The 56,704-nt window shown below is 68.6% G+C and carries 53 protein-coding genes (1 of these 53 cut by a window edge); 12 read left to right on the top strand and 41 right to left on the bottom strand.

Annotated elements, in window-relative coordinates:
* From coxB to BSE24067_RS18900, 3 genes are all read right to left on the bottom strand, one after another.
* A protein-coding gene (gene coxB / locus BSE24067_RS18910) for a cytochrome c oxidase subunit II (protein ID WP_151067825.1) crosses the window boundary here: on the bottom strand, positions 1-1,099 show its 5' portion. The gene continues 509 nt to the left of window position 1, outside the view; 1,099 of the gene's 1,608 nt are visible here — the first part of the coding sequence; it begins with the start codon at positions 1,097-1,099; its stop codon lies beyond the left edge, outside the window.
* 58 nt (positions 1,100-1,157) lie between these two features.
* Entirely contained in the window at positions 1,158-1,682 is a 525-nt protein-coding gene (locus BSE24067_RS18905) for a DUF2244 domain-containing protein (RefSeq protein ID WP_151067823.1), read from the bottom strand.
* Between the two features lie 195 nt (positions 1,683-1,877).
* Positions 1,878-2,843: a methyltransferase domain-containing protein gene (locus BSE24067_RS18900; RefSeq protein ID WP_151067821.1), complete on the bottom strand. Its 966-nt coding sequence runs from the start codon at positions 2,841-2,843 to the stop codon at positions 1,878-1,880.
* Positions 2,844-2,925: 82 nt separating this feature from the next.
* Between BSE24067_RS18900 and BSE24067_RS18895 the strand changes: the two genes are divergently transcribed.
* Positions 2,926-3,738 carry a ComF family protein gene (locus tag BSE24067_RS18895; RefSeq protein ID WP_174904825.1) on the top strand — a complete coding sequence of 271 codons (813 nt, stop codon included), beginning with the start codon at positions 2,926-2,928 and terminating at the stop codon, positions 3,736-3,738.
* 113 nt (positions 3,739-3,851) lie between these two features.
* Positions 3,852-4,322 (top strand): tRNA (uridine(34)/cytosine(34)/5-carboxymethylaminomethyluridine(34)-2'-O)-methyltransferase TrmL, encoded by a 471-nt coding sequence (trmL, locus tag BSE24067_RS18890; RefSeq protein WP_151068208.1) that lies wholly within the window; start codon positions 3,852-3,854, stop codon positions 4,320-4,322.
* Between the two features lie 25 nt (positions 4,323-4,347).
* Here the strand turns inward: trmL and BSE24067_RS18885 are convergent, their stop codons facing one another.
* The 5 genes from BSE24067_RS18885 to BSE24067_RS18865 form a co-directional block, all read right to left on the bottom strand.
* Positions 4,348-4,872, bottom strand: a complete 525-nt coding sequence (locus BSE24067_RS18885; protein ID WP_151068207.1) for an O-acetyl-ADP-ribose deacetylase — start codon at positions 4,870-4,872, stop codon at positions 4,348-4,350.
* 181 nt (positions 4,873-5,053) lie between these two features.
* The gene (locus BSE24067_RS18880; protein ID WP_151068206.1) at positions 5,054-6,052 is read right to left on the bottom strand and encodes an NAD(P)H-dependent glycerol-3-phosphate dehydrogenase; all 999 of its coding nucleotides are present in this window, start codon (positions 6,050-6,052) and stop codon (positions 5,054-5,056) included.
* 26 nt (positions 6,053-6,078) lie between these two features.
* The gene (gene secB, locus BSE24067_RS18875) at positions 6,079-6,570 is read right to left on the bottom strand and encodes a protein-export chaperone SecB (protein WP_040142124.1); all 492 of its coding nucleotides are present in this window, start codon (positions 6,568-6,570) and stop codon (positions 6,079-6,081) included.
* 108 nt (positions 6,571-6,678) lie between these two features.
* A complete protein-coding gene (gene grxC / locus BSE24067_RS18870) occupies positions 6,679-6,939 on the bottom strand; it encodes a glutaredoxin 3 (RefSeq protein ID WP_006477722.1) in 261 nt (86 codons plus the stop codon).
* The gene (locus BSE24067_RS18865; RefSeq protein WP_040142128.1) at positions 6,936-7,358 is read right to left on the bottom strand and encodes a rhodanese-like domain-containing protein; all 423 of its coding nucleotides are present in this window, start codon (positions 7,356-7,358) and stop codon (positions 6,936-6,938) included. Before BSE24067_RS18865 ends, grxC begins: the two co-directional genes overlap by 4 nt.
* Positions 7,359-7,494: 136 nt before the next feature.
* On the opposite strand from BSE24067_RS18865, the gene gpmA reads away from it, so the two are divergent.
* From gpmA to BSE24067_RS18850, 3 genes are all read left to right on the top strand, one after another.
* The gene (gene gpmA, locus BSE24067_RS18860; RefSeq protein ID WP_040142130.1) at positions 7,495-8,241 is read left to right on the top strand and encodes a 2,3-diphosphoglycerate-dependent phosphoglycerate mutase; all 747 of its coding nucleotides are present in this window, start codon (positions 7,495-7,497) and stop codon (positions 8,239-8,241) included.
* 240 nt (positions 8,242-8,481) lie between these two features.
* Positions 8,482-10,023, top strand: a complete 1,542-nt coding sequence (locus tag BSE24067_RS18855) for a S41 family peptidase (protein ID WP_151068205.1) — start codon at positions 8,482-8,484, stop codon at positions 10,021-10,023.
* A gap of 128 nt (positions 10,024-10,151) precedes the next feature.
* Positions 10,152-10,904: a HesA/MoeB/ThiF family protein gene (locus tag BSE24067_RS18850; RefSeq protein ID WP_151068204.1), complete on the top strand. Its 753-nt coding sequence runs from the start codon at positions 10,152-10,154 to the stop codon at positions 10,902-10,904.
* A gap of 94 nt (positions 10,905-10,998) precedes the next feature.
* Here BSE24067_RS18850 and ptsP read toward each other — a convergent pair whose 3' ends face one another.
* The 7 genes from ptsP to BSE24067_RS18815 form a co-directional block, all read right to left on the bottom strand.
* The gene (gene ptsP, locus BSE24067_RS18845) at positions 10,999-12,771 is read right to left on the bottom strand and encodes a phosphoenolpyruvate--protein phosphotransferase (RefSeq protein WP_151068203.1); all 1,773 of its coding nucleotides are present in this window, start codon (positions 12,769-12,771) and stop codon (positions 10,999-11,001) included.
* A 202-nt stretch (positions 12,772-12,973) separates the two neighbouring features.
* On the bottom strand, positions 12,974-13,243 hold the full coding sequence (locus tag BSE24067_RS18840) for an HPr family phosphocarrier protein (RefSeq protein WP_006763311.1): 270 nt from the start codon (positions 13,241-13,243) through the stop codon (positions 12,974-12,976).
* A 74-nt stretch (positions 13,244-13,317) separates the two neighbouring features.
* The gene (locus BSE24067_RS18835; protein WP_151068202.1) at positions 13,318-13,788 is read right to left on the bottom strand and encodes a PTS sugar transporter subunit IIA; all 471 of its coding nucleotides are present in this window, start codon (positions 13,786-13,788) and stop codon (positions 13,318-13,320) included.
* A gap of 232 nt (positions 13,789-14,020) precedes the next feature.
* The gene (gene gshB, locus BSE24067_RS18830) at positions 14,021-14,977 is read right to left on the bottom strand and encodes a glutathione synthase (RefSeq protein WP_151068201.1); all 957 of its coding nucleotides are present in this window, start codon (positions 14,975-14,977) and stop codon (positions 14,021-14,023) included.
* A gap of 25 nt (positions 14,978-15,002) precedes the next feature.
* A complete protein-coding gene (gene gshA, locus BSE24067_RS18825; RefSeq protein ID WP_069241780.1) occupies positions 15,003-16,292 on the bottom strand; it encodes a glutamate--cysteine ligase in 1,290 nt (429 codons plus the stop codon).
* A 243-nt stretch (positions 16,293-16,535) separates the two neighbouring features.
* Complete coding sequence (locus BSE24067_RS18820; protein WP_174904824.1) at positions 16,536-18,047, bottom strand: ammonium transporter; 1,512 nt, start codon at positions 18,045-18,047, stop codon at positions 16,536-16,538.
* Positions 18,048-18,080: 33 nt separating this feature from the next.
* Complete coding sequence (locus tag BSE24067_RS18815) at positions 18,081-18,419, bottom strand: P-II family nitrogen regulator (RefSeq protein ID WP_006398175.1); 339 nt, start codon at positions 18,417-18,419, stop codon at positions 18,081-18,083.
* A 356-nt stretch (positions 18,420-18,775) separates the two neighbouring features.
* Here BSE24067_RS18815 and BSE24067_RS18810 point away from each other — a divergent pair, with 356 nt between their 5' ends.
* Complete coding sequence (locus BSE24067_RS18810) at positions 18,776-19,027, top strand: accessory factor UbiK family protein (RefSeq protein ID WP_040142145.1); 252 nt, start codon at positions 18,776-18,778, stop codon at positions 19,025-19,027.
* A 271-nt stretch (positions 19,028-19,298) separates the two neighbouring features.
* On the top strand, positions 19,299-20,939 hold the full coding sequence (locus BSE24067_RS18805; RefSeq protein WP_174904823.1) for a YifB family Mg chelatase-like AAA ATPase: 1,641 nt from the start codon (positions 19,299-19,301) through the stop codon (positions 20,937-20,939).
* A gap of 333 nt (positions 20,940-21,272) precedes the next feature.
* Here the strand turns inward: BSE24067_RS18805 and BSE24067_RS18800 are convergent, their stop codons facing one another.
* Entirely contained in the window at positions 21,273-21,845 is a 573-nt protein-coding gene (locus BSE24067_RS18800) for a hypothetical protein (RefSeq protein WP_151066937.1), read from the bottom strand.
* Between the two features lie 163 nt (positions 21,846-22,008).
* Between BSE24067_RS18800 and BSE24067_RS18795 the strand changes: the two genes are divergently transcribed.
* Entirely contained in the window at positions 22,009-22,545 is a 537-nt protein-coding gene (locus BSE24067_RS18795) for a peroxiredoxin family protein (RefSeq protein WP_151066936.1), read from the top strand.
* A gap of 85 nt (positions 22,546-22,630) precedes the next feature.
* Here BSE24067_RS18795 and BSE24067_RS18790 read toward each other — a convergent pair whose 3' ends face one another.
* The 9 genes from BSE24067_RS18790 to BSE24067_RS18750 all read right to left on the bottom strand — a co-directional run bounded on the left by BSE24067_RS18790 (position 22,631) and on the right by BSE24067_RS18750 (position 35,598).
* On the bottom strand, positions 22,631-23,986 hold the full coding sequence (locus BSE24067_RS18790) for a sigma-54-dependent transcriptional regulator (protein ID WP_151066939.1): 1,356 nt from the start codon (positions 23,984-23,986) through the stop codon (positions 22,631-22,633).
* Positions 23,987-24,073: 87 nt separating this feature from the next.
* Positions 24,074-26,083 carry a sensor histidine kinase gene (locus BSE24067_RS18785; RefSeq protein WP_151066935.1) on the bottom strand — a complete coding sequence of 670 codons (2,010 nt, stop codon included), beginning with the start codon at positions 26,081-26,083 and terminating at the stop codon, positions 24,074-24,076.
* A gap of 4 nt (positions 26,084-26,087) precedes the next feature.
* On the bottom strand, positions 26,088-27,377 hold the full coding sequence (locus BSE24067_RS18780) for a dicarboxylate/amino acid:cation symporter (protein ID WP_151066934.1): 1,290 nt from the start codon (positions 27,375-27,377) through the stop codon (positions 26,088-26,090).
* Positions 27,378-27,733: 356 nt separating this feature from the next.
* Positions 27,734-29,419 carry a cation acetate symporter gene (locus tag BSE24067_RS18775; RefSeq protein ID WP_151066933.1) on the bottom strand — a complete coding sequence of 562 codons (1,686 nt, stop codon included), beginning with the start codon at positions 29,417-29,419 and terminating at the stop codon, positions 27,734-27,736.
* Positions 29,420-29,432: 13 nt separating this feature from the next.
* A complete protein-coding gene (locus BSE24067_RS18770) occupies positions 29,433-29,738 on the bottom strand; it encodes a DUF485 domain-containing protein (RefSeq protein ID WP_151066932.1) in 306 nt (101 codons plus the stop codon).
* Between the two features lie 97 nt (positions 29,739-29,835).
* A complete protein-coding gene (locus BSE24067_RS18765) occupies positions 29,836-31,041 on the bottom strand; it encodes a CaiB/BaiF CoA transferase family protein (RefSeq protein ID WP_151066931.1) in 1,206 nt (401 codons plus the stop codon).
* Between the two features lie 30 nt (positions 31,042-31,071).
* The gene (locus BSE24067_RS18760) at positions 31,072-32,217 is read right to left on the bottom strand and encodes an acyl-CoA dehydrogenase family protein (protein ID WP_151066930.1); all 1,146 of its coding nucleotides are present in this window, start codon (positions 32,215-32,217) and stop codon (positions 31,072-31,074) included.
* A gap of 14 nt (positions 32,218-32,231) precedes the next feature.
* Positions 32,232-33,434 carry an acyl-CoA dehydrogenase family protein gene (locus BSE24067_RS18755; RefSeq protein WP_151066929.1) on the bottom strand — a complete coding sequence of 401 codons (1,203 nt, stop codon included), beginning with the start codon at positions 33,432-33,434 and terminating at the stop codon, positions 32,232-32,234.
* Positions 33,435-33,462: 28 nt separating this feature from the next.
* Positions 33,463-35,598, bottom strand: coding sequence for a 3-hydroxyacyl-CoA dehydrogenase NAD-binding domain-containing protein (locus BSE24067_RS18750; protein WP_151066928.1), 2,136 nt, complete (start codon positions 35,596-35,598; stop codon positions 33,463-33,465).
* Between the two features lie 252 nt (positions 35,599-35,850).
* Between BSE24067_RS18750 and BSE24067_RS18745 the strand changes: the two genes are divergently transcribed.
* Positions 35,851-36,813: a LysR family transcriptional regulator gene (locus BSE24067_RS18745; protein WP_151066927.1), complete on the top strand. Its 963-nt coding sequence runs from the start codon at positions 35,851-35,853 to the stop codon at positions 36,811-36,813.
* A gap of 58 nt (positions 36,814-36,871) precedes the next feature.
* Positions 36,872-38,755 carry a gamma-glutamyltransferase gene (gene ggt, locus BSE24067_RS18740; protein ID WP_151066925.1) on the top strand — a complete coding sequence of 628 codons (1,884 nt, stop codon included), beginning with the start codon at positions 36,872-36,874 and terminating at the stop codon, positions 38,753-38,755.
* 52 nt (positions 38,756-38,807) lie between these two features.
* Here ggt and BSE24067_RS18735 read toward each other — a convergent pair whose 3' ends face one another.
* From BSE24067_RS18735 to BSE24067_RS18710, 6 genes are all read right to left on the bottom strand, one after another.
* The gene (locus BSE24067_RS18735) at positions 38,808-39,773 is read right to left on the bottom strand and encodes an ABC transporter permease subunit (protein WP_151066938.1); all 966 of its coding nucleotides are present in this window, start codon (positions 39,771-39,773) and stop codon (positions 38,808-38,810) included.
* Positions 39,773-40,570 carry a taurine ABC transporter ATP-binding protein gene (locus BSE24067_RS18730; RefSeq protein WP_151066923.1) on the bottom strand — a complete coding sequence of 266 codons (798 nt, stop codon included), beginning with the start codon at positions 40,568-40,570 and terminating at the stop codon, positions 39,773-39,775. Before BSE24067_RS18730 ends, BSE24067_RS18735 begins: the two co-directional genes overlap by 1 nt.
* A gap of 49 nt (positions 40,571-40,619) precedes the next feature.
* Positions 40,620-41,636: a taurine ABC transporter substrate-binding protein gene (gene tauA, locus BSE24067_RS18725; RefSeq protein WP_151066921.1), complete on the bottom strand. Its 1,017-nt coding sequence runs from the start codon at positions 41,634-41,636 to the stop codon at positions 40,620-40,622.
* Between the two features lie 257 nt (positions 41,637-41,893).
* Entirely contained in the window at positions 41,894-42,886 is a 993-nt protein-coding gene (lipA, locus tag BSE24067_RS18720; protein ID WP_151066919.1) for a lipoyl synthase, read from the bottom strand.
* Positions 42,879-43,634, bottom strand: coding sequence for a lipoyl(octanoyl) transferase LipB (lipB, locus tag BSE24067_RS18715; RefSeq protein ID WP_151066917.1), 756 nt, complete (start codon positions 43,632-43,634; stop codon positions 42,879-42,881). Before lipB ends, lipA begins: the two co-directional genes overlap by 8 nt.
* 83 nt (positions 43,635-43,717) lie before the next feature.
* Positions 43,718-44,044, bottom strand: a complete 327-nt coding sequence (locus BSE24067_RS18710; protein WP_151066914.1) for a DUF2917 domain-containing protein — start codon at positions 44,042-44,044, stop codon at positions 43,718-43,720.
* A gap of 102 nt (positions 44,045-44,146) precedes the next feature.
* Here BSE24067_RS18710 and BSE24067_RS18705 point away from each other — a divergent pair, with 102 nt between their 5' ends.
* Complete coding sequence (locus BSE24067_RS18705) at positions 44,147-45,136, top strand: transcriptional regulator GcvA (protein ID WP_151066912.1); 990 nt, start codon at positions 44,147-44,149, stop codon at positions 45,134-45,136.
* Between the two features lie 18 nt (positions 45,137-45,154).
* Here the strand turns inward: BSE24067_RS18705 and BSE24067_RS18700 are convergent, their stop codons facing one another.
* The 10 genes from BSE24067_RS18700 to BSE24067_RS18655 form a co-directional block, all read right to left on the bottom strand.
* A complete protein-coding gene (locus BSE24067_RS18700) occupies positions 45,155-45,463 on the bottom strand; it encodes an HP0495 family protein (RefSeq protein WP_151066910.1) in 309 nt (102 codons plus the stop codon).
* Positions 45,463-46,389, bottom strand: coding sequence for a D-amino acid aminotransferase (locus BSE24067_RS18695; protein ID WP_151066908.1), 927 nt, complete (start codon positions 46,387-46,389; stop codon positions 45,463-45,465). Before BSE24067_RS18695 ends, BSE24067_RS18700 begins: the two co-directional genes overlap by 1 nt.
* Before the next feature lie 48 nt (positions 46,390-46,437).
* Positions 46,438-47,754: a D-alanyl-D-alanine carboxypeptidase family protein gene (locus tag BSE24067_RS18690; RefSeq protein WP_151066905.1), complete on the bottom strand. Its 1,317-nt coding sequence runs from the start codon at positions 47,752-47,754 to the stop codon at positions 46,438-46,440.
* A gap of 485 nt (positions 47,755-48,239) precedes the next feature.
* Positions 48,240-48,884: an alpha/beta hydrolase gene (locus tag BSE24067_RS18685; RefSeq protein WP_151066903.1), complete on the bottom strand. Its 645-nt coding sequence runs from the start codon at positions 48,882-48,884 to the stop codon at positions 48,240-48,242.
* A gap of 13 nt (positions 48,885-48,897) precedes the next feature.
* Entirely contained in the window at positions 48,898-49,215 is a 318-nt protein-coding gene (locus BSE24067_RS18680; protein WP_151066901.1) for a (2Fe-2S) ferredoxin domain-containing protein, read from the bottom strand.
* 148 nt (positions 49,216-49,363) lie between these two features.
* Positions 49,364-50,515 carry a VanZ family protein gene (locus BSE24067_RS18675; RefSeq protein WP_151068793.1) on the bottom strand — a complete coding sequence of 384 codons (1,152 nt, stop codon included), beginning with the start codon at positions 50,513-50,515 and terminating at the stop codon, positions 49,364-49,366.
* Positions 50,516-50,534: 19 nt separating this feature from the next.
* Complete coding sequence (locus tag BSE24067_RS18670; RefSeq protein WP_151068652.1) at positions 50,535-51,158, bottom strand: ABC-type transport auxiliary lipoprotein family protein; 624 nt, start codon at positions 51,156-51,158, stop codon at positions 50,535-50,537.
* Between the two features lie 89 nt (positions 51,159-51,247).
* Positions 51,248-52,183 carry an MlaD family protein gene (locus tag BSE24067_RS18665; RefSeq protein WP_151068653.1) on the bottom strand — a complete coding sequence of 312 codons (936 nt, stop codon included), beginning with the start codon at positions 52,181-52,183 and terminating at the stop codon, positions 51,248-51,250.
* 27 nt (positions 52,184-52,210) lie between these two features.
* Positions 52,211-53,119 (bottom strand): ABC transporter ATP-binding protein, encoded by a 909-nt coding sequence (locus tag BSE24067_RS18660; protein ID WP_151068654.1) that lies wholly within the window; start codon positions 53,117-53,119, stop codon positions 52,211-52,213.
* Positions 53,116-54,240 carry an MlaE family ABC transporter permease gene (locus BSE24067_RS18655; RefSeq protein WP_151068655.1) on the bottom strand — a complete coding sequence of 375 codons (1,125 nt, stop codon included), beginning with the start codon at positions 54,238-54,240 and terminating at the stop codon, positions 53,116-53,118. Before BSE24067_RS18655 ends, BSE24067_RS18660 begins: the two co-directional genes overlap by 4 nt.
* Positions 54,241-54,506: 266 nt before the next feature.
* Between BSE24067_RS18655 and BSE24067_RS18650 the strand changes: the two genes are divergently transcribed.
* Positions 54,507-56,570 (top strand): bifunctional 2',3'-cyclic-nucleotide 2'-phosphodiesterase/3'-nucleotidase, encoded by a 2,064-nt coding sequence (locus BSE24067_RS18650; protein WP_151068656.1) that lies wholly within the window; start codon positions 54,507-54,509, stop codon positions 56,568-56,570.
* Positions 56,571-56,704: the final 134 nt, after the last annotated feature.

Below are 56,704 nucleotides of genomic sequence, written 5' to 3'. Positions count from 1 at the left end.
ACGTGACGACCGATGCGATGTCGAGGTCCGACAGCGACGCCCACGACGGCATCGCGCCCTTGCCGTGCAGCACGCGCTCGACGTGCGCGGCGATCGGGCCGTTCACGATCGGGCTGCCGTCCATCGCGGGGAACGCGCCGAGGCCCTTGCCGTTCACCTGGTGGCAGGCCGCGCAGTTCGCCTTGTAGACTTCCTCGCCGTGCGCGACGAGTTCGGCCATCGTATAAACCTTGTTCGGATCGACCGACGCGCTGGCCAGCTTCGCCTTCTGCGCGGTGACCCACTTCGCGTAGTCGTCTTCCGACAGCACTTCGACCACGACCGGCATGTACGCGTGTTCCTTGCCGCACAGCTCGGTACAGAAACCGCGGAACGTGCCGACCTTGTCGGCCTTGAACCACGTGTCGCGCACGAAGCCGGGGATCGCGTCCTGCTTCACGCCGAACGCGGGCACGTACCACGAGTGGACGACGTCGTTCGCGGTCGTGATGATGCGGATCTTCTTGTTGACCGGCACGACGAGCGGGTTGTCGACTTCCTGCAGATAGGTTTCGGTGATGGCCTTCTTGCCCATCACTTCGTCGCGCGGGGTGGTCAGCGTCGACAGGAAGCCGATGCCCTCGCCCGGACCCTTCACGTAGTCGTAGCCCCACTTCCACTGGTAGCCGGTGACCTTGATCGTGAGATCGGCGTTGGTCGTGTCCTTCATCGCGACGACGGCCTTCGTGGCCGGCAGCGCCATCAGCACGACGATGATGAACGGCACGATCGTCCAGATGATTTCGACGGTCGTGCTTTCATGGAAATTGGCGGCCTTGTGGCCTTTGGATTTGCGGTGCGCGAAGATCGAATAGAACATCACGCCGAACACGCCGACGAAGATCACCGTACACAGGATCAGCATCATCGTGTGGAGATCGTAGAGCTCCTCGGCGATTTTCGTGACCGGCGGCTGAAAGTTGATCTCGTTGACGCGGGGGCCGCCCGGGCTATCACCGACCGCCAGAGCAGCACCGGCAAAGAGCAATCCGCTGCATGCCAGCACGCCCGTGAGGGCTCGCTTGATTGTTTTCATAGCATCCTTACCCAAAATTTCCATTCAAACCCTCCCCCGTCGCGCGAGCGGCCGGCCCGTTCCGGCCGGTGCCCGCGCCTCGTCAGCCGCAGCGCCTGAGCGACACGCGCAGTTCGTCGGCGAACTGCGCACGCTTGTACTGCGCGAGATGCTGCCCGATTACGACGGTCTGCCCGCGCGATACGAGTCGAATCGGATCGCGCGGCGTCGCACCCGGCTCGACCCGCACCCAGCGCGGGTTGAATTCGATCTGCGTGAGCCGCTCCGCATCCATCCGCTCGATCACGAGCCGATGCGGAAACAGCCTGATGCGCTCGTAATCGACCGCATGACGAGCGTAGATCGCGAACGCGATGCCGACCGCCAGCAATTCGACTCCGGTAAAGGGCATGACGAGCCACGCTCCGCGCCACATCAGCAGTGCCGCGATCACCAGCGAGAAGCCCGCGAGCGACGCGTAAAACAGCATGAACTGGCGCGGCGACACCGAACAGTTGCGTTTCATCAGCCAGTCCGCGAGGACCGGTTCGCTGTTCGTCGTCTCCGCCAACACCCTCGCTGCTTCCATCGCCGCCTCACGCGAATGGCATGCGATGCATGCCTGCATCGGACTCGTCGGCCCGTATTGCGGGGACCCCAGGACGACAAGCTGACGCATTATAGGCGGGTTCAATGGCATCCACAAGCAAGCGGCTATCGGCCCGCAAGCCAAGCGCCACAAGCTTCCCGGCCGTTTTGCGCGTCAATTCGACCCCGCTTTGCGCCGCTAATTTCAGACATAACAAAACCCCTCTTTACCGCTTCACCGATTCCTCGGACGCCCCTTTCCGATATCTTCGATGCGCACGATCCCGTGCCCTTCCGCGGTCGTGCGCGGCACGGCCTTCCAGGCGTGGCCGTAGATCACCTCGAACGTCAGCGCGATCGTGCCGTCCGCGCGCCGGCGCGCGTCCAGCGCGTCGCCGAGCGCCGCGCGAAAGCGCCGCGCCGCGTGCGGCGGCACCGTGCGATCGAACGGATAGGCGCCCCAGCGGCGCACGTCGGCCAGCAGGGAATCCGGGGTCTTGTACGTGACGGTCAGCACTTCCTGGTCCATCACCGGAATCTCGAAGCCGCTCTCGACGAGCATGTCGCCGAGATCGTGCATGTCGACGAAATCGATCACGCGCGCGGCACCCGGCGCGATCCCGAGCGCCGCTTCGGCGTCCGCGCAGGCCGCGCGCAGCTCGCGCAGCGTGTCGGGGCCGAGCGTGCTGAACATCAGCAGGCCGTTCACGCGCAGCACGCGCTGCCATTCGGGGAACACGGTATCGGGACGCGAATGCCAGTGCAGCGCGAGGTTCGACCAGATCAGGTCGAACGCGCCGGCCGCGAACGGCAGCACCGAAAAGTCGGCCTGCGCGACGCGCGGGCCGCGCTGCCCCAGCGCCCGGCCGAGCGATGCGGGCAGCCAGCGGCGCCAGCTCGTCTGCTCGACCTCGCGCGCGCCGGCCCGCGCGAGCATCGCGCCGGAGAGATCGACGCCGAACACCGGCGCCTCGGGAAAGCGCGCGCGCAGCGCCGGCAGGTCGTCGCCCGGGCCGCAGCCCGCGTCCAGCACGGCCGCGGGGCTCACCTTGATGTATTCGAGGCGCTCGTTCATCCGCTGCGCGATCTCGCGCGGCAGGAACGCGACCGCGTCGAACGTGGCGGCACGGCGGTCGAAGATGCGCCGCAAACGCCGGGCGTCATTGGCCGGACGGCCGGTTGAAGTCGAAGCTGGGGACATGTCGGGCACACTGGCGAAGAGCCCGAAGTATACTCGCTCGCCTCGTAGCCTTCAGCGAGGCGGGCCGTCAGGAGTGTTCGCGATGGATCGCCGTTTCGCCCCGCGCCAAATGCGCGTCGTTTTGTCGCAGGTTCGCGGGCTGGCCGCGCGCGTCGCCGCACTCGCATTGCCGAATCGATGCGCACTGTGCGGCAATTTGTCACATACGGTGATTTGCATGGCCTGCGACGGCGCGTACTGGAATGAAGCGCGGCTGCGCTGCGACGTCTGCGCGGTGCCGCTGAGCGCCGGCACGCCGCGGCTGCGCCCGACTCGCGGCCGGCATGCGCGCACCGGACAATCGTCCGCGTACCGGTGCGATGCGTGCCGCGCGACCCCGCCGCCGTTCGATGCGACGCTCGCGCTCGCCGATTACCGCGCCCCGCTCGACACGCTCGCGCGCGGCCTGAAGTTTCATGCGCGGCTCGCGCTCGGCGCGGAATTCGCGGCGCGGCTCGCGCGGCAGATCGACGATACCGACGCGATGCGCGCCGCGGGCGGCTTCGACGTGATCGCGCCGGTGCCGCTGTCGCGCGCACGGCTCGTCTCCCGCGGCTACAACCAGGCGTGGGCGATCGCGCGGCCGCTCGCGCGCCGGCTCGGCGTGCGCGCGGACGCGGCGCTGCTCGCACGCGTGGCCGACACCGCGCCGCAGTCGCGGCTCGACCGGCGCGCACGGCGCGACAACGTGCACGCGGCGTTCGCGGTGGCGGGCGAAGTTGCCGGCCGCCACGTGGCGCTCGTCGACGACGTGATGACGTCCGGCGCGACGCTCGCGGCGGCCGCGCACACATTGAAGGCGGCCGGTGCCGCGCGCGTGACGAATCTGGTTGCGCTGCGCACCGCCAGGGATTAATTAGATAGAAAGTAGAGAGGCCGGCCGCCCGCACGCGGTCTCGGCCGTCACGAACCGGCCGGCCGGGAAGGAACGCACGTCGTTCCGCCCGGCCGGCCCAGCCAGACCCAACCATGTTCAACGTCGTCCTCGTCGCCCCCGAAATTCCGCCGAACACCGGCAACGTGATCCGCCTGTGCGCCAATACCGGCGCGCGCCTGCATCTGATCGAGCCGCTCGGCTTTCCGCTCGACGACGCGAAGATGCGTCGCGCGGGCCTCGACTATCACGAGTACGCGGAAATGCGCGTGCATCGAGACTGGAACGCGTTCGTCGCGGCCGAGACGCCCGATCCCGCGCGGACGTTCGCGTTCACGACGCGCGGCTCCGGACGCTTTCACGATCACGCGTTCGCGCCCGGCGACTGGTTCGTGTTCGGCTCCGAGACGCGCGGCCTGCCGGCCGATCTGCTCGAGCGCTTTCCGAACGAACAGCGCGTGCGCCTGCCGATGCGGCCGGGCAACCGCAGCCTGAATCTGTCGAACACGGTAGCCGTGGTCGTGTTCGAGGCGTGGCGCCAGGCCGGTTTCGAAGGCGGCGCGTGACGCGCGCGCCGCACGCCGGAGCGCGCTAGCGGCGCGCGAGCCGCGCGCGATACAGGTCGTGGATGTCGGATGAAAAGCACGCGAATATCACGCGCGCGAGGTTCGGCGCCTGCGGAAGCATTTCGATGACCGTGCCGACCGCGATGTCGACGGCCTCGTCGGCCGGATAGCGATAGATGCCGCAACTGATCGCGGGGAACGCGATCGACGTCGCCGCCACGTCGTCGGCCAGCTCGATCGCGCGCCGGTAGCACGCGGCAAGCAGCTCGGGCTCGCCGCGCCCGCCGCCGTGCCAGACCGGGCCGACCGCATGAATCACGTAACGTGCCGGCAGCCCGTGGCCGCGCGTGAGCTTCGCGTCGCCGGTCTCGCAGCCGCCTAGCGTGCGGCACTCGGCCAGCAGGCCCGGGCCGGCCGCGCGATGAATCGCGCCGTCGACGCCGCCGCCGCCGAGCAACGAACCGTTCGCGGCGTTGACGATCGCGTCGACGTCGAGCGTCGTGATGTCGACGAGTTGCGCGTCGAGCGTCGTGGAACCGATCTGCAGCATGACCCCCTCCCGAAACGCCGGAGACGGTTCAAGCGTAGCGCGCTTTGACGCTAACCGCTTTGCGCGCGCGCGGCCGCAAAAATCGGCGTGATGCTCATCGACCGTAGCTGGACGCCGCCCGCATCCGGCGCCTCGGCGCCGACGGCTGCGCGACCGATCTGCCGGCCGAGATGCGTCGCGGCTATTCGGCGCGCGCGTCGCGCCGCAGCAGCCCGCTGACCGCATCGCGCGGCGCGACGCCGTCGAACAGCACGCCGCACACGGCCTCGGTGATCGGCATTTCGATCGCCTGCGTGCGCGCGAGCGCGAGCACGGCCTGCGCGCAGCGCACGCCTTCCGCCACATGGCCGAGCGCGCCGAGGATGTCGTTCAGCGAGCGGCCGGCCGCGAGTTGCAGGCCAACCGTGCGATTGCGCGACAGGTCGCCCGTCGCGGTGAGGATCAGGTCGCCGAGGCCCGTGAGGCCCGTGAAGGTTTCCGCGCGGCCGCCCAGCGCGACGCCAAGGCGCGACATTTCGGCGAGGCCGCGCGTGATGAGCGCGGCGCGCGCGTTCAGCCCGAGCCCGAGACCGTCGGAGATGCCGGTCGCGATCGCGAGCACGTTCTTCACCGCGCCGCCGACCTCGACGCCGACGACGTCGTCGCCCGTATAGATCCGCATCGCGCCGTGATGGAACGCGGCGAGCGTGCGGTCGCGGCATTCGGCGGACGTGCTCGCGACCGTCAGCGCGACGGGCAGCGCGAGCCCGACCTCGCGGGCGAAGCTCGGCCCCGACAGCACGCCATTGCTGTGCTGGCCGGGCAACTCGGCCGCGATCACCTGGTGCGGCAGCAGATGCGTGTCGGCCTCGAAGCCCTTGCAGACCCACACGACGTGCGCGGGCACGCAGCCCGCGTCGCGCATCGCGCCGAACAGCGTGCGCAGCCCGGCCACCGGCGCGGCGATCACGCACAACGCGTCGTCCGCGGCGCCATGCGCGAGTGCGGCGCCGAGATCGGCGTCGTAGCGCAGCGCATCGGGCAGCGCGATGCCGTCCAGATAGCGGGAATTTTCGTGCCGGGCCTGCAGCCCGGCGATCAGCGCGGCGTCGCGCGCCCACAGAAGCGTATCGTGCCGCGCGGCCAGATGGCCCGCGAGCGCGGTGCCCCAGGCACCGGCGCCGAGAACGGCTACTTTCATACCCAGCACCGGTCCGGAGTGAAACGTCAGTTCAGCGTCGTGCCATTCGGCGCGCCGTTCGGTGCGGCTGCCGCACCGGCCTGCTGCTGAAGCTGCGCGAGACGCTGCTCGTACAGCGCCTGGAAGTTGATTTCGGCCAGATGGATCGGCGGGAAGCCCGCGCGCGTGATCGCGTCGGCGATGTTCGAGCGCAGGTACGGGAACAGGATCGTCGGGCACGCGATGCCGACGAGCGGGTCGAGCTGTTCGTCCGGAATGTTGCGGATGTCGAAAATGCCGGCCTGCTTCGCTTCGATCAGGAACGCGACCTTGTCCTTCACCTTCGCGGTGACGGTGCCCGACACGACGACCTCGAACACGCTTTCCGCGAGACGCTCGGCCTTGACGTCGACTTCGACTTCAACCGACGGCATGTCTTGCTCGAGGAAGATCGCCGGCGAATTCGGCTGCTCGAGCGACATATCCTTCAGGTAGACGCGCTGGATGTTGAAGAACGGTTGGTTTTCGACGTCGGACATGGTGTTTCCCTAAAAGTGGTGACGAGGCGGCGCGGCTTCATGCCGGCCAGCCCGGTTGGAGCCTGTGCGCCCGGAGCCGCGGCGCAGCCGGCGGCCATTCTGCCCTAATCAGGCCGCTTGCAGAAGCGGCACGAGGCCGCCTTCGCGGTCGAGCTTCGACAGATCGTCGTAACCGCCGACGTGCGTGTCGCCGATATAGATCTGCGGCACCGTGCGCCGGCCCGTGCGCGTCATCATTTCCTCGCGGCGGGCCGGATCGCGATCGATCAGCACCTTTTCGATCTGCTCGACGCCGCGCAGCTTCAGCAGGCGCTCGGCCTGCATGCAATACGGACACACCTGCGTGCTGTACATCAGAACCTTGTTCACTTCGCCACTCCTTGTTTGACGACCGGCATCCCGGCCTGCTGCCAGGCGGCGACGCCGCCCTCCAGCACGTGTACCTCGGCGTAGCCCGCCGCCTCGACCTCGCGCGCCGCCTTCTGCGACTGCTGGCCGTTCTGGCAGACGAGCAGCACCGGGGTGCTCTTGTTCTTCGCGACCTGCGCAATTTTCGCGCCGATCTCGCCGGCCGCGACCTGGCGCGCGGACGGCAGGTGGCCGGCGGCGAAGTCGGACGGCGCGCGCAGGTCGATCACGACCGCGTTGCGGCGATTGATGAGCTGCGTCGCCTCCGCAGCCGACAGGCCGCCGCGGCCGCGGCGCAGCGCCGGCCACGCAAGCAGGCCGCCGGAAACCAGCAGGATCGCGATAAGGGCCAGGTTCGTGTAATTGGTAAAGAACGTCACGGAAAGCCGCCGGAAAAAGAGAAATCGGAAAAGGACAATCCCGCCATTATAAAATAACCGCCTTGCGCGATGGCGGGCCCGGTCCGGGTGCCGTGCGACGCGCGCCGCTTCCCTATCACTACCGACCGCAAGATCCATGTACAAACTCGTTCTCATCCGCCACGGCGAATCGACGTGGAACAAGGAAAACCGCTTCACCGGCTGGGTCGACGTCGACCTGACCGAACAGGGTCGCAACGAGGCCTACCAGGCCGGCGAACTGCTCAAGGAGGCCGGCTACACGTTCGACATCGCGTACACGTCGGTGCTCAAGCGCGCGATCCGCACGCTGTGGCACGTGCAGGACAAGATGGACCTGATGTATCTGCCGGTCGTCCATTCGTGGCGCCTGAACGAGCGCCACTACGGCGCGCTGTCGGGCCTGAACAAGGCGGAGACGGCCGCGAAGTTCGGCGACGAGCAGGTGCTCGTGTGGCGCCGCAGCTACGACACGCCGCCGCCCGCGCTCGAGCCGACCGACGAACGCGCGCCGTTCAACGACCCGCGCTACGCGAAGGTGCCGCGCGAGCAGCTGCCGCTCACCGAATGCCTGAAGGACACCGTCGCACGCGTGCTGCCGCTGTGGAACGAGTCGATCGCGCCGGCCGTGCGCGCGGGCAAGCAGGTGCTGATCGCCGCGCACGGCAACTCGCTGCGCGCGCTGATCAAGTATCTCGACGGCATCTCCGACAGCGACATCGTCGGCCTGAACATCCCGAACGGCGTGCCGCTCGTGTATGAACTCGACGAGAACCTGAAGCCGATCAAGCACTACTACCTCGGCGACCAGGAAGCGATCGCGAAGGCGCAGGCCGCCGTCGCGAAGCAGGGCAAGGCGGGCTGACGTCCGTCGCGCCGGGCCGGCCGCCTTCCGCGCGGCCTGTCCGGCCGGCACCGGCGCGCGGCGCGAACCTTCGCGGCCCCCGTGCTGTCGAAGCCGCTTTCGACTTCGCCGCGCATCCGGCGGCACCCGCCGGGCCTCCGGCCTTTTCGCGCCGTTCCACTGAGTATTCGGACGAACAGTTATACTTGTCCGCTACATCCCCGCTACCGCCACGCGCTTCCCGACCGCACCAGACTCTCTATGCGAATGAAATTGAAGAACATCGGCCTGATTGCCGCGGGCCTTGCCACGGGCGTATTCGCCACGCTGCAGATCTCGGCGTCGGCCGAGCAAACCGTCACGGCGCCGCTTCCCCTCGACCAGCTCCGCCTGTTCGCGGAAGTGTTCGGCCAGATCAAGCGCGAGTACGTCGAGCCGGTCGACGACAAGAAGCTGCTGACGGCGGCGATCAAGGGCATGGTGTCGAGCCTCGACCCGCACTCGTCGTTCCTCGACAAGACCGACTACGACGAGCTGCAGGAGCAGACCAAGGGCCGCTTCGCCGGTCTCGGCATCGAGATCTCGCAGGAAGACGGCCTCGTCAAGGTGATCTCGCCGATCGAAGATACCCCCGCGTTCCGCGCCGGCATCCGCCCGGGCGACCTGATCACGCGCATCAACGACAAGCCGGTGCGCGGCATGACGCTCGACAAGGCCGTCAAGCAGATGCGCGGCGAGCCGGGCACCAAGGTCACGCTGACGATCTTCCGCAAGAGCGACGACCGCACGTTCCCGGTCACGGTCACGCGCGCGGTCATCAAGGTCCAGAGCGTGAAGATGAAGATCCTCGCTCCGGGCTACGCATACATCCGGATCACGAGCTTCCAGGAACGCACGACCCCCGATCTCGCCGCGAGACTGCAGGACATCGCGCGCCAGCAGCCGAGCCTGAAGGGCCTGATCCTCGACCTGCGCAACAACGGCGGCGGCCTGCTGCAGAGCGCGGTCGGCGTCGCCGGCGCGTTCCTGCCGCCCGACTCCGTCGTCGTGTCGACCAACGGCCAGATCCCGGATTCGAAGCAGGTCTACCGCGACACCTACGACAACTACCGCCTGCCGTCCTTCGACGGCGATCCGCTGAAGAACCTGCCGCCCGTCTTCAAGACCGTGCCGATGGTCGTGCTGACGAACGCGTATTCGGCGTCCGCATCGGAAATCGTCGCCGGCGCGCTGCAGGACTCGAAGCGCGCGCAGATCATGGGCAAGACGACGTTCGGCAAGGGCTCGGTGCAGACGGTCCGCCCGATGACGGCCGACACCGCGCTGCGCCTGACGACCGCCTACTACTACACGCCGAGCGGCCGTTCGATCCAGAACAAGGGCATCACGCCCGACGTGCCGGTCGATCAGTACGCGGACGGCGATCCGGACGACGTGCTCGTGACGCGCGAGGTCGACTACACGAACCACCTCGCAAACACGCAGGATCCGAACGAGAAGAAGGAACAGGAAGAGCGCGAGCAGCGCCGGATGGACCAGTTGCGCGTCCTCGAAGAGCAGAACGACAAGAAGACGCCGGAGCAACGCCAGAAGGACCGCGATCGCAAGCCGATCGAGTTCGGCAGCGCCGACGACTTCATGATGCAGCAGGCGCTCAACAAGCTCGAAGGCAAGCCGGTCCAGGAATCGAAGTCGCTGCTCGCCGAGAGCACGACGAAGAGCCCTGCCGCCAAGGCTGCGACCGCCGCGAAGGCGTCGGGCGCGAAGGCCGCCGCACCGAAGGCCGCGTCGGCGCCGCAGTAAGCGCCGGCCGGCATCCGACGGGCCATCGCGGGAAGACCGCGATGGCCCGTTTTTCATGTGCGCCTAGAATACGCAGACAGACGCAAACACGTCCGCGCCGCCGGCGGTGTGCGTGGCGCCACTTCCCCATGAACGACGATCAACTCCTCCGCTATTCCCGCCACATCCTCGTCGACGAAATCGGCATCGAGGCGCAGCAGCGCTTTCTCGACGCGCATGCGATCGTCGTCGGCGCCGGCGGCCTCGGCTCGCCGGCCGCGATGTATCTCGCGGCATCCGGCGTCGGCTCGATCACGCTGGCCGACGCCGACACGGTCGACCTCACGAACCTGCAGCGGCAGATCCTGCACGCGACGGCGTCGGTCGGCCGCAGCAAGGTCGAATCGGGGCGCGACACGCTCGCGCAGCTGAACCCGGACGTGACGGTCAATGCGGTCGCCGCGCGCGTCGACGACGCATGGCTCGACGAGCATGTGCCGCGCGCGACCGTCGTGCTCGACTGCACCGACAATTTCGCGACGCGCCATGCGATCAACCGCGCGTGCGTCGCGCACGGCGTGCCGCTCGTGTCGGGCGCCGCGCTGCGCTTCGACGGACAGATCAGCACGTTCGACTTCCGCGACCCGGCCGCGCCCTGCTACGCGTGCGTGTTCCCGGAAGACCAGCCGTTCGAGGAAGTCGCATGCGCGACGATGGGCGTGTTCGCGCCGACGGTCGGGATCATCGGCGCGATGCAGGCGGCCGAAGCGCTGCGCGTGATCGGCGCGATCGGCACGACGCTCAATGGCCGGCTGATGATGCTCGATTCGCTGCGGATGGAATGGACGACGATGAAGATCGCGCGCCAGACCGATTGCCCCGTGTGCCAGGGCCGGCACTGACGCGCGTGATGGGTGCGCCGGGCGGCGCATGCGTGACGTTCAGCAACATTTGCGAAGATTCATGCGGCCCTGAAGCGGCCCCTCGAGCCACCCTTCAAGCCGCGGCGTCCGCGCGCGGCTCCGCGACCGCCAGGCGCTTGAGCGCCGCCTGCACTTCCTCCGGCTCGAACGCGGCCAGCACGTCGGCCGTCGGCTTCTCGAGCGACTTCAGGTGCGCGCGCAGGATCTCCTGCTTCACGACCAGCAGCTGGCTCGGATGCATCGAGAACTCGGTGAGCCCCATCCCGAGCAATAGGCGCGTGAGCGCCGGGTCGCCGGCCATCTCCCCGCACACCGACACCGGCACGCCCGCGCGCTTCGCTTCGCGCAGCGTGTAGGCGATCAGGTGCAGCACCGCCGGATGCAGCGGGTCGTACAGATGCGCGACCGCGTTGTCCGCGCGGTCGATCGCGAGCGTGTACTGGATCAGGTCGTTCGTGCCGATCGACAGGAAATCGAAGCGCTTCAGGAACAGCGGCAGCGCGATCGCCGCGGCCGGGATCTCGATCATCGCGCCGACGCGCACGTTCGGATCGTACGCGAGCCCCGCGTCGTCGAGCTGGCGCTTCGCCTCGCGGATCAGGTCGAGCGTCTGGTCGATCTCCTGCGCGTGCGCGAGCATCGGGATCAGGATCTTCACCTGCCCGAACGCGGACGCACGCAGGATCGCGCGCAACTGCGTCAGGAACATCTGCGGCTCGGACAGGCTCCACCGGATCGCGCGCAGCCCGAGCGCCGGATTCGGCGCCGTCTCGTAGCCTTCGTCGAGCGCATCGAGCGGCTTGTCGGCGCCGACGTCGATCGTGCGGATCGTCACCGGCATGCCCTTCATCCACTCGACCGCGCGCTTGTACGCGGCGAACTGCTCCTCTTCCTCCGGCATCTCCTTCTGATGCATGAACAGGAACTCGGAGCGGAACAGCCCGACGCCGACCGCGCCGGCCTCGACGGCCGCCTTCGCGTCGTCGGGCAGCTCGATGTTCGCGTACAGGTCGATCTTGGTGCCGCACAACGTTTGTGTCGGCGAGAACTTCAGGCGCTGCAGCTTGCGCTGCTCGAGCAGCTTCTCGGACTGGCGATACGAATATTCCTCGAGGACGATCGGCGCCGGATCGACGATCACGATCCCCTGGTCGCCGTCGACGATGATCAGGTCGTCCTGGCGGATCAGCGAACTCGCATGCTGGACGCCGACCGCGGCCGGAATGCCGAGGCTGCGCGCGACGATCGCCGTGTGCGACGTGCGGCCGCCGAGATCGGTGACGAACGCCTGGAACGACTGCGACTTGAACTGCATCATGTCGGCCGGCGCGATGTCGTGCGCGACGACGATCATCTCGTTCTGGCCGCGCGCGGCCGCGCCGTCGAGCGCCTGCGATGCGGACGGCGCGCCGGCGAGCGCCTTCAGCACGCGCTCGACCACCTGCTCGATGTCGGCCTTGCGCTCGCGCAGGTATTCATCCTCGATGTCGTCGAAGTGGCGCGTGAGCAGTTCGAGTTGCTCGGTCAGCGCCCATTCGATGTTGTAGCGGCGCGTGCGGATCAGGTCGATCGTTTCCTGCACGAGCATCGCGTCGTTCAGGATCATCGCGTGCACGTCGATGAACGCGCCCACTTCGGTCGGGGTGTCGTCGGTCAGGTCGGCGCGCAGCGCCTCGAGCTCGCGGTTCACGACGTCGCGCGCCGTGCGGAAACGCTCGACCTCGGCATCGATGCGGTCGATGTCGACGAGATAATGGGCGACGTCGAGCGCCGCCGGCGCGATCAGATACGCTCGCCCGATCGCGATACCACGTGAGACGGGAATGCCATGCAGCGTGAAGGACACGCGCACCTCCTCTGTACATGTAAAGCCGCGGCACACTGCTGCGATGCGCTTATGACCCCGGTTAGCGATTATAAATTCCGCGCCTCCCTGCTGACTGCATGCAGCGCAGCATTGCGCTTTTCGCATCAATGCTGCGGGCAAAAAAAATGCCGCGGGAAACGCGGCATTCTGCTTCGAAACGGCAATGATCCCGCGCGGGGAATCACTGGCCTTCGCCGAACTTGTCCGCGATCAGTTTCAGCAGCGCGTCCATCGCTTCCTTCTCGTCGGGCCCGTCGGTCTCGATCGTCACCGTGCTGCCGATACCGGCCGCCAGCATCATCACGCCCATGATGCTCTTCGCGTTGATCTTGCGCCCGTTGCGCGTCATCCAGACTTCCGACTGGAAGTTGCCGGCCAGTTGCGTAAGCTTGGCGGATGCGCGTGCATGGAGCCCCAATTTGTTGACGATCGTGGTTTCTTGTTGAAGCATGATTCTCGGTCGGGTCGGTCGCGGCCGCCGGCGACGGGCGTCGGCGGGTCGGTCTAAAACGGAAAACGGGACGGTCAGTGCGATTCGGTGCGCGGTTGCGGCTCGGGCGGAATCGGCGCGCACTGGCCGCAGCCGACTTCGGTCGGCGGCGGCGGCGTGCCGGCCGCCACTTCGTGAACGCCCTTCGCGCCGCCGGACAGCGCCTTGTCGACGAGCTTGTCGAGCGGCACGGTGCGGTAGCAGACGGCGCGCACGAGCATCGGCAGGTTCACGCCGGCGAGCACGCGCACGTTGTCGAGCTTCGCGAGCTGGCCCGCGATGTTCGCGGGCGTCGCGCCGTACATGTCGGTCAGCACGACGACGCCGTTGTCTTCCCTGAGCCGCGCCAGTTCCGCGTGCGCGAATGCCATCACTTGAGTCGGGTCGCTGTCCGCCAGCACGTCGATACAGCCGATGCGCGCGGGCACGCCGCCATAGATGTGCGCGATGCAGTCGCGCAGCGCGGTGGCGAGCGGCGCGTGCGCGATGATCAGAATCCCGGCCATGTCAGCGTGCTCCCGCCCGCCGCTGGCGGGCCGACGCCCCGCGGCGGGGCAACGAGCATAGCGAGTGAGGGAAGCGTTTCATGTTCAGCCTTGCAACGGTTTAGGGCCCGACCGCCGGGCCTGCGGCGCACGGGTCGCGGCGCCTGGCAAGCGGGCATTGTAGCAGGCCGGTCGAACCGCTCCGGCGGCGGGGGACCTGCGCGGCCGCCGCCGGGCTTGCGCGCGAAGCCGGCTACGCGGCCGCCCGCTCCAGCGCGTCGATGAACATCGCGGCGACGTCGAAACCCGTCTGCTCCATGATCTCGCGAAAGCACGTCGGGCTCGTCACGTTCACCTCGGTCAGCCAGTCGCCGATCGCGTCGAGCCCGACCAGCAGCAGCCCGCGCGCGGCAAGCACCGGCCCGAGCGTCTCGGCGATCTCGCGGTCGCGCGGCGTCAGCGGCTGCGCGACACCGAGCCCGCCCGCGGCGAGATTGCCGCGCACCTCGCTGCCCTGCGGAATCCGCGCGAGCGAATACGGGACCGGCTCGCCGCCGATCAGCAGGACGCGTTTGTCGCCGGCCTTGATCTCCGGGATGAACTTCTGCGCCATCACCGAGCGCGTGCCGTCGTGGCTGAGCATCTCGACGATCGAACCGAGGTTCATGCCGTCAGGCTTCACGCGGAACACGCCCATCCCGCCCATTCCGTCGAGCGGCTTCAGGATCACGTCGCCGTGCTCGGCGTGGAACGCGCGCAGCCGGTTCGCGTCGCGCGTGACGAGCGTCGGCGCGACAAACTGCGGAAATTCGCCGATCGCGAGCTTCTCCGAATGATCGCGGATCGCCTGCGCCTTGTTGAACACGCGCGCCCCCGCGCGCTCGGCCAGCTCGAGCAGCCACGTCGACGTCACGTACTCCATGTCGAACGGCGGATCCTTGCGCATCAGCACCGCGCCGAACGATTCGAGACGGCGCGCGTCGACCGCGCCCGCGTCGAACCAGGTGTCGCGATGCAGGTCGTCCAGCTCGCCGACGATCTCGATGCGCCGCACGTCGGCCTCGACGGCGGAACCCGTCCACGCGAGGTGGCGCGGCTCGCATGCGTACACCGCATGCCCGCGGCGCGCGGCCTCCGCCATCATCGCGTAGGTCGAATCCTTGTAGATCTTGAAGCGCTCGAGCGGGTCGGCGATAAAGAGAATGTCCATGCGGGTCCTGTACGTAGCGAAGCCGTTACACCTGGATGGCTTCGGGATCGGTCTTTTCCAGTTCGATCGACGACGCGATCAGCGACAGGCGCGCGACGACGCCGTACATGTAGAAACGGTTCGGCGGCGCGGCGCCCGGCTTCGCGCCGGCATCCGGCAGCGCGGTGTGCTCGAAACCGAGCGGCACGTAGTGCATGCCCGGCGCGTTCAGGTTCTGGTCGCGCTCGCGGCCGCCGTGCGTGCGGTAGAAGCCGCCGACAACGTAGCGGTCGATCATGTACACGACCGGCTCCGCGACTTCGTCGCCGACGCGCTCGAACGTGTAGACGCCTTCCTGCACGATCACGTCGCGCACCGCGAGCCCCGCCTTCGACTCGGCCATCTGCGCGCGCTCGGCCTTCGACATGCGGCCGATCTCGGCCGCGTCGTGGACGGTCATCACGCCGCGCCCGGCGGTGCCCGCGTCGGCCTTCACGACGACGTACGGCTTTTCGCTGATCCCGTATTCGCGGTACTTGCGCGCGATCTTCTTCAGCACGCCGTCGATCGCGTCGGCGAGCGCCTGTTCGCCTTCATGCGCCTGCCAGTCGACGCCTTCGACGTGCGCGAAATACGGATTCACCATCCACGGATCGACGCCGACCATCTTCGCGAACTTCTTCGCGACGTCGTCGTAGCACGAGAAGTGCGTCGACTTGCGGCGCACGGCCCAGCCCGCGTGCAGCGGCGGCAGCAGGTACTGCTCGTGCAGATTTTCCAGCACGGCCGGAATCCCGGCCGACAGGTCGTTGTTCAGCAGGATCGAGCACGGGTCGAAATTCTTCAGGCCGAGGCGGCGCTGCGAACGCTCGAGCGGCTCGAGCACGATCTTCTGGCCGTCGGCGAGCGTGATCGGCGTGATGTCGGTGATGCTCGAATCGAGCGAGCCGAAACGCACGTTCAGGCCGGCCTGACGCATGATCGTCGCGAGCCGCGCGACGTTTTCGAGGTAGAACGCGTTGCGGGTCGGCAGCTCGGGAATCACGAGCAGGTTCTTCGCGTCCGGGCAGATCTTCTCGATCGCGGCCATCGCGGCCTGGACGGCGAGCGGCAGCACTTCGGACGGCAGATTGTTGAACGCGCCCGGGAACAGGTTCGCGTCGACGGGCGCCAGCTTGAAGCCGGCATTGCGCAGGTCCACCGAACAATAGAACGGCGGCGTGTGTTCCTGCCATTCGAGCCTGAACCAGCGTTCGATCGCAGGCGTCGCGTCGAGGATCTTCTGCTCGAGCTCGAGCAGCGGACCGTTCAACGCGGTAACGAGGTGGGGAACCATGAATCACTCGCGAGCGGGAGAATGAAGATTGTAGAGCAATTGCCTTGCCCATTTGGGGATTGTTCCCGGCTTCACAAGGATATGGAGGAAGTTTTCGGCTATTGACCCGATAGAGTGAAGGGTTATCCGCTACGGCAGCGCGCGGCAGGAGAAAAAAAGCCCGCCGGGTGGGCGGGCCGAAGTCGCTGCGCTCATTCGGTGCGGGCGCCGTCTGCGCGGCGGCCCGCCGTTCGATCGCGTTACTTATTCGACATGCTCGCCGTGCAGGATCACGTCGAGACCTTCGCGCTCTTCCTCTTCGGTCACGCGCAGGCCGATCGTCAGGTCGATCAGCTTCAGCAGCACGAAGCTCAGCACGCCGCTGTAGACCAGCGTGATCAGCACGCCCTTCGCCTGCAGCAGCAGGCTGCCGTCGAAACCGCCGATGTCCTTGACCGCGAACACGCCGGTCAGCAGCGCGCCGAGGATCCCGCCCACGCCGTGCACGCCGAACGCATCGAGCGAATCGTCGTAGCCGAGCTTCGACTTGAGCCACGTTGCCGACCAGAAGCAGATCACGCCCGCCGCGATGCCGATCACGAGCGCGCCCGCCACGCCGACGAAGCCGGCTGCCGGCGTGATCGCGACGAGACCCGCGACCGCGCCCGACACGATGCCGAGCACCGACGGCTTGCCCTTCGCGATCCATTCCGCAAACATCCAGCCGAGCGCCGCGCACGCCGTCGCGACTTGCGTCGTCAGCATCGCGAAGCCCGCACGGCCGTCGGCCGCAACCGCCGAACCCGCGTTGAAACCGAACCAGCCGACCCACAGCATCGAGCCGCCGATCATCGTCAGCACCAGATTGTGCGGCGCCATCGATTCGCGGCCGTAGCCGACGCGCTTGCCGAGCACGAGGCACGACATCAGGCCCGCGATGCCGGCGTTGATGTGCACGACCGTGCCGCCCGCGAAGTCGAGCACGCCGTCCGCCGACAGCCAGCCGGTCGGCTCCCACACCATGTGCGCGATCGGCACGTAGACGATCAGCGACCAGAGCGTCATGAACACGAGCATCGCCGAGAACTTCATCCGGTCGGCGAACGCGCCGCAGATCAGCGCCGGCGTGATGATCGCGAACGTCATCTGGTACACGAAGTAGACCGATTCCGGAATCGTCGACGCGAGATGGCTGACGGTCAGCGTGGTCGCCTTGTCGCCCTTGATGTAGTTCATCCCGTGCAGGAACACGCGCGACAGGCCGCCGATGAAGCCGTTGCCCGGCGTGAACGCGAGGCTGTAGCCGACCACCGTCCACAGCACCGTGATCAGCGCGGTGATCGCGAAGCTCTGCATCACGGTCGCGAGCACGTTCTTCTTGCGGACCATGCCCGCGTAGAACAGCGCGAGGCCGGGGACCGTCATGAACAGCACGAGCGCGGTGGACGTGAGCATCCACGCGGTGTCGCCGGCGCTGATCTTGGACGAATCGACGGAGAACGGCGCGGTCGGTGCAGCCGGTGCGGCCGGCGCGGACGCGGCGGCGGCAGCCGATGCGTCGGCGGCGCCCGAAGCGGGTGCGGCGGCAGCGGCAGGTGCCGATGCGTCAGTGGCGGCCGGCGCCGACGCCGCCGGCGCGGATGCCGTTGCGTCGGAAGCCGTTGCAGCGGGCGCGGACGCAGCCGCGGCGGAAGCCGCGTCGTCGGCGAGCGCGGAGCCAACGCCGGCCGCGATCAGCGAGCCGGCCATCAGCAGGGACATCAGAAGTTTGCGCATCTCAGGTTTCCTCTTGTCGCTTGTCTTTGTCTGTTACAGCGCGTCAGCGCCTGTCTCCCCGGTCCGGATCCGGATCACCTGCTCGATCGGCGTGACGAAAATCTTCCCGTCGCCGATCTTGCCGGTGCGTGCGGCCCGCTCGATCGCCTCGACCGCCTGGTCGACGAGATCGTCGGACACGGCCGCCTCGATCTTCATCTTCGGCAGGAAATCGACCACGTATTCGGCGCCCCGGTACAGCTCGGTGTGCCCCTTCTGGCGGCCGAACCCTTTCACCTCGGTCACCGTGATGCCGGAGACGCCGAGCGCGGACAGCGCTTCGCGGGTCTCATCGAGCTTGAACGGCTTGATGATTGCGGTAATCAGTTTCATGAAGTCCTCTCGCTGGGTGGTCCCGTCGAATTGGTTGGAATGTTGTAACGGTTCTCTTCTCAGCAACTCGCATGCCATGTTTGCGTAACGACCGTGTCGAATGGCTTCGAAGCGGGGTCGCATCGCGCGTTGAAAGGTGCGGAAGCCCGGCCGAATGGCCAACGTGGGCCCGCTTTGCTGGCGCGCCGAAAGGATCGTTGCTAGAGTGCACGCACGTCCCGGCTCACCGGGCCATTCACCCATGCGGGCGCCATGCCCGGATTTCGCGCCACGGGCGCACCATTTCCGGTCATGCGTGCATCATGGGCACGTACGCAACTGAAGATGCACATTTTTTGTGCAAGGAAGGAAATCTCATGAAGCAACCCAGCGATGTTTTCAACGACCTGCAGTCGCGCGTCAGCGACCTGCTGAAAAACTCGCCGGCCAAGGATGTCGAGCGCAACGTGAAGGCCATGCTGTCGCAAGGCTTCTCGAAGCTCGATCTCGTCACGCGCGAGGAGTTCGACACGCAGGCACAGGTGCTCGCCCGCACCCGCGTGCGTCTCGAGGAACTCGAGAAGCGCGTCGCCGAACTCGAGCAACGGCTCGCCGCATCCCAGGCCTGACGCCCCACCCGGCCTGACGGTCCGGGCGCTGGCCGCCTCGTGCGGCCAGCGCCTGCTCCGCGGCAGTCGGGAAGCGTTCCGGCCCGCCGTTCCGTCGTTCTTCGCTGTTCCTCCGCTCTTCGCTGTTCGTCGTTCTTCGCGGTCCCTCGCTCTTCGCTGTTCGTCGTTCTTTCCCGCGCCACGCCGGCACGCGCGCACCCATTCCTCCGATTCCCGCGGCATGCGGCCCCGATCGCCGCTGCCCGACCGATTCATTTACAGGAGCCTCGCCATGTCGCTCGCCGTGGTGCGCAGCCGCGCGCCGGCGGCCGGCCGCGCGCCGGACGTCACCGTCGAAGTCCATCTCGCCAACGGATTGCCGTCGTTCTCGATCGTCGGCCTGCCCGATCTCGAAGTCCGCGAAAGCCGCGAGCGCGTGCGCGCCGCGCTGCAGAACTGCGGATTCGACTTCCCCGTGAGGCGCATTACCGTCAACCTCGCGCCGGCCGACCTGCCGAAGGAGTCGGGCCGCTTCGACCTGCCGATCGCGCTCGGCATCCTCGCGGCGAACGGCCAGATCCCGGCCGACGCGCTGGCCGGCCGCGAATTCGCGGGCGAACTGTCGCTGACCGGCGCGCTGCGGCCGATGCGCGGCGCGTTCGCGATGGCGTGCGGCGCAGCCCGCGATTGGCGCGCGGGCTCCGCGGGCGCCGGCAACGGCATGGATTTCCGTTCCGATGCCGGCGTCGGCTCCGGCCTTGCTTCAATCCCGGATCGCGTCGCGACATCCGGCGCGACGGCCCCGTCGCGTCCGCCCGAGCTGTACCTTCCGCTCGACAGCGCGGCCGAGGCGGCGCTCGTGCCGGGCGTCACCGTATTCGGCGCGCCCGACCTGCCCGCGCTGTGCGCGCACCTCGCCGGTGCGCCGGACGCGCGACTCGCGCCGGTTGCCGCGCCGTGCGTCGACGGCCTGCCGGCGCCGGCCGTACCCGATCTCGCGGACGTCGTCGGCCAGCGCGGCGCCCGGCGCGCGCTGGAAGTGGCCGCCGCGGGCGGCCACCACATGCTGATGGTCGGGCCGCCGGGCGCCGGCAAGTCGATGCTCGCCGCACGGCTGCCCGGCCTGCTGCCGCCGCTGACCGACGACGAGGCGCTGACCTCCGCCGCGCTGCTTTCCGCGAGCCGGCTCGGCTTCTCGCCCGCGCAGTGGCGCCGGCGGCCATTCCGCGCGCCGCATCATTCGTCGAGCGCGGCCGCGCTGGTCGGCGGCCGCAATCCGCCGCAGCCGGGCGAGATCACGCTCGCGCACCTCGGTGTGCTGTTCCTCGACGAGCTGCCCGAATTCGACCGGCACGTGCTCGAAATGCTGCGCGAGCCGCTGGAAGCCGGCCGCATCACGATCTCGCGCGCGGCGCAGCAGGCCGACTTCCCGGCCGCGTGCCAGCTGATCGCCGCGATGAATCCTTGCCCGTGCGGCTGGCACGGCGATCCGTCCGGACGCTGCCGCTGTACGCCCGACGTCGCGACGCGCTACCTGCGCAAGCTGTCCGGGCCGCTGCTCGACCGGATCGACATCCAGATCGATCTGCCCGCGCTGTCGCCGGCCGAACTCGCGTCGCGCGCAACGGCCCCCGGCGAGCCGAGCGCCGCGGTCGCCGCGCGGGTCGCGCGCGCGCGTGCGCTGCAGCTCGACCGACAAGGCAAGACGAATCACATGCTGAGCGGCCGCGAAACCGACGACCTGTGCAGGCCGACCGACGACGGCGAGCGGCTGCTGCGCGAGGCCGGCGAGCGGTTCGGCTGGTCGGCGCGCGCGTATTTCCGCGTGCTGAAGGTCGCGCGGACGATTGCCGACTTGGCCGGCGACCCGTTGCCGACGGCCGCGCAGATCGCCGAGGCGATTCGCTACCGGCGCGCGCTGACGGCGCTGTAAGCGCCGTCGGGGGCCAAAATACGGCTGTCAAGACTTGACTTATGCACAATTTCGCGAATCCGGCACGCCAGCGCGGGCCGCCGACACCGTTTGATCGCGAATTCGCTATCCCTTTGTTTCGATTGATTTTTATGAAAAGGGCCGGAAGCTGTCAAAAATGCCGGAAGGCCGTCCGGCGCGGCTGTGCGGGCGATCGGGCGGACTTTTCAACAAAGTTATCCACATGCGCTGTGGATAGCAGAAAAATCCCCGCAAAATCCGGTGATTAGCGTCGAAAGCTGCGAATGAACTTTCAGTTGGCACAGCGTGTCTGAGCGCCCTCGCCGGCCGCGATCAGTCGAGTTTGAACGAGCCGAAAAACTGGTCGAGCTGTTCCTGCGCGAGCGGTGCGTCGGCGATCACGACCGCCTGATACGCATGCCGGCCACGCGCGACGAGCCGCGCGACGATCGTCTTGTGCGCATGGTCGCCGCCGCTCGCCGCGCCCGCGACGCGCAACTCGAGCCCGTTTACCGCGCCGCCCGCCGCGAGCGGCACCGGCACCGCGGCCGTGCGCGGCGCGCCTTCGAGATTGCGCGACAGCCCCGTGCGCAGGAACTCGAGCGCCGCGCGCCGCGTATCGTCACGGTCGTCCGGCAGCGTCAGCGTGCCGACCGCGAATACCGCGCCGTCGACATGCGCTGCCTGCATCCGCATCGGCATCGACGCGCCGCCGACCGCTACCGGCTGATCTTCGACGGTCGGCTTCGCCGGCAGGTCGATCGTGTAGCCGGCATCGTTGTGCAGCGTGCGCCAGTCATACGACGGCGAACACGCAGCCAGCGCGGCACTCGCGCACGCGAGCGCGGCGAAGTGTCGCAGCGCATGAAAAAGGGGGCGCATCGAATCGGTGACTTCCTTCGGCATGGCAATGATGGGGACAGGCAAAGCACCCATTATCCGCCGAAGCCGGCATCCCGGATCCGCTGCCGCCGCCGCTGCACGCGCCGCATTCGCGCTAAAATGGGCGCCGAATTTCGACGTCCTTTGCATCGATCCGCGCGATCGACCGACTCCGAGAGCACCGCAGATGAACACCACGCCCCCCGCCCAGCGCCGCACCGGCCCCGTCCGCTATATCGCCGCGGCCGTCGTCGCCGCCGCGATCGCCGTCGCCGGCTTCTTCGCGTTCAACGGCAAGTCCACCGCGCCGGACGCCACGTTCACGCTGCTGTCGGGCCAGAAGGTGTCGACGGCCGGCGACCTGAAGGGCAAGGTCTACCTCGTGAACTTCTGGGCGACGAGCTGCGCGACCTGCATGCAGGAAATGCCGCAGATGGTCGAAACCTATAACCGCTTCAAGGGCCAGGGGCTCGAATTCGTCGCGGTCGCGATGAACTACGATCCGCCGATGTACGTCGCGAACTACGCGCAGACGCGACAGCTGCCGTTCAAGGTCGCGCTCGACGACGGCAGCGTCGCGAAACAGTTCGGCAACGTGCAGCTCACGCCGACGACCTTCGTCGTCGACAAGGACGGCAAGATCCTGAAGCGCTACGTCGGCGCGCCGCAGTTCGCGGAACTCGACGCGCTGCTGAAGAAGGCGCTCGACGGCAACGCGGCCTGAGCGCCGCCACCGCACGACAGGGCTCGCGGCGCCGCACACTGCGCGCTGCTCGGCAAAACGGACCGCACTGCGGTCCGTTCGTTTTTCAGCGCTCGGTTTCGCCTTTCGCCGACAGCCCGTAGCGCTTCATCTTCTCGTACAGCGTCGCCTTGCCGACGTGCAGCCGGTCGGCCGTCGCGGCGACCGCGCCGCCCGTCTGGTTCAGCGCTTCCGCGATCACCGCGCGCTCGAACTGCTCGACGCGCTCCTTCAGCGTCTGGTCGTTCTCCGCCGCGTCGCCGTTCGCGCCCGCGTCCGGCGGCATGTCGGCGACGCCGAGCACGAAGCGGTCGGCCGCGTTGCGCAGCTCGCGCACGTTGCCGGGCCAGTCGCGCTGCATCAGGCTCGCGCGCTGCCGGTCGGTCAGTACCGGCGCCGGCCGCCCGTAGCGCACGGCCGCATCGAGCATGAAATGCTCGAACAGCGGCACGATGTCCTCGCGGCGCTCGGCGAGCGGCGGCAGTGCGATCGTCACGACGTTGAGCCGGTACAGCAGGTCGCGCCGGAACGTGCCGGCCGCGACGAGCTCGCTCATGTCGCCCTTCGCGGCCGCGACGACGCGGCAGTTCACGCGGATCGGCTGATTCGAGCCGAGCCGCTCGAGCACGCCGTCCTGCAGCACGCGCAACAGCTTCACCTGCAGCGCGAGCGGCATGCTTTCGATCTCGTCGAGGAACAGCGTGCCGCCGGACGCGTATTCGAGCTTGCCGACGCGCCGCTTCGCGGCACCGGTGAACGCGCCGGGCTCGTAGCCGAACATCTCCGACTCGAACATCGGCTCGGGCAGCGCGCCGCAGTTCACCGCGATGAACGGCTTGTCGCGGCGCGGAGACAACTCGTGCAGGCTGCGCGCGATCAGCTCCTTGCCGGCGCCGGTGTCGCCGTTGATCAGCACCGATGCGTCGGTGGGCGCGACGTTCGCGATCAGCTTGCGCACCTGTTCGATCGCCGGACTGCGGCCGATGATGCGCGGCGCGACGATGTTCTGCCCGGCCAGCTCGCGCCGCAGCGCATGGTTCTCGAGCACGAGCTCGCGCCGCTCGAGCGCGCGGCGCACCGTCTCGATCAGCCGCTCGGCCGCGAACGGCTTTTCGATGAAGTCGTACGCGCCGTCGCGCATCGCCTGCACGGCCATCGAGATGTCGCCGTGGCCGGTGACGAGGATCACCGGCACGTCGGGCACGCGTTCGCGGCACTGCGCGAGCAGGTCGAGCCCGCTCGCGCCGGGCAGCCGGATGTCGCTGACGATCACGCCGGCGGTTTCCGCGACGATCGCCTTGTCGGCCGCCTCGGCCGATTCGAACCCGGCGACGTCGAACCCCGCGAGCTGGAGGCTCTGCACGCTCGCCCGGCGAACGAGCGCATCGTCTTCGATATAGATCACTTGCAGCCGGTTGGCCATCGTAGTCATTTGCTCCTGACAGGCCGCGGCACGACTGCGCGCGGCTCTCGTTGATGCCGGTCATGCGACCGGGGTCGCGGCGGGCCGCTAGCGCGAGCCCGCCGGCTCGGACACGGCGTCCGGATGATGCGTGCGCGCGCGCCGCAGCGTCAAGACGAACAGCGCGCCGCCGGACGGTGCGTTGCGCGCGGTCAGCGCGCCGCCCGCGTCGCTCGCGATCGACGACGAGATCGCGAGGCCAAGCCCGAGCCCGCGCCCCATTTCCTTGGTCGTGAAGAACGGTTCGAACAGGCGCGGCAACAGGTCGGGCGCGATGCCCGGACCGTTGTCGCGCACCTCGATCGCGAGCGTCGCGACGGACACCGCGACCGTCACCTCGATCGCCGGCGCCACGACGCCGGCGACCGCGTCGAGCGCGTTGCCGAGCAGGTTGATCAGCACCTGTTCGAGGCGCAGGTCCTCGCAGCGCGCGACGAGTTCCGGATAATCGAGCGCGACGTCGAGCGGCGCATCCCGCGCGGGCGACACGGTCGCATCCTGCAGCGTCAGCGTCAGCGCGACGCCGCGCAGCCGCTCGCCGAGCAGCGCCAGCACGCTGCGCAGCGCGCGCACGACGAGCGCCCGCTCGTTGCGCGGCTTCGCGCGGCCGACGAACAGCTTCAGCTGGTTCGTGATCTTGCCCATCCGCTCGGTCAGCGCCGCGATCGCTTCGAGGTTCTCGCGCGCGGCCGCCTGTTCGCCGCGATCGAGCAGCACGCGCGTGTTGTCGGAGAAGCTTCGCAACGCCGCGAGCGGCTGGTTCAGTTCATGCGTGATGCCGGCGGCCATCTGGCCGAGCGCGGCCAGCTTGCTCGCCTGAATCAGTTCGTCGTGCGCGGCGCGCAATTCCTGTTCCGCGCGGATCCGGTCGCCGACTTCCTTCTGCAACTGCTCGTTCGCTTCAGACAGATCGGCCGTGCGCTCCTCGACGCGCCGGTTCAGCTCCGCATACGCCTGCTGCAGCAGCGCGCGGCCGCGGATCATCTCGCGCACGCGCGCGCGGCGCATCCGCCAGTAGAACGCGAGCAGCGCGACCGATACGAAGCCGAACGCGGTGACGATCGTCGCGTTGCGCGCGTCGGCGTCGATCGGCGCGATCGGCGCCAGCGTGACGAGCAGCCAGTCGGGTTCGCCGATCCGCCGCTTGCTCGCGAGAAAGCGCGGCGCGCGCCGGCCGGGTCCGAGCCGCACGATCTCCGCATCGGCGCCGAGCACCTGCTCGACACGCAGCGGCAGCGGCGTGACGGGTTGCTGCGCGTACTGCCGCGTCTCGTAGATCGACGCGGCGACGGGCCCCGTCAACGGATGCAGCGTGTGGTACTTCCACGCGGGCACCGACGACAGGAACACGACGCCGTGATCGTCGGCGACGACGAGCGGCTCGGACGCGTCCGCGCCCTGGAACCATTCGAGATTGAGCTTCACGACGACGACGCCCGCGATCCGGCCGTCGCGCCACACCGGCTGCGAGATGTAATAGCCGGGATCGCGCGAGATCGTGCCGATGCCGAAGAAGCGGCCGACCTGGCCTTTCATCGCATCGATGAAATACGGGCGGAAACGGTATTCGGTGCCGACGAAGCTGTCGGGCGCGCGCCAGTTGCTCGCGGCGACGCACAGCCCGTCCGCGCCGATCACGTAGGTGACGGTCGCGTGCGCGTGCTCGTTGAGGTCTTCGAGATAGCGGTTCGCGCGCGCGGTGAAATCGGCGCGCTTCGGCTCGGCGAGCAGGTCCAGCACGTATGGATGGCTGCCGAGCAGATAGGGCAGCGATTCGTAGCGGTCGAGCGTGCTCTTCAGCGCGCTGGTGGTGCGGTCGACGCGCACCGCGGCGTTGCGCTGCAGCTCGGCGACGCCGCGCTGCCAGGTGAGGGTCCACGTCAGCGCGCAAGCCGCCGCGAGCGCGACGGCAAGCACGACGAGGATGAACAGGCGGCGCTTCACGGACGAGGCTTCCTGGCGATGCGGATCGCCTATTGTGTCATAGGGCTCCGCATCGATGCCCAGGCCGCCGCGCGGCGCACTGCCCGCGGGCGGTGCCGCCGCCTGCTCGTTCATCGCGTCAGACGCCGGCCGTCTCGGTCGGCGCGACTTCGCCGCCGCCCTTCAGCGCGTCGCGCAGCTTGTTGCGGTCGAGCTCCTTTTCCCAGGCCGACACGACGACGGTCGCGACACCGTTGCCGATGATGTTCGTCAGCGCTCGGCATTCGCTCATGAAGCGGTCGATGCCGAGGATCAGCACCATGCCCGACAGCGGAATCGTCGGCACCACCGCCAGCGTCGCGGCGAGCGTGATGAAGCCCGCGCCCGTGACGCCGCTCGCGCCCTTCGACGTCAGCATCGCGACCGCGAGCAGCGTGAGCTGCTGCATCCACGTCAGTTCGATGTTGGTCGCCTGCGCGATGAACAGCACGGCCATCGTCATGTAGATGTTGGTGCCGTCGAGGTTGAACGAGTAGCCGGTCGGCACGACGAGGCCGACGACCGAGCGCGAGCAGCCGGCCTTCTCGAGCTTTTCCATCAGCTGCGGCAGCGCGGCTTCCGACGAGCTCGTGCCGAGCACGATCAGCAGCTCTTCCTTGATGTACGACACGAAGCGGATGATCGAGAAGCCGGTGAAGCGTGCGATCGCACCGAGCACGACGAGCACGAACACGACGGACGTCAGGTAGAACGTGCCGATCAGCTTGAGCAGCGGCACCAGCGAGCCGACGCCGTACTTGCCGATCGTGAACGCCATCGCGCCGAACGCGCCGATCGGCGCCAGCTTCGTGACGATGTGCACGATGCCGAACAGCACGCGCGTCAGGCCGTCGATGAAGTCCGTCACGACCTTGCCGCGCTCGCCGAGGTGCGCGAGCACGCTGCCGAACAGCAGCGCGATCAGCAGGATCTGCAGGATTTCGCCCTGCGCGAACGCGTCGACCATCGTGTTCGGGATGATGTGCATCAGGAAGTCGACCGTCGACTGTCCGTGCGCCTTCGCCGCGTACGATGCGACGGCCTTGCCGTCGAGCGTCGCCGGATCGATGTTGAAGCCGACGCCCGGACGCAGCAGGTGCGTGGCCGCGAGGCCGAGCAGCAGCGCGAAGGTCGACACGATCTCGAAGTACAGCAGCGCCTTGCCGCCGACGCGGCCGACCTTCTTCATGTCCTCCATGCCGGCGATGCCGGTGACGACCGTACAGAAGATGATCGGACCGATCACCATCTTGATCAGCTTGATGAAGCCGTCGCCGAGCGGTTTCATGTCGGTGGCGATCGACGGGTAGAAGTGGCCGAGGATCACGCCGACGATGATGGCGAAGATCACCTGCACATAGAGCACTTTGTAGAAGGGTTTCTTCTTCACGATGGTTCCTGCTGAAGTAGATGAGCCGGTGGAAACGGCGTCACGCGCGCAGGCGGAGGTCTCAGGGGAAAGGCCGCTCGCCTGCGCGGCTGCCGTGCCGCAACAAGCGATGCCTCAAGACATCCGGAGGGGGTGGAAGGCATTGGTCATCGATTGTCTCCTTGATGTAGTAGTCGGGCCGCGGGGGACGGCCGTGCCTTCCATAGTGCAAGGTCGATGCCAGGTTTCCGAAACCCGTCAAGCCGTTGTTTTCATTGTATTTCTCATAATGCGGCAGGCAAGGAAATCCGGGATTCCGGATTTCCGGAAAATATCCGTCCGGCGATCCGGACGCATGCGCCGTTTCATCGGATGAATCAGTGCTGGACCGCGCGGCTCGCCAGCACGCCCGTCTGCGCGTAGAACTCCTGCTGCTCGAACGCGTCGCGCTCGCGGCGTGCGCGCTCGCCGCGGTCGGCGAGCGAGCCGACGACGATCCCGGCGAACGCGAGCGGCACCGACACCAGCGCCGGGTTGTCGAGAAACACCGGCGCATGCGCGTGGTGGAGCACGTCGACCCACACCGACTTCGACAGCACCGTGAGCGCGACCGCCGACACGAGGCCGAGGCCGCCGCCGAGCACCGCGCCGCGCGTCGTCATCCCGCGCCAGAAGATCGACATCGCGAGCACCGGGAAATTCGCGCTCGCGGCCACCGCCGCGACGAGCCCGACCATGAACGCGACGTTCACGTGCTCGAACAGGATCGACAGCGCGATCGCGATGGCCGACAGCCCGATCGTCGCCGCGCGCGAAATGCGCATTTCCAGCCGTTCGTCGGGCTTGCCGCGCGCCCACATCTGCGCGTACAGGTCGTGCGAGATCGTCGTCGCGCCGGCGAGCGTCAGCCCGGCGACCACGGCGAGGATCGTCGCGAACGTGACGGCCGCGATGAACCCGTAGAACCAGTTGCCGCCGACCGCCTGCGCGAGCTTCACGGCGACCATGTTCGAGCCGCCGAGCAGGTCGTGCGTGAGGTTGAACGTGCCGTTCGCGCCGAGCCGGAAGAATTCCGGATGCTGCGCGAGCAGCACGATCGCCGAGAAGCCGATCACGAACGTCAGCAGATAGAAGTAGCCGATGAAGCCGGTCGCGTACAGCACCGACTTGCGCGCCTCCTTCGCGTTCGGCACCGTGAAGAAGCGCATCAGGATGTGCGGAAAGCCGGCCGTGCCGAACATCAGCGCGATGCCGAGCGACAGCGCGTTGGCCGGATCGCGGATCAGCTTGCCGGGCCCCATGATCGACAGCGCGCCCGGATGCACGGCCACCGCGCGGCGGAACATCTCGTCGACGCTGAAGCCGAATTCGCCGAGCGCGAGCAACGCGAGCAGCGTCGCGCCGGCGAGCAGCAGCACGGCCTTGATCACCTGCACCCAGGTCGTCGCGGTCATCCCGCCGAAGAACACGTAGACGACCATCAGCACGCCGACGATCAGCTCGGCGGTGCCGTACGACAGCCCGAACAGCAGCTGGATCAGCTTGCCCGCGCCGACCATCTGCACGACGAGGTACAGCACGACGATCGTCAGCGCGTTCGCGGACGTCAGCAGCCGGATCGGCCGCTGCGCGAAGCGGTACGCGACGACGTCGACGAACGTGAACTTGCCGAGATTGCGCAGCGGTTCGGCGATCAGGAACATCACGAACGGCCAGCCGACCAGGAAGCCGATCGAGTAGATCAGCCCGTCGAAGCCGAACATGAACACCATCCCCGACAGCCCGAGGAACGACGCGGCCGACATGTAGTCGCCCGCGATCGCGAGCCCGTTCTGCAGCCCGGTGATGCCGCCGCCCGCCGTGTAGAAGTCGCGCGCCGAGCGCGTGCGGCGTGCGGCCCAGCGCGTGAGCGCGAGCGTCGCGAACACGAACGCGAAGAACATCGCGATCGCGACCGGGTTCAGCTCGACCTTGTCGGGCATCGGCCCCGCGACGCCGGTCGCATGGGCGGTGGAGGACACGAGCGCGGCCAGCGCGCCGAGGGCGCCCGAAATGATTCGCATGGCGGCCTCCGTCTCACGAACGCTGCAGGATCGCGTCGACGCGGCGGTCGAACGCACGGTTCGCGCGCAGCACGTAGCACGCGGTGAGGCCGATCGCGATCAGGATGATCGCGACGCCCGCGGCGATTCCGACCGTCGTCGTCGCGCCGCGGTACAGCGGCGCGGCCAGCACGTGCGGCGCGAGCGCGACGAGCAGGATGAAGCCGTAGTACGTGGCGATCATCAGCGCCGTCAGCGCGAAGCTGAAGCGGCGCCGCGCACGCACGAGCTGCTGGTAGTCACGGCGCGCCGTGACCGATTCGATGACGGAAAGCTCCATGGTGTCTCCAATATTCTCTCGTCGTTTGGCGACGCGTGTCTCGTGGATGATCGGCGCGCTTCCCCAGCTCCGCCCGCGCCGCGGCGGAACCAGCGATCTACACGATGCGATCGGCCCGCAGCCGCGCGACGTCCTCGGCCGACATTCCGAGCCAGCCGCCGAGCACGTCGTCCGTATCGGCGCCGAGCACCGGCGGCGCGCCGCGCACCGGCAGCCGCGCGCCGTCGAAGCGATACGGCGGCGCGAGCACGTCGACGCCGCCCGCGACCGGATGCGGCTGCCGCGTGACGAGCCCCGCGCGGGTCGCGCGCTCCGACGTCAGCGCGTCGTGCAGCCCGAGCACTTCGCCGCACGGAATGCCGGCCCCGGCGAGCGCCGCGAGGAGCATCGCGCGCGGCCGCCGCGCGAGTTCGCGGCGGATCTCCGGCAGCAGCGCGGCGCGGTGTTCGGAACGGCCGAGGTTGCTCTTGTAGCGTTCGTCCGCGGCGAGATCGGGCCGCCCGATCGCGTCGCAGAAGCGCGCGAACTGCGTGTTGTTGCCGACCGTGATCACGAGCGGGCCGTCGGCCGCGTCGAACACGCCGTACGGGACGATCGACGGATGCGCATTGCCGTAGCGCGGCGGATCCTCGCCCATCAGCAGCGCGTCGAGCCCGTAGTACGCTGTGATCATCAGCCCGCAATCGAACAGCGCCATCTCGATGCGCCGCCCGCGGCCCGTCGCGTGGCGCTCGTACAGCGCGGCGAGAATCGCCTGCGCCGAATACATGCCGGTGAACAGGTCGACCGCCGCGACGCCGAACTTCAGCGGCGGCTGGCCGGCCTCGCCGTTCAGCGCCATCAGTCCGGCCTCGCCCTGCACGACGAGGTCGTAGCCGGGCCGCGCGGCCTCCGGGCCCGAGCGGTCGTAGCCGGAGATCGCGCAATGCACGAGCCCCGGATTCAGCTCGGCGAGCGCGTCGTAGCCGAGCCCGAGCTTCTCCGCGCCGCCGCACTTGAAGTTGTGGATCAGCACGTCGGCGTGCGCGGCCAGCTCGCGTGCGATGCGCTGCCCTTCGTCCGTCTGCAGGTCGACGCAGATCGACCGCTTGCTGCGGTTCACGCTGTTGAAGTACGTCGTCTCCGTGTTGCCGATCCGCAGCCCCCAGTCGCGCGTGTCGTCGCCGCGCGCCGGATGCTCGACCTTGATCACTTCCGCGCCGAAATCGGCGAGCACCATCGCGCTCCACGGGCCCGCGAGCACGCGCGAGAAATCGAGCACCTTCACGCCGGCCAAAGGCAGCGCGCGCGTGTCGTTCGTCATCGTTGTCTCCTCCATTCGCGACGTGCGCCTTTACCGTTTCGACAGCGAGATATAGCGCGCGAGATGGTGATCCTCGTCGCCGAGCTGGTGATCGATCATCACGAGCCGCTTCGCGTAGTGCGACAACGGCAGCTCCCACGTCATCCCGATCCCGCCGTGCAGCTGGATGCTTTCTTCCGCGACGAGCGTGCCGATCCGGCCGACGCTGTACTTGGCCGCCGCGAGCGCGCGCTCGCGCACCGCGCGCGGCGCATCGAGCTGCGCAGCCGCGTTGATCACCGCCGAGCGCGCCTGCTCGACTTCGAGCAGCAGGTCCGCCATCCGGTGCTGCAGCGCCTGGAAGCTGCCGATCGGCATCCCGAACTGCCTGCGCGTGCGCAGATAGTCGAGCGTCGCTTCCTTCGCGACGTCCATCGCGCCGAGCGCTTCGGCCGACAGCGCGAGCAGCCCGTAGCCGAGCACGCGTTCGAGCAACGCCGCGCCTGCTTCGTCGCCCTCCGTCGCCGACACGCCGAGCGCGGCGTCGGCCGGCAGCGCGACGCGCTCGAAGCGCACTTCGGCCGCGCGGCCGCCGTCGATCTTCCGGTAGTCGCGCAGCGACACGCCCGGCGCATCGGCCGGCACGACGAACAGGCCGATGCCGGCCGCGTCGTCGTCACGGCCGGACACGCGCGCGCTGACGACGAAGAACGCCGCCTGCGCGGCCTGGTCGACGACGCCCTTCGCGCCCGTCAGCACCCAGCCGCCGCCGGCTCGCTCGGCGCGCGTGCGCACGGTGGTCAGTTCGTAGTGCGAGCCCGGCTCGTCGTGCGCAAACGCGGCGCTCGCGCTGCCGTCGATCAGCGCGGCGAGCCGCGCACGATGCGCGTCGCCGCCGGCGAGCGCGAGCGCACGCCCCGCGAGCAACGCGCCGAGAAACGGCTCGACGACGAGCCCGCGCCCGACGCATTCGAACACCACCGCGATGTCGAAGCCCGCGCCGCCGAAGCCGCCGTCCGCTTCGGCAAACAGTGCGCCGATCGCGCCGAGCTCGGCGAAGCGCCGCCACATCGTGCGGTCGAAGCCTTCGGCCGACTGCGCGATGCGGTCGCGCACCGGGAACGCGTATCGTTCGGCGATGAAGCGGTTCAACGTGTCCGCCAGCATCCGCCGGTCTTCCGTGTGCTGAAAATCCATCGTCGCGCTCCCCGTTACAGCCCGAGCATCATCTTCGCGATGATGTTCTTCTGGATCTCGTTCGAGCCGCCGAAGATCGACAGCTTGCGGTTGTTGAAGTACTGCTGCGCGGCGCTCGCGGCTTCGGCCGGGCCGACCGGTTCGCTGCCCGCCGCATGGCCGGCGTCGAGCGCGTCATCGATGAACGGCACCGCGTACGGCCCCATCGCGCGGCGCATCAGCGCGGTGATTTCCTGGCGGATCTGCGTGCCGCGGATCTTCAGCATCGAGCTTTCCGCGCCCGGCACGCCGCCGCCTGCGACCGCCGCCAGCACGCGCAGGTTCGTCGTGCGCATGTTCTCGAGTTCGATCTCGACGCGCGCGACGCGGGCCGCGAAGAACGGATCGTCCGCGAGCGGGCGGCCGTTCTTCGTGACCTTCGCGGCAACCGCACGCAGCCGTTCGAGCGCGGCCGTCGAGAAGCCGATCCCGGCGATGTTGGTGCGCTCGTACGTGAGCAGGTATTTCGCGCAGGTCCAGCCGCGGTTCTCTTCGCCGACGAGGTTCTCCACCGGCACGCGCACGTCGGTGAAGAACACTTCGTTCACTTCGTGCTCGCCGTCGAGCGTGATGATCGGGCGCACTTCGACGCCCGGCGTGCTCATGTCGATCAGCAGGAAGCTGATGCCCTCCTGCTTGCGCACGTCGGTCGCGGTGCGCACGAGGCAGAAGATCATGTTCGCGTAGTGGCCGAGCGTGGTCCACGTCTTCTGGCCGTTCACGACGTAGTGGTCGCCGTCGCGCACCGCCGTCGTCTTCACCGACGCGAGATCGGAGCCGGCGCCCGGCTCCGAGTAACCCTGGCACCACCAGTCGGTGCCGTCGAGAATGCGCGGCAGCCAGTGGCGCTTCTGCGCTTCGCTGCCGTACTTGATCAGCACGGGGCCGAGCATGTTCACGCCGAACGGCACGATGCGCGGCGCGCCGGCGAGCGCGCATTCGTTGTCGAACAGGAACTTCTGCGCGACGCTCCAGCCGGGGCCGCCGTACTCGCGCGGCCAGTGGCTCGCGAGCCAGCCGCGCGCGTTCAGGATCGCGTGCCATTCGCGCATGTCGTCGCGCGTCAGGTGCAGGCCGCCCTTCACCTTGCGCGCGGTGCGCTCGGGCAGTTCGGCGGCGAGGAAGCGCTGCACTTCCGTGCGGAACGCCTCCTCTTCGGGAGTGAAATTGAGGTCCATCGTGGGTCCGTTGCGAATGGGTGGGCGTTCAGTCGATGTGGTTCAGGCTCGCGAAGTTCGCGCCGCGCTCGACCAGCTCGACGAGCAGCGGCGACGGCTTCCAGAACAACGGATCTTCCTGTGCGAACGCGCGGATGTCGGCGAGCACGCTCGCGAGGCCGACCGTGTCCGCGTAGTGCATCGGGCCGCCGCGATAGCGCGGGAAGCCGTAGCCGTACAGGAACACCGCATCGACGTCGAGCGGACGCAGCGCGATCTTCTCGTGCACGACGTTCGCGCCCTCGTTGATCATCGCGGCGAGGTAGCGGCGCAGGATTTCGTCGTCGGTGAACGTGCGCGGCGTGACGCCCTTCTTCGCGCGTTCTTCGGCGACGATCGCTTCGACTTCCGGGTCGGGCGTGCCGATGCGCGCGCCGTCCGGATACACGTAGTAGCCGCGGCCCGTCTTCTGGCCGAACCAGCCGCGCTCGCACAGCCGGTCGGAAATTTCCACGTAGCGGGCGTTCGGATCGCGCGTGGCCGCGCGGCGCTTGCGGGTCGCCCAGCCGATGTCGCCGCCCGCGAGGTCGACGACCTGGAACGGCCCCATCGGAAAGCCGAAGTCGCGCACCGCGCGGTCGATCTGGTACGGCGACGCGCCGTCTTCCATCACGTAGTCGGCCGCGGTGCGGTAGACGGCGAGGATCCGGTTGCCGATGAAGCCGTCGCACACGCCGGCGCGCACCGGCGTCTTCTTCATCTGTTTCGCGAGCGCGAACGCCGTCGCGACGACATCGGCGGCAACGCGCGCCGGCACGACGATCTCGAGCAGCTTCATCACGTTCGCCGGCGAGAAGAAATGCAGCCCGATCACGTCGGCCGGCCGGTCGATGCTGGCGGCCAACTCGTCGATGTCGAGATACGACGTGTTGGTCGCAAGCACCGCGCCCGGCTTGCACACGCGCGCGAGTTCGGCGAATACGGCCTTTTTCACGGCCATGTCCTCGAACACGGCCTCGATCACGACGTCGGCCTGCGCGAGCGCGTCGTACGACGTGCTGCCCTTGAAGCGCGCGAGCCGCGCCGCGTGCGCGGCCGGCGTCATCCGGCCCTTCGCGACGAGCGCGTCGTATACCTTCTCGACGTGCGCGCGGCCGCGCGAGAGCGACGCTTCGTCGCGCTCGATCATCGTCACCGGCAGCCCGGCATCGAGCGCCGCGACCGCAATGCCGGCGCCCATCGTGCCGCCGCCGACCACGCCGATCCGCTCGACCGGCCGTGCGCTCGCGCGGCGCGCCTCGGGCGCCTTCGCGGCCTCGCGCTCCGCGAAGAATGCGTGCACGAGACCTGCGCGCTGCGGGCTGTCGAGGCATTGCAGGAACAGGCTGCGTTCGAGCTTCATCCCCGCGTCGAACGGCAGCGTGAGCGCGGCCTCGACCGCGTCGACGATCTTCGCCGGCGAGAAGAGGCCACGCGATTTCTTCGGCAGCTCCACGCGCGCCGCATCGATCGCGGCCAGCGCGGCCGCACGATCGGCGAGCCCCTGCGCGTCACGCGTGCGCCGCGGCGGCGCACCGAGCGACACGAGTTCCTGCGCGTACGCGAGCCCTTCGGCGAGCGTGTCGTCGCTGTGCGCGACGCGATCGACGAGGCCGAGCACGAGCGCCTCGTCGGCGCTCGCGTGACGGCCGGTCAGCATCAGGTCGAGCGCGGCCTTCGCGCCGATCAGCCGCGGCGCGCGCTGCGTGCCGCCGGCGCCCGGCAGCAGGCCGAGCGTCACTTCGGGGAGCCCCAGCTTCGCGCCGGGCACCGCGATCCGGTAATGCGCGGCGAGCGCGACCTCGAGGCCGCCGCCGAGCGTCGCGCCGTGCAGCGCGACCACGACCGGCTTCGCGCTCGACTCGATCCGCTCGCACACGTCGGGCAGCGACGGCGGCACCGGCGGCTTGCCGAATTCGCGGATGTCGGCGCCCGCGATGAAATTGCGGCCGGCGCCGACGATCAGCACCGCGCGGATCGTGTCGTCGGCCTGCGCGGCGTCGAGTGCGTCGGCGAGGCCGCGCCGCACGTCGGCGGACAGCGCGTTGACGGGCGGATGGTCGACCGTGACGACGAGCACCTTATCGCGCCGTTCGCGCGTGACGGTGCCGGCGGCCGAGGTTTCGGGGGAAGCAGGTGAATTCATCGTGTCTCCAGGTGCGGTGCGCCGCACGGACGTGACCGGCCGCCGCGCCGGCGGGACGCGCCGGTTCGCGAGCGTGGTCCCCGCGCGGCGGGAAACGGTCCGGCGCGGTTGCCGGGCATGATGCGATTCTCGATTGATCGAGATTCATTGACAATTCCCGCACGCTTTTACAAGCTGTCAAGTCTGACTTGACATTGAATGCTTTCGGACCGTTTCCGATCGTTAAGCGGGACGGATCAGGAGACACCACGCATGGACCTGAACGCGCTGACGCTGCTCGTCGAGATCCTCGACGCCGGCAACCTGAGCAAGGCCGCGCAGCGGCTGAAGATGAGCCGCGCGAACGTCAGCTACCGACTGAACCAGCTCGAACGCTCGATCGGCCAGCAGCTCGTGCGCCGCACGACGCGCCGCATCGAGCCGACCGAGATCGGGCTGAAGCTGTACGAGCACGGCCGGCGCATCCGCAACGAGCTGCTCGCCGCGCAGGAGTCGGTGACGACGCTCGGCCAGGACCTGCAGGGCCGCGTGCGGCTGTCGGTGCCGAGCGGCTACGGGCAGATGGTGATGTCCGAGTGGCTGCTCGCGTTCAAGCGGCTGCATCCGGGCATCGTGCTCGACGTCGTGTTCGAGAATCGTGTGGAAGACCTGATGCGCGATGAAGTCGACATCGCGATCCGCGTGATGTCGGAGCCGCCGCAGAATCTCGTCGCACGCGACATGGGCGCGGTGCGCTACGTCGCGTGCGCGTCGCCCGCGTTCGCGGCCGAGCACGGGATGCCGGCGAGCCTCGGCGCGCTCGCGGCCGCGCCGGTCGTCACCGCGACGGTGCTCGGCCGGCAGCTGCGGATCGCCGCGTATCTCGCCGACGAGCGGCACGAGGTGCTGCTCGAACCCACGCTGATTTCGGAGAACTTCCTGTTCCTGCGCCAGGCGATCCTCGCCGGGATCGGCGTCGGCATCGTGCCCGACTACGTGATGCAGGACGACATGCGCCGCGGCGCCGTCGTCACGTCGCTCGACGCGTACCGGCTCAGCATCTTCGGCACGCACATGTACATGCTGTACATGCCGAACCGGCACCACACGCGCGCGACCGCGACGTTCATAGAGTTCATCCTCGAACAGGCCGGAAAGACCGGCCGGGGCGGCCCCGGCGGGATGCGTCAGGGTTTCCTGTCTGATGACAATCCGCCGGCCGCGCGGCGACAATAGCGCGCCGCGTGCGCACGGCGCCGCCGCCTCCTTCGAATTCACCGTTGCCGAGGGTTCAATGTTCGACCGGATTCGTCCGCATTCGCGTCCCTGGACGCCCGTCGCCGCGCTCGCGTTCGTCGCGCTCGCAACGTTCAGCGCCGGCTGCACGTCGCCGTCCGCGCCATCGAACGCCGTCGTCCCGGTCGCCGCCGCGTCGGGCGCCGCGGTGCCGCTGCCCGGCGTGCACGCGCCCGAGCTGTCGTCCGGCTGGACCGACAAGCCGGGCTGGACGTCGCAGCGCTTCATGATCGCGGCCGCGAACCCGCTTGCGGCGCAGGCGGGCTACGAGATGCTGAAGGCCGGCGGCACCGCGATCGACGCGGCGATCGCGACGCAGATGGTGCTCTCGCTCGTCGAGCCGCAGTCGTCGGGCATCGGCGGCGGCGCGTTCATGCTGTACTTCGACGGCAGCGCGACGCAGGCATACGACGGCCGCGAGACGGCGCCGGCGGCCGCGACCGACCGGCTGTTCTACGGCCCGACCGGCCAGCCGATGAGTTTCTACGAGGGCGTCGTGGGCGGTCGTTCGGTCGGCACGCCCGGCGTGCTGCGGATGCTCGACGCCGCGCACCGCGCGCACGGCAAGCTGCCGTGGCGGCGGCTGTTCCAGCCGGCGATCCGGCTCGCCGAGCACGGCTTCACGGTCAGCCCGCGTCTGGCGATGCTGATCGCGAACGACAAGTACCTGATGAACGACCCGGCCGCGCGCGCGTACTTCTACAACAAGGACGGCACGCCGAAGGCGGCCGGCACCGTGCTGAAGAACCCCGCGCTCGCGACGGTGCTGCGCCAGGTCGCCGACCGCGGCGCGAACACGTTCTACACCGGCGCGATCGCGCGCGACATCGTCGCGAAAGTGCGCAAGCACCCGACCAATCCGGGGCTGCTGTCGCTGCAGGATCTCGCGCGCTACAACGCGAAGGTGCGTGCGCCGCTGTGCACCGGCTACCGGCGCTCGGTGGTGTGCGGAATGCCGCCGCCGTCGTCGGGCGGCCTCGCGATCGCGCAGATGCTGGGCATTCTCGAGGCGATGCCCGACTGGCAGCAGATCGGCGCGCAGAAGCCGGTGCGCAACGACGTCGGCTACGAGCCGACGCCGTTCGCCGCGCACCTGTTCAGCGAAGCCGGACGCCTCGCGTATGCGGACCGCGCGCGCTACGTCGCCGATCCCGATTTCGTGCCGCTGCCGGGCGGCAGCTGGGCGAGCCTCACCGACAAGACCTATCTCGCGCAGCGCGCGCGGCTGATCGGCGACACGAGCATGGGCGTCGCACAGGCCGGCACGCCGCGGGGCGCGACGCTCGCGCTCGCCGACGATCGCAGCGCCGAATTGCCGTCGACGTCCGACATCGCGATCGTCGACCGCTACGGTCACGCGCTGTCGATGACGACCAGCGTCGAGGACGCATTCGGTTCGCGGCTGATGGTGCGCGGCTTCATGCTGAACAACCAGCTGACCGATTTCTCGTTCGTGTCGACCGAGAACGGGCGGCCGGTCGCGAATCGCGTACAGCCGGGCAAGCGGCCGCGCTCGGCGATGTCGCCGGCGCTCGTGTTCGACCAGAAGACGAAGCAGGTGACGATGATCGTCGGCTCGGCCGGCGGCCCCGCGATCATCAACCACGTCGCGAAGACGATGATCGGCGTGCTCGATTGGGGGATGACGATGCAGCAGGCGATCGCGCTGCCGAACTTCGGGTCGATGAACGGGCCGACGCAGCTCGAACGCGGCCGCGTGTCGGATGCGCTCGTCGACGGACTGAAGGGACGCGGGCACGACGTGAAGGTCGTCGAGATGAACTCGGGCGTGCAGGGGATCCAGCGGCTGAACGTGCAGGGGCAGACGGTGTGGTTCGGCGGGGCCGATCCGCGGCGGGAAGGGGTGGCGATGGGCGATTGAGCGCGGCGGGCCCGTGCAGCGCGTACGCGTGGCCCGTGGCGCCGGCGTCACGTCACCCGCGCCCCTTCCACGGCACCACCCGCCGCTCGACCCAGCGCATCGCGAGATCGAACAACCACGCGATCGCGCCGATGAGCAGGATGCCCATCACGACGATGTCGGTGCGCAGGAAGCTCGATGCGTTGAGCACCATCTGCCCGAGCCCGGCCGTCGCGGCGACCATCTCGGCCGCGACAAGCGTCGTCCAGCCGAACCCGATCGCGATCCGCAGCCCGGTGAGGATTTCCGGCAGCGCGGCCGGCAGCACGACGTGCCGCACGATCTGCGCGAAGCTGCCGCCGAGCGAGTACGCGGCGTTGATCTGCTCGACGGTTGCGGCGCGCACGCCGGCGCGCGCGGCCATCGCGATCGGCGCGAAGCACGCGAGGAAGATCACGACGAGCTTCGCCGTCTCGTCGATGCCGAACCAGATCACGACGAGCGGCAGGTACGCGAGCGGCGGCAGCGGCCGGTAGAACTCCAGCAGCGGGTCCAGCACGCCGCGCGCGATCCGGCTCACGCCCATCAGGATGCCGGCCGGCACGCCGATCGCCGTCGCGAGCAGGAATGCGCCGAACACGCGCGCGGCGCTCCACAACAAGTGTTCGGACAACGGCAGGCCGCCCTGGATACGGCCGTGCCACGCATCGACGAACGCGGTCCACACGGCTTCCGGCGCAGGCAGGAACAGCGGCGGCAGCCACTGCAGATGCGTCGCGACCCACCACAGCACGGCGAGCGCCGCGACCGTCGCGGCGCTCAGCGCGGCCGTCTTCCCCTGCCCCGGCAAGCGGTAGCGATGCGATATGCGGGCGGGACGCGCTGCATCGCGACGTCGTGCGGCGTAATCGTGCTGCCCGAACCGCGCGGCCGCGCGATCGGCCGCCAAGGAATCCTGCGTGCTCATGTCATCCTGCCTGTCCAAGGGACTGATCCGGCCGCGCCCGACGGACGCGCCGTGCCGCGCGAACTCGTGCATCACGCGGCCTCCGCGGCCGCCTCGTCGCGATGCAGATACGCGATCAGCCGCTCGCGCCACGCGATGAATTCCGGCGACGACTTCACCGCGCGCGCATCGCGCGATTCGACATAGCGCCGCGCGAACGGCAGCTCGAAGGTTTCTGCGATGCGGCCGGGGCCCGGCGTCATCACGACGAGGCGCGTCGCGAGGAACAGCGCCTCCTCGACGTCGTGCGTGATGAAGAACACCGTCTTGCCGGTGCGCGCCCACACGTCGAGCACGAGCGCCTGCATCGTGCCGCGCGTCATCGCGTCGAGCGCCCCCATCGGCTCGTCCATCAGCAGCACGCGAGGATCGCTCGCGAGCGCGCGCGCGATGCCGACGCGCTGCTGCATCCCGCCGGAGAGTTCATACACGCGCGCATGCGCATGACGCTCGAGACCGACGAGCGCCAGCATCTGCGCCGCGCGCGCTTCGCGTTCGGCCTTCGACACGCGCGCGAAGCGCAGCCCGAGCGCGACGTTGTCGAGCACGTCGAGCCACGGCAGCAGCGCGTATTTCTGGAACACGACGCCGCGATCGGCGCCGGGGCCCGTGACGGGCACGCCGTCGACGCATACGTCGCCCGTCGTCGGCGCGACGAAGCCGGCCATGCAGTTCAGCAACGTCGTCTTGCCGCAGCCGGATGCACCGAGCGCGACGACGAATTCGCCGGCATCGATGCGCAGGTCGACGCGCGCGAGCGCCTGCGTCGTCGGCCGGCCGCGCTCGCCCGGATACGCGACCGATACCTGACGGACTTCGAGCGTGCTCATGATCGAGGGGCTCCGCGATGAGTTGGCCGGGTTGCCTGACGTGCCGCGCTCAGCGCGCGGCCTTCTGAACGAACTGCGGATCGACGCCGACCGAATAGTCGGCGAGCACCGTCTGGATCGTGCCTTGCGTTTTCAGGAACGCGGCGGTGGCCGCGAGCGACTTCGCGGCGCCTGACTGCGCACCGCCGCCGAGCCACGTCGGCGACGCCTGCTCGGCCGGCGTCGGGAACGCGTACAGCGCGAGGCTGGCCGGCACGTCCTGCGCGTTCGCACCCGACACCTTCGCGACCGCCGCGACCTGTGGCGAGCCGACCTTCCATGCGGCGGGGTGAGCACGGTAATCGGCATCGGCGGACGCGAGCACCTTCACGAAGCGCGCGACGAACTCCGGGTTCTCGCGCGCGAACTTGCGGCTCACGACGAAGCCGTCGAAGGTCGCCTTGCCACTTTCCTTCGCGACCTGGCCGGACGTCGTCAGCACGGTGCCCGACTGCTTGACCTTCGCGAGCACCGGATCCCAGATGTAGGTCGCGTCGATGTCGCCGCGCGTCCACGCGGCCGCGACTTCGGGCGGACGCAGGTTGACGATCTTCACGTCGTTCGGATTCACGCCGGCGGCCTGCAGCGCGACGAGCGTATGGAAGTGCGACGTCGACACGAACGGCACGCCGATCTTCTTGCCTTTCAGCGCGGCGACGCTGGTCACGCCGGAGCCGTTGCGCGCGACGAGCGCCTCGGCGTCGTTGATGTTGTCGAGCACCCAGAACAGCGAGATGTCGAGCCCCTGCGACAGCCCGGCCGCGATCGGGCTCGACCCGGCTTCGCCGAGCTGCACGGACCCGGACGCGAGCGCGCGGATCACGTCCGCGCCGCTGTCGAGCTTGCGGAACGTGACCTTGTAGCCCGTCGCCTTTTCGACTTCACCGCTCGCCTGCGCGTAGCGCCACGGCACGACCATGTCCTGGTACGCGATCACGACCTCGCGCGATTCGGCGTGCGCCGCGCCGAGCGCGGCAAAGGCGGTCAGCGCGACGACCGCGCGGCGGATGAAGCTGAAACGGGACATGCGGCTCTCCTTCGGAATACGGGCATTGCTGCGGGAGAGCCGACTTTACGAGCTTTGCGCGCGGCGGGAGCGAACTTATCCTGCGAAGCTATCGATGCCGTTTCGGCTTTGCTTTCCACGTTCGATTGGATCGCGCGTCCGGTCAGGTGACGAATGTCGTGCGTGTGCGCACGCGGCGGCCGCGCGAACGAAAAAGCCCGCATCGCTGCGGGCTTTTTGGGACTGCCGGACTTCTGCGGATGGAGGCGAATCGGCGCTCAGACCACCCCTGCCCCATGCGCCTGCAGATCGGCGTGATAGCTCGAGCGCACCATCGCGCCGACGGCCGCGTGCGTGAAGCCCATCTTGTACGCCTCTTCCTCGTACATCTTGAACGTGTCCGGATGCACGTACGCACGCACCGGCAGGTGGTGCTCGGACGGCTGCAGGTACTGGCCGATCGTCAGCATGTCGACGTCGTGCGCGCGCAGGTCGCGCATCACCTGCAGGATTTCCTCTTCGGTCTCGCCGAGGCCGACCATCAGGCCCGACTTCGTCGCGACGTCCGGATGCAGCGCCTTGAAGTCCTTCAGCAGCTTCAGCGAATGCGCGTAGTCCGAACCGGGGCGCGCTTCCTTGTACAGGCGCGGCACCGTTTCGAGGTTGTGGTTCATCACGTCGGGCGGCGCCGCGTTCAGGATCGAGATCGCGCGGTCGAGACGGCCGCGGAAGTCCGGCGTCAGGATCTCGATGCGCGTGTCCGGAGACTGCTCGCGCACTTCGCGGATGCACTCGACGAAGTGGCCTGCGCCGCCGTCGCGCAGATCGTCGCGGTCGACGCTCGTGATCACCACGTACTTGAGCTTCAGTGCGGCGATCGTGCGCGCGAGGTTCTTCGGTTCATCCGCGTCGAGCGGATCGGGACGGCCGTGGCCGACGTCGCAGAACGGGCAGCGGCGCGTGCACTTGTCGCCCATGATCATGAACGTCGCGGTGCCCTTGCCGAAGCATTCGCCGATGTTCGGACAGCTCGCTTCCTCGCACACGGTATGCAGGTTGTGCTCGCGCAGGATCGTCTTGATCTCGTTGAAGCGCGAACTGCCGGTGGCCGCCTTCACGCGGATCCACTCCGGCTTCTTCAGCTTCTCGATCGGAATGACCTTGATCGGGATGCGCGCCGTCTTCGCCTGCGCCTTCTGCTTGGCGGTCGGATCGTAGGCAGCGGTCGCGGCCGAATCGGCCGGTGCGGGGGAAGCGGTAACGTCAGTCATTCGAATGTTCCAGTGCCTGCGGCTTGTCGGCGGCCGCGGATGCGCCATCGAGGTTGGCAATCAGACGCTCCACGAGCGTGCGGGCGACATCGTTCCAGTCGGCGGCAACCTCGAGGCTCGCCATGTCGACGGTTTCCAGTCCGGCATAGCCGCACGGGTTGATCGCGAGAAACGGCCGCAGATCCATCTTCACGTTCAGGCTCAGCCCGTGATAGCTGCAGCCGTTGCGGATCTTCAGGCCGAGGGCCGCGATCTTCGCGCCCTCGTGCGGGCCGGACGCCACGTAGATGCCGGGCGCGCCCGCCTTGCGGACCGAAGCGAGATTATACGCCGCGAGGGTTTCGATCACGGCCTCCTCGATCTTCGTCACGAGCGTGCGCACCATCAGCTTGCGCCGGCGCAAGTCGAGCAGCAGGTAGACGACGATCTGGCCGGGGCCGTGATAGGTGATTTGTCCGCCGCGGTCGACTTTCACGAGCGGCACGCCGCTGTCGGCCACCAAGAGGTGGGCCGGATCGCCGGCCTGGCCGAGCGTGTAGACGGGCGGATGCTCGACGACCCAGATTTCGTCGCCGGTGTCGGCCGTGCGCGTATCGGTGAACGCGCGCATCGCGTCGAAGCTCGTCTGGTAGGCCTCGCTGCCGCGCCAGCGCACGGTGACCGGCACGACTGGCTGAACCGGGGACCCGGCGGGCGAGGCGGAAACAGCGACAGGCGTGGACACGATGGCAACCGGCGAAACGGACATGGGCGGTAGTTTACCGAAAACCCATGGGTCTCGCCGGGCATCGAAAGGGACGGATGACGCGCATCCGTCGGACGAAAGCCGTGTCAGACGGTGCGCCAGCCGTCGTGGAACAGTGCATTCACGCGGTCGCGCAGCCGCGCGAGCCCGCTCAGCGCCACCTCCCTGGGCGGCCGCGACACCGAGAACGCGACGTGCGCCCCCTGGCCGCTTTCCGCACTGAGCCACAACCGCTCGCCGCGGCGCAGCTTCAGCGTCTCGCCGTCGACGAGGAAGTAGTCCTCGACGTCGTTGCTGCGCGTCGCCCAGACCGGCCCGCATTGCACGGTCAGGCGCGTGCTGCGCTGGACCTTCATCGGCACGGTCTCGCCCGGGGGAATTTCGAACGTGATGCTTGAAGAAATTTCTTGCATGATCGACTCCGCCAATAAGTGCTTCGATGGCTACAATCGTAGTCATCCCAAGGCGCCCGACCAAACGACCAATTTTCACGTCGATGTGAGGAAAATTAGCAAATGGACCTCCGCCAGCTGCCTGCGCTGAACGCGATCCGCGCGTTCGAAGCCGCCGCCCGCCACGAGAACTTCTCCCGCGCCGCCGACGAGCTGTACGTCACGCACGGCGCGGTCAGCCACCAGGTGCGCGCGCTCGAGGACGAGCTCGGCGTGCAGCTGTTCACCCGCAACGGCAAGCGGCTGTGCCTGACCGACGCCGGCATGCGCTACGCGCAGCAGGTCCGCACCGCGCTGATGACGATCGCCGATGCGACCCGCGACGTGCGCGCGAGCGACCGCGGACGGCGGCTGGTGGTGTCGATGCTGTCGTCGTTCGCCGCGCGCTTCATCACGCCGCGCATCGGCAGGTTCATCGAGCGGCATCCGGAAATCGACGTCGAGCTGCAGTCGACCAACTCGCTCACCGATTTCGCGCGCGACGACGTCGACCTCGCGATCCGCTTCGGCTCCGGCACCTATCCGGGGCTGCACGTCGAGCCGCTGTTCGAGGAGGTGTTCTTTCCGGCGTGCTCGCCGACGCTGAACGGCGGCAAGCTGCCGCGGACGCCCGCCGACCTCGTCCACTACAACCTGCTGCGTTCGGACGACGAGCTGTGGCGGCCGTGGTTCGACGCGGCCGGAGTCGATACGCTGACCGAGCCGAAGCGCGGGATTCTGTATCAGGATTCGTCGAATCTGCTGCTGGCCGCGATCGAAGGCCAGGGCATCGCGCTGGTGCGGCGCTCGCTGGCGGTGCACGACCTGCTGGACGGGCGCCTCGTGCGCCTGTTCGACATCGACGGGCGGAGCCCGTGGCACTACTTTTTCGTCTGTCCGCCGCCGCTGTTGAACACGCCGCGCGTGCAGGCGTTCAGGACGTGGATTTTCGAGGAAGTCGCGGAATTCAAGAGGCTGTGCGACGAACTGGACGCGCGCCGCGCGGCGGGGAAATGCCCCGCCGAGTGCGCGCTGGACGGAGGATGGAAAGGGATCAGCGGCCGTTTGCGCTGATCCCGGGCCGCGGGGCCCTTAGAGCACGACCTTGACCATCGGATGGCCGGTCAGTGCACGGTAGATGTCGTCGAGCTGTTCCTGGCTCGTCGCGCGCACGGTGATCGTGAGGCCGGTGTAGTTGCCGCCGCTCGATGCGCGCTCTTCGATCTTCTCGACGTCGATCTCGTTGTCGTGGACGGCCACGACCTTGAAGATCGTGTCCTTGAACTCCGGGTGCGCCTTGCCCATGATCTTGATCGGGAAATCGCACGGAAACTCCAGCAGCGACTCCTTCCGGGCATCGATCGCGCCGGTGACCTCGATGGTTTTGGTCGGTTCGCTCATCACTTTCTCCGGGTTAGGTCAAACTGTTCAAACTCGCGTGCCTTCGCACGCTGGTACGCGTCGTACAACGCCGCGAACACGGGGCCCGGCTTGCCGCCTTGCACAGGCAGATCGTCGAGCGACGTGACCGGAAGGATCTCCTTCGTGGCCGACGTGATCATGATCTCGTCCGCGGCGCGCAGCTCGACCTCGCTGATCTCGCGTGCGACGAACGGAATCCCGCATTCGTCGGCCAGCTGCTCGATCAGCGCGTAGCGGATCCCTTCGAGGATCCTGTTGCTGCGCGGCGGCGCGAACAGCTCGCCGTTCTTCACGACCCACACGTTCGACGACGACCCTTCGGTCACGTTGTCGTCGCGCAGCTGGATCGTCTCGAACGCATCGCGTTCGGCCGCATGCTGCGCCATCAGCACGTTGCCGAGCAGCGAAATCGACTTGATGTCGCAATGCAGCCAGCGGCGATCCTCGGCCGTCACGCAGCGCACGCCCTTCGCGCGCTCGTCCGCCGACGGCAGGCGCAGCGGGCTCGTCATCGCGAACACCGTCGGCACCGCGTTCGCCGGAAACGCGTGGCCGCGCTTCGCGACGCCGCGCGTCACCTGCAGGTAGACGAGCGCGTTGGCGTCGGCGAGACCTTCCGCGTTCGCGGCCACCACGCGCTCGATCAGCGCGCGCCAGCCGGCCGCATCGTGCGGATCGTCGATGCCGATCTTCTTCAGGCTGCGCGCGAGCCGGTCCAGATGCTGTTCGATCCGGAACGGCACGTGCGCGCCGTCGTGCGCGTAAACGGGGACAACTTCATACACGCCGTCGCCGAAGATGAACCCGCGGTCGAGCACCGGCACACGGGCTTGCGACAGCGGCACCAGTTCCTCCTGCGACGACACGCTGAGGTAGACGATCGGTTCGAATTCGGCTTGGCTCATGGCTATACCAGATGGGGATGAAGTCGTGAAAACAAAGGCTCGTCGCGCTTACTTCTTCTTGCTGAACATCAGCAGGATCGAGTCCCAGATACGTCCGAAGATACCCGCTTCCGGCACCGCCTGCAGCGCGACGACCGGGAACTCGGACAGCGTCTTGCCGTCGGCGACGATCTTCACGGTGCCGACCTGCTGGCCTTCCGCGAGCGGCGCGATCAGCGGCGCGTTGACGTCGACTTCCGTCTTGACCTTGTCGCCGAGGCCGCGCGGCACCGTCACCCACTGGTCGCCCTTCACGCCGACCTGCACGGTGTTCTCCTTGCCCTTGTAGACGCGCGGCGTCGACATCGCCTGGCCGCCCTTGAACAGGCGCACCGCGTCGAAGGCGCTGTAGCCGTAGTTCAGCATCTTCATGCTGTCCTGCGTGCGGTCGCTTTCCTTCGGCTCGCCCATCATCACCGACACGAGGCGGCGCTGGCCGTCGACGCCCGGAATCGCGCGCTTCGCCGACGCGATCAGGCAGAAGCCGGCCGCCTGCGTATGGCCCGTCTTCAGGCCGTCGACCGTCGGATCCAGCCACAGCAGCCGGTTGCGGTTGCCCTGGCGGATGTTGTTGTACTTGAATTCCTTCTCCGAGAAGATGCCGTAGTACTGCGGGAAATCGCGGATCAGGTGTGCGGACAGCTTCGCGAGGTCGCCGGCCGTCGTGTAGTGGTTCGGGTCGGGCATGCCGTTCACGTCGGCGAAGTGCGTGCCCTTCATGCCGAGGCGCTGCGCCTCGTCGTTCATCATCGTGACGAACTGCCCTTCGCTGCCGCCGACCAGTTCGGCCAGCGCGATCGCGGCGTCGTTGCCCGACTGGATGATCATCCCGTACACGAGGTCGTGCACCGACACCGGCTTGTTCGCCTCGATGAACATGCGCGACTCGTCACGGCCGACGCGGCGCACGGCCTCGCTCGGCGTGACGATCTGCTCCATCGAGATCTTCTTCTTGTCGAGCGCCTCGAACACCAGGTAGGCCGTCATCAGCTTCGTCAGCGACGCGGGCTCGACGCGTTCGTCCGCGTTGCCCGATGCGAGCACCGTGTTGCTCGTCGCATCGACGAGCACCCACGAGCGTGCGTTCACGCCCGGCGGCGGCACCGCACCCGGCATGAACGTCGCGGGCGCGCCGGTGAACTGCTCGGCGGCGGCGGCCGGCGCCGCATGCGCGGCCTTGGCCTTGGCGGCGGGCTTCGCCTCGGCGACGACGATCGTCGACGCGAGCGCGACGGGCAGCATCACGCCCAGCGCGACGTTGCGCGCGGCGGTGCCGAAGGCGATGGAAGAAGCGAGGGACTTGAGGCCTTGGGAAGACAGACGCATGATCGATTCAGGCTGATGGCAGAAAGTGCGGCGCGAAACGCGCAGGGGTTGAACGGCAAGGCGGCGGGCGTTTCGGCATGCGTCCGACTGCGTCGGACGGCGCGAAACGCGCCGGTTGGACTCGTGCGGACGCGTTCGGTTCGCGGCCGTCGCGAGCGGGCGCACAGGCGGCGAAACGAGCGCCGCATGGGCCCAGCCGGGCCGCGGGCGACGCGAAATGCGGCCATTATACGTGGCCGCGAACGGCGTTTTCGCGAACCGTGCGCGCGAAGGCCGCATGCAGCCTTCGAGAGGATAGCGCGGCTTCGTTGCGGTGAATCGCGGCCGAAGCCGCATGAAAGGCGCGCGCAGGCGCCGCGCAAGTCACGCTGCGCCGTGCGGCGCGATGCATCGAAGATCGTGTTCGACACGGTGCGGCGCGATGTCGCGCGAGCGCGCGGCATCGCAGGCGTGCGGCGGCGGCGCCGCACGACCGGTTTGGCGCATCAACGCCAAGCGTCGACGATGATGCGCTTCAGCACGTGCAGCTTGCGATGGAAGAAATGCTCGGCGCCGGGGATCACGACGACCGGCAGCTCCTGCGGCCGCGCCCAGTCGTACACCGATGCGATCGGCACCGTGTCGTCGGTTTCGCCGTGAATCACGAGCGTGTTCTCGGGCACGTCGGCCACCTGCCAGCGGCTCGCGGCGGTGCCGACGAACACCATCCGCTCGATCGTGCCGCCCGCGTCGCGCAGCCGCTTCGCGACATGCGACAGCACGAACGTGCCGAACGAGAAGCCCGCGAGCACGAGCGGCAGGTCCGCGTATGCAGGCTGCGCACGCATGTGCGCGAGCACCGCGAGCAGATCGTCGGCCTCGCCGATGCCGTTGTCGTGCACGCCTTCAGTCGCGCCGACGCCGCGGAAGTTCGACCGGTACACCACGTAGTTGAGCTGGACGAGCGTGCGCGCGAGCGTTTGTGCGACCTTGTTGTCCATCGTGCCGCCGAACAGCGGATGCGGATGCGCGACGAGCGCGATCCCGCGCGGCGCGGCGCTGCCTTCGCGCACGGCGTCGGGCACGTCGACCGCGATTTCGATCTGCCCGGCCGGGCCGGCGATCAGCGACTTCTGCGTATGAACGTTCATTCGGCCCGCCCGCTCAGATCTTCAGGCGGTCGACGACCTTGCCGTCGCGCAGGTGCGATTCGACGATCTCGTCGATGTCGGCCTGGTCGACGTACGTGTACCACGTGCCTTCCGGATACACGACCATCACCGGCCCTTCCTCGCAGCGGTCGAGACAGCCGGCCTTGTTGATGCGCACCTTGCCGGGGCCTGCGAGGCCAAGTTCCTTCACGCGCTTTTTGGCGTATTCCTGCATGGTCTGCGCATTGCATCGCGCGCAGCTCGGACGCTCGGCGCCCGGTTCGCGCTGGTTCAGGCAGAAGAAGACGTGGTGCTGGTAGTAGGAATCCATGATGGTGATGAGCGGCCCGGCGCGCGGCCGGGCGGAAAGAGGGGCGATTGCCGTCGCGCGCGGCAACGGATGTGCGGTCGATTATAACGACCGGCGCGCGCCGCTGCCCGCGAGCGCGCCGCCCGCCGGGGCGCGTGGCGGCCCGCCGTCAGCGCCGCAGCGCGCGCGGCAGCCACGCATGCTCGACGCGCTGGCCGAGCCAGATCAGCGCCGCGTAGGGCCAGATCCACGCGAGCCAGCGCGCGATGCTGTTGAAGTGCACGTAACGGCCCTGCCGCCAGCCGGACAGCGTGAAGTCGAAGAACGGATTGACCGGCAGCAGGTTGACGAGCGCGACGCCGGCCAGCAGCGCGACGGCCGCGAGCATCGCGCGCCACGGCGCCGGTACGCGCAACGCGACCAGCGCCGCCGCGAAGCCGAGTTCGATGCCGAGCCGCGCGCCCGGCGTCGCCCACACGACGACGAGACCGGTGCTCGACTGCATGAAGGTCGCGGCCGCCTTCAGCGCGAGCGTGGTCGCGACGAACGCGATCAGGAGCCGCACGCGCGGCGCGCTCACGCGCATCGCGAGCGACGCGATCGCGAGCGCGGCGAACAGCATCAGCCCGCCGAGCGCGGCCTCCCATGCGGAGTCGGACAGCCAGCCGTCGACGCGCTCCGGCCATTCGCTGACGCGCCACGCGGCCGGCAGCCATGCGAGCAGTGCGTCCTGCATCGAACCGTCGGCGCGCTCCCACAACGCGGCGGGCCAGTCGCCGATGCCAAACAGGAACGGGGAAGGAAACAGGATCGCGAACGGCCACAACGCGGCGAGCAGCAGCGGCGTCGCGCCGTCCGCTTCGAACCATGCGAAGCGCAGCCGCCGCAGCGCGCCGCGATCGAGCAGCGCGCCGGTGGCCGGCGCCGCGAGCGCAGCGCCGAGCAGCGCACCGAGCGCGTTCGCGCCGAGGTCGAGGTTCGACGCGACGCGTGTCGGCAGGTACGTCTGCAGCGCCTCCATCGATCCCGACAGCAACACGCCGAGGCCGCACACGGTCAGCGTCGCGGTGACGCCGCGCCGGCGCGGATGCAGCGCGAGCACGCCCAGCGCGCCGAACGGCATATAGCCGAGCACGTTGGTGACGACGTCGAACACGGTCACGTAGCGCTGCATCGGCGCGACCAGGTAGTCGAACGGCCCGATGCCGAGCGACATCCAACCCTGGAACGGATACAGCGACGCATAGACGATGAGCGCCGCGTACGCGGCGAACGCCTGCCGCGCGAGCGCCGACGCGCGCGGCGTGCCCGGCGCGCTCATCGCGGCTGCGCGCGGCGCGTCACGGATTGCCCGCGTACGCCTGCACGCCGACCCACGCGGCGATCTGCGACACGAGCTCGTCGCTCGCCGCCGCGAGCGCACGCGCGCCGCCGGCCGCGTCCGGCGTGCTCGACGGCGCGCGCGCGACGAACGTGCGCTGGCCGAGCACCTTGCCGTCCTGCATCAGCGTCGCGCGCGCGGTGACGGCGCCGTGGCTCTGCGACTGGCCGTCGAACACCTGTTCGAACTCGTTCAGGTCGACCTTCAGCGTCGGCGCGCGTACGCCGTCGGAGCCTTCGAGCACCGCGCCGCGCGACGACAGCGCGCCGCGCAGCCGCTGCGTGAGCAATTGCGCGGGCGGTGCGGTCCAGCGGCTGTCGCGATAGACGGCCATGCGCTGCGCATCCGCATACGCGAGGCGGTAGACGAACTTGTCGGTGTTGAGCGCGTCGGGCGCGCCGACGTCGAGCACCTTCAGCGCGGGGCCCGTGCCGGCCGTCACGACCGGCGCGGCCGGCCCGAGGTCGTAGCGGATGTTCGACAGCGCCGCGCTGTTGCCTGCGCAGCCGGCGGCGAACACGAGCGTGAGCATCGCGAGCGCGGCCGCGGCCGGCCGCAGCGCGCGATCAAGGATTCGTAGCATGGCATGTTCCTGCATGATGTTGGCGGTTTCGATGGCGTGACGGCCCGCGTTCGTTGCGGGCCGCACGGCCGATGGGCGGGCGATCCGCGTCATTTGCCGGCCGCCGCACCCGCGCCCGGCCAGACGAAGCCCGCTTCGCCGGGCCCCGGCGCGGCACCGGGCGAACCGAACAACAGACTGCTCGGGTTGCGGCCGAGTTCACCGGCGACGTCCTTCAATTGCCGCGACGCATCGCCGACGTCGCCCGCCAGCGAGTTGAAACGCGGCAGCGTGTCGTACTGAACCCGCGCGTTCAGGTCGTTCAGCGCGACGCCGATCTGCTCCGCGGCCGTGCCGGCCTTGTTCAGGTTCGCCACCAGCGGCCCGTTCGGCTGCAGCAACGTGTTCGCCGACGCCATCGTGCGATCGACCTGGTGCATCGTCTCCGGCAGCGCGGCGACCGCCGGCGCGAGCTGCTTCGACAGCGTCGCCGCGCCGTCGGCCGCATGCTGCAGGCTTTCGGCCGTCGCGCGCAGCTGCTCGCGCATGTCCGGCGACATCAGCGCGTTCGCGCTTTTCGCCGCCTGCTCGAGTTGCCGCAGCAGCACGTCGCCGCGCTCCTGGATCTGGTCGAACAGGCTCGGACGCATCGGAATCTGCGCGATCGCGCGCGGCGACGACGGCAGCGGCGCGAGATCGCGGCCGGTATCCTCCAGCTGCACGAACGCGATGCCCGTCACGCCCTGGAAGCCGAGGCTGCCGTACGTCGATTGCGTGATCGGCGCGTCGTGGTCGACCAGAATCCGGATCCGGATCTGGCCCGGATGCGTGCGGTCGAAGCCGATCGACTGCACCTTGCCGACGTCAAGGCCGCGAAAGCGCACGGCCGCATCGGGAAACAGGCCCGTCACGTTGGTGCGCGCGAGCAGGTCGTACGGCACGCGCACGGTGCGATCGACGTTGAACCAGAACACGGTGCCCGCGATCGCCAGCGTCAGCGCGATCGTGAACAGGCCGGCCCAGAACGCATGTGATTTGTTTTCCATTCGCGGGTTCCTTGCTTCTTGCGAGGCTTACAACTCGACGCTCGACAGCGCCGGTTCGAGGGCCGCCTTCGGCAGCTTCGCGCGCCGCTCCGGCGGCAGCGCCTGCAGCGCGCGGCGCCCGCGCAGCCCCAGGAAATATTCGTGGATGAACGGGTGGTCGACGTTCGCGGCTTCCTCGACGGGCGCGGCGACCAGCACCTTGCGGTCGGCCAGCACCGCGACGCGCGTGGACAGCGCGACCATCGTGTCGAGATCGTGCGTGACCATCACGACCGTCAGCCCGAGCGTGCGGTGCAGCGTCGCGATCAGCTCGACGAATTCGTCGGACGCCTGCGGATCGAGGCCGGCGGTGGGCTCGTCGAGGAACAGCAGCTCGGGCTCGAGCGCGATCGCGCGCGCGATCCCCACGCGCTTCACCATCCCGCCCGACAGCGCGGCCGGCATCTTCGATGCATGCTTGCACGGCAGCCCGACCATCTCGAGCTTCAGCATCACGATGTCGTGCAGCAGGTCGGCCGGCACGCGGCCGAGCTCGCGCAGCGGCTGCGCGACGTTGTCGAACACCGTCATCGACGAGAACAGCGCGCCCTGCTGGAACAGCATCCCCGAGCGCGTGCGCATCATCCGCGCGGTCGCGGCGTCGATCTTCGACGTATCTTCGCCGAACACCTTGATCGTGCCCGACGTCGGCCGCTCGAGGCCGAGGATCTGCCGCACGAGCGTCGTCTTGCCGGAGCCCGAGCCGCCGACGATCGACACGATCTCGCCGCGCCGCACGTCGAAGTCGAGCTTCTGGTGGACGATGTTGCGCCCGTAGCGCTTCGTCAGGTTGCGCACCTCGATCACGAGGTCGTCGCCGGGTGCGGCCGGCGGCGTGCCGACCGCGCCCGCGCCGGTCCCCGCGGCGTGCGCGGCGGTGTCGTTCGACGCGTTCATCCGAGCCCCACGTTCTGGAACAGGATCGCGAACACCGCGTCGGCGAGGATCACGACCGTGATCGACGTGACGACCGACGTCGTCGTGCCTTCGCCGAGGCTCTGCGAGTTCGCCTTGATCCGGAAGCCGAAATGGCAGGCGACCAGCGCGATCAGCATGCCGAACACGACCCCCTTGCCGATGCCGATGTACAGGTTCGCGATCGGCACGACGCCCGGCAGCGAGCGCACGAAATAGTTGACGTCGATCCCGAGCACCAGCTTCGCGGCGAGCGCGCCGCCCGTCAGCGCGATGATGTTGGTCCACATCACGAGCAGCGGCATCGCGACGCCGAGCGCGAGCACGCGCGGCAGGATCAGCCGCAGCCCGTGCGGGATGCCCATCACGCGCATCGCGTCGAGTTCCTCGGTCACGCGCATCACGCCGATCTGCGCGGTGATCGCCGAGCCCGAGCGGCCCGCGACGAGGATCGCCGACAGCACCGGCCCGAGCTCGCGGATCACCGACAGCCCGAGGATGTTCACGATGTAGCGGTTCGCACCGAACATCTGCAACTGCTGCGCGGACAGGTAGCTGAGCACGATGCCGATCAGGAACGCGACCAGCGCGGTGATCGGCAGCGCCTGCGTGCCGGCGCTGTAGATGTTCGCCGAGGTTTCCTTCCACGGCATCGTCTTCGGATGGCGCAGCACCGACAGCGCGTCGAGGATCACGCGGCCGAACATCGCGATGCCGCCCTGCAGGTGTTCGCCGAACGCGAAGATCCCCAGGCCGAGGCGCGTGACGGGATCGAACCTCACGACGCGCTCGGGCGCCTCGCGCTGGCTGTCGAGGCGTTCGATCCGCTCGAAGATCGTGCGCTGCGTCGCGCTCAGCGCGACGCCGGGCGGCAGCTTGCGGCCCCACACGCGCCACAGCGCCTGGCCGCCGACGTGGTCGAGCCGCTCGATGCCGGACAGATCCCATTCGCTCACGCGTCCGGACGCGATGGCCGCGATGCGGCGCGCGACCGCGCCACGGTTGCGTGCGAGCGCGAGCGCGGTCCACTGGCCGTACAGGCGCACCGTCTGGCCCTGGCCGCCGGCGTCGACCGACAGGCCGGGAGGGGTCTCGAAGTCCAAGGGCGGGTTGTTTGCAAAAGGATGACAGCGGCCATTGTAGCGAACCGCCCGGCGCCGCGACGTGAGGATTTCCGCCGGGCGCGGCCGCTGAGGCGCGTGCCGCCGGCCCGGGCCGCCCGGCCGATTGCCCGGCGCGCGAGCTTTCATTCTTCCGTCACGTTTCCTTTCGATACTCTCACGCGCCGCACATCAGGCCGTCGGCACTCGCGCCGCCATCTCGCCGCGCACCTCGCGACTCATAGAACAGAACCGGAACAGGACAATCGATGCGTCTCCCCCCGCTTTCCCGCCGCCGCGCGACCGGCGCCGCCGCGCTCGCCAGCCTCGCGTTCGTCGTCGCCGGCTGCGGCGGCGACGACGTCACCGCCCCGCCGCCGTCGCAGGCGCAAGCGCCGGCCGGCACGACCGCCACGCTCGCGCTGCTCGAAACGACCGACCTGCACACCAACGTGCTGTCGTACGACTATTTCAAGCTCGCCTCCGACAACTCGCTCGGCTTCGAGCGCGTGTCGACGCTGATCGCGCAGGCGCGCGCGCAGTACCCGAACACGCTGCTGCTCGACAACGGCGACACGATCCAGGGCACCGCGCTGTCGGACTACCAGGCGCTCGTGAAGCCCGTCGGCTGCGACCAGACGCTCGCGATCTACAAGGTGATGAACGCCGCGAAGTTCGACGGCGGCGGGATCGGCAACCACGAGTTCAACTACGGGCTGCCGTACCTGTCGCAAGTGACCGGCAATACGTTCGACGTCGACGGGCTGCCCGCACCGGCCCGGCAGAAGAAGTGCGCGGGCCCGAACTTCCCGCAGGTGCTCGCGAACGTGATCAGCGCGAAGACGAACGCGCCGCTGTTCACGCCGTATACGATCCTGACGCGCACGGTGACGGCCGTCACGCCCGACGGCAAGACGGTCAGCGCGCCGGTGAAGATCGGCATCATCGGCTTCACGCCGCCCGCGATCATGAACTGGGACAAGCGCTGGCTCGACGGCAAGGTCTATACGACCGGGCTCAAGGAAGCCGCCGAGAAGTACATTCCGGAAATGCGCACGAAAGGCGCCGATCTCGTCGTCGCGATCTCGCACGGCGGGCTCGACAATTCCGCGTATTCGCCGACGATGGAAAACGGCAGCTGGTGGCTGTCGAAAGTGCCCGGCATCGACGCGATGCTGATCGGCCACTCGCATCAGGTGTTCCCGGACGCGAACAGCACCGTGCCGCAGTTCAACCTGCCTGGCGTCGACAAGGTCAAGGGCACCGTCAACGGCGTGCCGACCGTGATGGCCAACTACTGGGGCAAGCATCTCGGCGTGATCAAGCTCGGCCTGAAGTTCGACGGCAAAACGTGGGCCGTCGACAAGTCGCAGACGACCGTCGAGGCGCGCCCGATCCAGAACGCGGACAAGAGCTACGTCGCCGCCGATCCGTCGGTGTCCGCCGCGATCGCCGCCGAGCATCAGGCGACGATCGACTACGTGAAGACGCCGATCGGCTCGACCGACTACCGGATGAACTCGTACTTCGCGGACGTCGGCGATCCGGGCGCGATCCAGATCGTCAACGAGGCGCAGGCCGACTACGTGAAGACGTACGTGCAGGCGAACCTGCCGCAATACGCGTCGCTGCCGGTGCTGTCGGTGAGCGCGCCGTTCAAGAGCGGCTTCGGCGGCGGCAGCGACTACACCGACGTCGCGCCGGGCGCGCTCGCGATCAACAACGCGGCCGACCTGTACCTGTATCCGAACACCGTGTACGCGGTGAAGGTGAGCGGCAGCGACTTGAAGAACTGGCTGGAGACGGCCGCGAAACGCTTCAACACGATCGACCCGACCCAGGCGAGCGTGCAGCCGCTCGTCAGCAGTTTCCCCGGCTACAACTTCGACATGTTTACGTCCGCCGATCTCGCGTACGAGATCGACGTCACGCAGCCCGTCGGCAGCCGGATCAGGAACCTCACGTACAAGGGCGCGCCGATCGATCCGAACGCGCAGTTCATCGTCGCGACCAACAACTACCGCGCGAGCGGCGGCGGCAATTTTCCGGGCCTCGACGGCAGCAAGACGATCTTCGCGTCGCCCGACGCGAACCGCGACGTGCTGATCGCGTTCATCAAGAAGCGCGGCGCGATCACGCGCGCGGCCGACGGTGCGCAGCGCAGCTGGCGCTTCACGAAGCTCGCGAGCTCGGTCGCGCACGTGCGGTTCACGTCCGCACCGAACCGGCTCGGCGACGCGACGGCCGCGGGCCTGACCGGCATCACGCAGGTCGCGGCCGACGACGGATCGGGCAAGAACCTCGCGATCTACGAGATCGACCTCACGCAATGACCATGCGTCCCGCGATGCAACCGATCCGGCCGATCCGGCCGGCCGACGCCGGCTTCGCCGCTGCCGTGCGGCGCCTGCTGCGCGCGAAGCTTTCGCCGGCCGCGCTGCTCGCGGCGGCGGCCGTGACCGTCGCG

This window comes from Burkholderia latens (assembly GCF_902499045.1).
GTDB lineage: Bacteria > Pseudomonadota > Gammaproteobacteria > Burkholderiales > Burkholderiaceae > Burkholderia > Burkholderia latens.
Note: the sequence above shows the minus strand (reverse complement) of the source record. Positions and strands in the feature narration are given on the sequence as shown.

Coding starts and splice junctions, on each gene's coding strand:
- trmL (WP_151068208.1), top strand. CDS start 3,852: ATGTTCAACGTCGTCCTCGTCGCCCCCGAAATTCCGCCGAACACCGGC.
- BSE24067_RS18785 (WP_151066935.1), bottom strand. CDS start 26,083: ATGAACGAGCAGGCGGCGGCACCGCCCGCGGGCAGTGCGCCGCGCGGC.
- BSE24067_RS18765 (WP_151066931.1), bottom strand. CDS start 31,041: ATGACGAACGACACGCGCGCGCTGCCTTTGGCCGGCGTGAAGGTGCTC.
- BSE24067_RS18670 (WP_151068652.1), bottom strand. CDS start 51,158: ATGCTACGAATCCTTGATCGCGCGCTGCGGCCGGCCGCGGCCGCGCTC.
- lipB (WP_151066917.1), bottom strand. CDS start 43,634: ATGTCCGTTTCGCCGGTTGCCATCGTGTCCACGCCTGTCGCTGTTTCC.
- tauA (WP_151066921.1), bottom strand. CDS start 41,636: ATGTCCCGTTTCAGCTTCATCCGCCGCGCGGTCGTCGCGCTGACCGCC.
- BSE24067_RS18665 (WP_151068653.1), bottom strand. CDS start 52,183: ATGGAAAACAAATCACATGCGTTCTGGGCCGGCCTGTTCACGATCGCG.
- ggt (WP_151066925.1), top strand. CDS start 36,872: ATGTTCGACCGGATTCGTCCGCATTCGCGTCCCTGGACGCCCGTCGCC.
- BSE24067_RS18735 (WP_151066938.1), bottom strand. CDS start 39,773: ATGCACGAGTTCGCGCGGCACGGCGCGTCCGTCGGGCGCGGCCGGATC.
- BSE24067_RS18775 (WP_151066933.1), bottom strand. CDS start 29,419: ATGCGAATCATTTCGGGCGCCCTCGGCGCGCTGGCCGCGCTCGTGTCC.
- BSE24067_RS18885 (WP_151068207.1), bottom strand. CDS start 4,872: ATGCTGCAGATCGGTTCCACGACGCTCGACGCGCAACTCGTCGACATC.
- BSE24067_RS18755 (WP_151066929.1), bottom strand. CDS start 33,434: ATGGACCTCAATTTCACTCCCGAAGAGGAGGCGTTCCGCACGGAAGTG.
- BSE24067_RS18810 (WP_040142145.1), top strand. CDS start 18,776: ATGAAGCAACCCAGCGATGTTTTCAACGACCTGCAGTCGCGCGTCAGC.
- BSE24067_RS18705 (WP_151066912.1), top strand. CDS start 44,147: ATGGACCTCCGCCAGCTGCCTGCGCTGAACGCGATCCGCGCGTTCGAA.
- BSE24067_RS18850 (WP_151068204.1), top strand. CDS start 10,152: ATGAACGACGATCAACTCCTCCGCTATTCCCGCCACATCCTCGTCGAC.
- BSE24067_RS18690 (WP_151066905.1), bottom strand. CDS start 47,754: ATGCGTCTGTCTTCCCAAGGCCTCAAGTCCCTCGCTTCTTCCATCGCC.
- BSE24067_RS18840 (WP_006763311.1), bottom strand. CDS start 13,243: ATGCTTCAACAAGAAACCACGATCGTCAACAAATTGGGGCTCCATGCA.
- gshA (WP_069241780.1), bottom strand. CDS start 16,292: ATGGTTCCCCACCTCGTTACCGCGTTGAACGGTCCGCTGCTCGAGCTC.
- BSE24067_RS18750 (WP_151066928.1), bottom strand. CDS start 35,598: ATGAATTCACCTGCTTCCCCCGAAACCTCGGCCGCCGGCACCGTCACG.
- BSE24067_RS18745 (WP_151066927.1), top strand. CDS start 35,851: ATGGACCTGAACGCGCTGACGCTGCTCGTCGAGATCCTCGACGCCGGC.
- BSE24067_RS18700 (WP_151066910.1), bottom strand. CDS start 45,463: ATGAGCGAACCGACCAAAACCATCGAGGTCACCGGCGCGATCGATGCC.
- gshB (WP_151068201.1), bottom strand. CDS start 14,977: ATGGACATTCTCTTTATCGCCGACCCGCTCGAGCGCTTCAAGATCTAC.
- secB (WP_040142124.1), bottom strand. CDS start 6,570: ATGTCCGACGTCGAAAACCAACCGTTCTTCAACATCCAGCGCGTCTAC.
- BSE24067_RS18805 (WP_174904823.1), top strand. CDS start 19,299: ATGTCGCTCGCCGTGGTGCGCAGCCGCGCGCCGGCGGCCGGCCGCGCG.
- BSE24067_RS18900 (WP_151067821.1), bottom strand. CDS start 2,843: ATGTCCCCAGCTTCGACTTCAACCGGCCGTCCGGCCAATGACGCCCGG.
- BSE24067_RS18795 (WP_151066936.1), top strand. CDS start 22,009: ATGAACACCACGCCCCCCGCCCAGCGCCGCACCGGCCCCGTCCGCTAT.
- BSE24067_RS18770 (WP_151066932.1), bottom strand. CDS start 29,738: ATGGAGCTTTCCGTCATCGAATCGGTCACGGCGCGCCGTGACTACCAG.
- BSE24067_RS18660 (WP_151068654.1), bottom strand. CDS start 53,119: ATGAACGCGTCGAACGACACCGCCGCGCACGCCGCGGGGACCGGCGCG.
- BSE24067_RS18680 (WP_151066901.1), bottom strand. CDS start 49,215: ATGGATTCCTACTACCAGCACCACGTCTTCTTCTGCCTGAACCAGCGC.
- BSE24067_RS18685 (WP_151066903.1), bottom strand. CDS start 48,884: ATGAACGTTCATACGCAGAAGTCGCTGATCGCCGGCCCGGCCGGGCAG.
- BSE24067_RS18650 (WP_151068656.1), top strand. CDS start 54,507: ATGCGTCTCCCCCCGCTTTCCCGCCGCCGCGCGACCGGCGCCGCCGCG.
- BSE24067_RS18855 (WP_151068205.1), top strand. CDS start 8,482: ATGCGAATGAAATTGAAGAACATCGGCCTGATTGCCGCGGGCCTTGCC.
- BSE24067_RS18675 (WP_151068793.1), bottom strand. CDS start 50,515: ATGAGCGCGCCGGGCACGCCGCGCGCGTCGGCGCTCGCGCGGCAGGCG.
- BSE24067_RS18905 (WP_151067823.1), bottom strand. CDS start 1,682: ATGCAGGCATGCATCGCATGCCATTCGCGTGAGGCGGCGATGGAAGCA.
- BSE24067_RS18710 (WP_151066914.1), bottom strand. CDS start 44,044: ATGCAAGAAATTTCTTCAAGCATCACGTTCGAAATTCCCCCGGGCGAG.
- BSE24067_RS18730 (WP_151066923.1), bottom strand. CDS start 40,570: ATGAGCACGCTCGAAGTCCGTCAGGTATCGGTCGCGTATCCGGGCGAG.
- lipA (WP_151066919.1), bottom strand. CDS start 42,886: ATGACTGACGTTACCGCTTCCCCCGCACCGGCCGATTCGGCCGCGACC.
- BSE24067_RS18815 (WP_006398175.1), bottom strand. CDS start 18,419: ATGAAACTGATTACCGCAATCATCAAGCCGTTCAAGCTCGATGAGACC.
- BSE24067_RS18835 (WP_151068202.1), bottom strand. CDS start 13,788: ATGGCCGGGATTCTGATCATCGCGCACGCGCCGCTCGCCACCGCGCTG.
- BSE24067_RS18895 (WP_174904825.1), top strand. CDS start 2,926: ATGGATCGCCGTTTCGCCCCGCGCCAAATGCGCGTCGTTTTGTCGCAG.
- BSE24067_RS18695 (WP_151066908.1), bottom strand. CDS start 46,389: ATGAGCCAAGCCGAATTCGAACCGATCGTCTACCTCAGCGTGTCGTCG.
- BSE24067_RS18820 (WP_174904824.1), bottom strand. CDS start 18,047: ATGCGCAAACTTCTGATGTCCCTGCTGATGGCCGGCTCGCTGATCGCG.
- BSE24067_RS18790 (WP_151066939.1), bottom strand. CDS start 23,986: ATGGCCAACCGGCTGCAAGTGATCTATATCGAAGACGATGCGCTCGTT.
- BSE24067_RS18880 (WP_151068206.1), bottom strand. CDS start 6,052: ATGAAAGTAGCCGTTCTCGGCGCCGGTGCCTGGGGCACCGCGCTCGCG.
- gpmA (WP_040142130.1), top strand. CDS start 7,495: ATGTACAAACTCGTTCTCATCCGCCACGGCGAATCGACGTGGAACAAG.
- BSE24067_RS18760 (WP_151066930.1), bottom strand. CDS start 32,217: ATGGATTTTCAGCACACGGAAGACCGGCGGATGCTGGCGGACACGTTG.
- BSE24067_RS18800 (WP_151066937.1), bottom strand. CDS start 21,845: ATGCCGAAGGAAGTCACCGATTCGATGCGCCCCCTTTTTCATGCGCTG.